General features: G+C 37.8%; 40 protein-coding genes, 1 tRNA gene and 2 CRISPR repeat arrays (2 of these 43 cut by a window edge). Of the genes, 7 read left to right on the top strand and 34 right to left on the bottom strand.

Annotated features, from left to right (window positions below):
- From CALPO_RS0110900 to CALPO_RS0110875, 6 genes are all read right to left on the bottom strand, one after another.
- Positions 1-8,320 carry the 5' portion of a GH36-type glycosyl hydrolase domain-containing protein gene (locus CALPO_RS0110900; RefSeq protein WP_026487352.1) on the bottom strand. Its footprint begins 362 nt before the window's first position, so the window shows 8,320 of its 8,682 coding nt (coding positions 1-8,320); the start codon lies at positions 8,318-8,320; the stop codon falls past the left edge of the window.
- A gap of 112 nt (positions 8,321-8,432) precedes the next feature.
- Positions 8,433-9,650 (bottom strand): 6-phosphofructokinase, encoded by a 1,218-nt coding sequence (locus CALPO_RS0110895; RefSeq protein ID WP_245589944.1) that lies wholly within the window; start codon positions 9,648-9,650, stop codon positions 8,433-8,435.
- Between the two features lie 22 nt (positions 9,651-9,672).
- Positions 9,673-11,082 carry a sensor histidine kinase gene (locus CALPO_RS0110890; protein WP_026487350.1) on the bottom strand — a complete coding sequence of 470 codons (1,410 nt, stop codon included), beginning with the start codon at positions 11,080-11,082 and terminating at the stop codon, positions 9,673-9,675.
- Entirely contained in the window at positions 11,069-11,764 is a 696-nt protein-coding gene (locus CALPO_RS0110885; RefSeq protein WP_026487349.1) for a response regulator transcription factor, read from the bottom strand. The genes CALPO_RS0110890 and CALPO_RS0110885 overlap by 14 nt, the downstream gene beginning before the upstream one ends.
- 54 nt (positions 11,765-11,818) lie before the next feature.
- The gene (locus CALPO_RS0110880; RefSeq protein ID WP_026487348.1) at positions 11,819-13,261 is read right to left on the bottom strand and encodes a sensor histidine kinase; all 1,443 of its coding nucleotides are present in this window, start codon (positions 13,259-13,261) and stop codon (positions 11,819-11,821) included.
- Positions 13,261-13,962 carry a response regulator transcription factor gene (locus tag CALPO_RS0110875; protein WP_026487347.1) on the bottom strand — a complete coding sequence of 234 codons (702 nt, stop codon included), beginning with the start codon at positions 13,960-13,962 and terminating at the stop codon, positions 13,261-13,263. The genes CALPO_RS0110880 and CALPO_RS0110875 overlap by 1 nt, the downstream gene beginning before the upstream one ends.
- A gap of 167 nt (positions 13,963-14,129) precedes the next feature.
- Here CALPO_RS0110875 and CALPO_RS0110870 point away from each other — a divergent pair, with 167 nt between their 5' ends.
- Positions 14,130-14,501, top strand: coding sequence for a DUF2680 domain-containing protein (locus CALPO_RS0110870; protein WP_026487346.1), 372 nt, complete (start codon positions 14,130-14,132; stop codon positions 14,499-14,501).
- A gap of 42 nt (positions 14,502-14,543) precedes the next feature.
- Here CALPO_RS0110870 and CALPO_RS0110865 read toward each other — a convergent pair whose 3' ends face one another.
- On the bottom strand, positions 14,544-15,914 hold the full coding sequence (locus CALPO_RS0110865; protein ID WP_156940182.1) for an MATE family efflux transporter: 1,371 nt from the start codon (positions 15,912-15,914) through the stop codon (positions 14,544-14,546).
- A 142-nt stretch (positions 15,915-16,056) separates the two neighbouring features.
- On the opposite strand from CALPO_RS0110865, the gene CALPO_RS0110860 reads away from it, so the two are divergent.
- From CALPO_RS0110860 to CALPO_RS14505, 5 genes are all read left to right on the top strand, one after another.
- A tRNA-Pro gene (locus CALPO_RS0110860) sits at positions 16,057-16,128 on the top strand.
- A 157-nt stretch (positions 16,129-16,285) separates the two neighbouring features.
- Positions 16,286-17,047 (top strand): sugar phosphate isomerase/epimerase family protein, encoded by a 762-nt coding sequence (locus CALPO_RS0110855; protein ID WP_026487344.1) that lies wholly within the window; start codon positions 16,286-16,288, stop codon positions 17,045-17,047.
- 79 nt (positions 17,048-17,126) lie between these two features.
- On the top strand, positions 17,127-18,035 hold the full coding sequence (locus tag CALPO_RS0110850) for a TTE1925 family mutarotase (protein WP_026487343.1): 909 nt from the start codon (positions 17,127-17,129) through the stop codon (positions 18,033-18,035).
- Positions 18,036-18,052: 17 nt separating this feature from the next.
- Positions 18,053-19,372, top strand: coding sequence for an alpha-glucosidase/alpha-galactosidase (gene melA / locus CALPO_RS0110845; RefSeq protein WP_026487342.1), 1,320 nt, complete (start codon positions 18,053-18,055; stop codon positions 19,370-19,372).
- A 78-nt stretch (positions 19,373-19,450) separates the two neighbouring features.
- Positions 19,451-20,805, top strand: a protein-coding gene (locus CALPO_RS14505; RefSeq protein ID WP_156940181.1) for an IS3 family transposase whose coding sequence is annotated in 2 segments (ribosomal slippage) — positions 19,451-19,916 and positions 19,916-20,805 — 1,356 coding nt in all. Because the reading frame shifts where the segments join, the coding sequence is not laid out codon by codon here.
- A gap of 32 nt (positions 20,806-20,837) precedes the next feature.
- Here CALPO_RS14505 and CALPO_RS13830 read toward each other — a convergent pair.
- From CALPO_RS13830 to CALPO_RS0110715, 24 genes are all read right to left on the bottom strand, one after another.
- Positions 20,838-22,199 carry an O-antigen ligase family protein gene (locus CALPO_RS13830; RefSeq protein WP_051585970.1) on the bottom strand — a complete coding sequence of 454 codons (1,362 nt, stop codon included), beginning with the start codon at positions 22,197-22,199 and terminating at the stop codon, positions 20,838-20,840.
- A 12-nt stretch (positions 22,200-22,211) separates the two neighbouring features.
- On the bottom strand, positions 22,212-22,721 hold the full coding sequence (locus tag CALPO_RS0110825) for a hypothetical protein (RefSeq protein ID WP_156940180.1): 510 nt from the start codon (positions 22,719-22,721) through the stop codon (positions 22,212-22,214).
- 1 nt (position 22,722) lies between these two features.
- Entirely contained in the window at positions 22,723-23,202 is a 480-nt protein-coding gene (locus CALPO_RS0110820) for a DUF4330 domain-containing protein (RefSeq protein ID WP_026487338.1), read from the bottom strand.
- A 400-nt stretch (positions 23,203-23,602) separates the two neighbouring features.
- A CRISPR array of direct repeats spans positions 23,603-27,491; the repeat unit is 30 nt; unit sequence ATTTCAATTCCACAATGGTCCGATTGAAAC.
- A gap of 155 nt (positions 27,492-27,646) precedes the next feature.
- Positions 27,647-28,633, bottom strand: coding sequence for a type I-B CRISPR-associated endonuclease Cas1b (cas1b, locus tag CALPO_RS0110815; RefSeq protein WP_026487337.1), 987 nt, complete (start codon positions 28,631-28,633; stop codon positions 27,647-27,649).
- A 9-nt stretch (positions 28,634-28,642) separates the two neighbouring features.
- Positions 28,643-29,152, bottom strand: a complete 510-nt coding sequence (cas4, locus tag CALPO_RS0110810; protein WP_026487336.1) for a CRISPR-associated protein Cas4 — start codon at positions 29,150-29,152, stop codon at positions 28,643-28,645.
- Positions 29,136-31,583 (bottom strand): CRISPR-associated helicase Cas3', encoded by a 2,448-nt coding sequence (cas3, locus tag CALPO_RS0110805; protein ID WP_026487335.1) that lies wholly within the window; start codon positions 31,581-31,583, stop codon positions 29,136-29,138. The genes cas4 and cas3 overlap by 17 nt, the downstream gene beginning before the upstream one ends.
- A 10-nt stretch (positions 31,584-31,593) precedes the next feature.
- A complete protein-coding gene (gene cas5 / locus CALPO_RS0110800) occupies positions 31,594-32,244 on the bottom strand; it encodes a CRISPR-associated protein Cas5 (RefSeq protein WP_026487334.1) in 651 nt (216 codons plus the stop codon).
- Between the two features lie 4 nt (positions 32,245-32,248).
- Positions 32,249-33,184, bottom strand: coding sequence for a type I-B CRISPR-associated protein Cas7/Cst2/DevR (gene cas7i / locus CALPO_RS0110795; RefSeq protein ID WP_218915184.1), 936 nt, complete (start codon positions 33,182-33,184; stop codon positions 32,249-32,251).
- Between the two features lie 14 nt (positions 33,185-33,198).
- Positions 33,199-34,764: a hypothetical protein gene (locus CALPO_RS0110790; RefSeq protein ID WP_026487332.1), complete on the bottom strand. Its 1,566-nt coding sequence runs from the start codon at positions 34,762-34,764 to the stop codon at positions 33,199-33,201.
- A 74-nt stretch (positions 34,765-34,838) separates the two neighbouring features.
- The gene (gene cas2, locus CALPO_RS0110785; RefSeq protein WP_026487331.1) at positions 34,839-35,102 is read right to left on the bottom strand and encodes a CRISPR-associated endonuclease Cas2; all 264 of its coding nucleotides are present in this window, start codon (positions 35,100-35,102) and stop codon (positions 34,839-34,841) included.
- Positions 35,080-35,874, bottom strand: a complete 795-nt coding sequence (gene cas6, locus CALPO_RS13825) for a CRISPR-associated endoribonuclease Cas6 (protein WP_051585969.1) — start codon at positions 35,872-35,874, stop codon at positions 35,080-35,082. The genes cas2 and cas6 (CALPO_RS13825) overlap by 23 nt, the downstream gene beginning before the upstream one ends.
- A 49-nt stretch (positions 35,875-35,923) precedes the next feature.
- Entirely contained in the window at positions 35,924-37,153 is a 1,230-nt protein-coding gene (csx2, locus tag CALPO_RS0110775) for a TIGR02221 family CRISPR-associated protein (RefSeq protein WP_026487330.1), read from the bottom strand.
- 166 nt (positions 37,154-37,319) lie between these two features.
- A CRISPR array of direct repeats spans positions 37,320-38,417; the repeat unit is 30 nt; unit sequence ATTTCAATTCCATACTGGTCCGATTAAAAC.
- 158 nt (positions 38,418-38,575) lie between these two features.
- On the bottom strand, positions 38,576-40,306 hold the full coding sequence (gene csx20 / locus CALPO_RS0110770) for a CRISPR-associated protein Csx20 (RefSeq protein ID WP_026487329.1): 1,731 nt from the start codon (positions 40,304-40,306) through the stop codon (positions 38,576-38,578).
- 14 nt (positions 40,307-40,320) lie between these two features.
- On the bottom strand, positions 40,321-41,019 hold the full coding sequence (gene cas6, locus CALPO_RS0110765) for a CRISPR-associated endoribonuclease Cas6 (RefSeq protein ID WP_169736193.1): 699 nt from the start codon (positions 41,017-41,019) through the stop codon (positions 40,321-40,323).
- Between the two features lie 4 nt (positions 41,020-41,023).
- A complete protein-coding gene (csm5, locus tag CALPO_RS0110760; RefSeq protein WP_026487327.1) occupies positions 41,024-42,160 on the bottom strand; it encodes a type III-A CRISPR-associated RAMP protein Csm5 in 1,137 nt (378 codons plus the stop codon).
- Positions 42,161-42,164: 4 nt separating this feature from the next.
- Positions 42,165-43,109 carry a type III-A CRISPR-associated RAMP protein Csm4 gene (gene csm4, locus CALPO_RS0110755; protein ID WP_026487326.1) on the bottom strand — a complete coding sequence of 315 codons (945 nt, stop codon included), beginning with the start codon at positions 43,107-43,109 and terminating at the stop codon, positions 42,165-42,167.
- 10 nt (positions 43,110-43,119) lie between these two features.
- Positions 43,120-43,923: a type III-A CRISPR-associated RAMP protein Csm3 gene (gene csm3, locus CALPO_RS0110750; protein WP_026487325.1), complete on the bottom strand. Its 804-nt coding sequence runs from the start codon at positions 43,921-43,923 to the stop codon at positions 43,120-43,122.
- Between the two features lie 24 nt (positions 43,924-43,947).
- Entirely contained in the window at positions 43,948-44,391 is a 444-nt protein-coding gene (gene csm2 / locus CALPO_RS0110745) for a type III-A CRISPR-associated protein Csm2 (protein WP_051585968.1), read from the bottom strand.
- An 18-nt stretch (positions 44,392-44,409) separates the two neighbouring features.
- On the bottom strand, positions 44,410-46,725 hold the full coding sequence (gene cas10, locus CALPO_RS0110740; RefSeq protein WP_026487323.1) for a type III-A CRISPR-associated protein Cas10/Csm1: 2,316 nt from the start codon (positions 46,723-46,725) through the stop codon (positions 44,410-44,412).
- 379 nt (positions 46,726-47,104) lie between these two features.
- On the bottom strand, positions 47,105-48,121 hold the full coding sequence (gene namA, locus CALPO_RS0110735; RefSeq protein WP_026487322.1) for an NADPH dehydrogenase NamA: 1,017 nt from the start codon (positions 48,119-48,121) through the stop codon (positions 47,105-47,107).
- A gap of 125 nt (positions 48,122-48,246) precedes the next feature.
- Positions 48,247-50,457 (bottom strand): alpha-galactosidase, encoded by a 2,211-nt coding sequence (locus CALPO_RS0110730; protein WP_456059078.1) that lies wholly within the window; start codon positions 50,455-50,457, stop codon positions 48,247-48,249.
- A gap of 230 nt (positions 50,458-50,687) precedes the next feature.
- Positions 50,688-51,515 carry a carbohydrate ABC transporter permease gene (locus CALPO_RS0110725; RefSeq protein ID WP_026487320.1) on the bottom strand — a complete coding sequence of 276 codons (828 nt, stop codon included), beginning with the start codon at positions 51,513-51,515 and terminating at the stop codon, positions 50,688-50,690.
- Between the two features lie 17 nt (positions 51,516-51,532).
- On the bottom strand, positions 51,533-52,438 hold the full coding sequence (locus tag CALPO_RS0110720) for a carbohydrate ABC transporter permease (RefSeq protein WP_026487319.1): 906 nt from the start codon (positions 52,436-52,438) through the stop codon (positions 51,533-51,535).
- A gap of 129 nt (positions 52,439-52,567) precedes the next feature.
- Positions 52,568-53,857, bottom strand: coding sequence for an ABC transporter substrate-binding protein (locus CALPO_RS0110715; protein WP_026487318.1), 1,290 nt, complete (start codon positions 53,855-53,857; stop codon positions 52,568-52,570).
- A 628-nt stretch (positions 53,858-54,485) separates the two neighbouring features.
- Between CALPO_RS0110715 and CALPO_RS0110705 the strand changes: the two genes are divergently transcribed.
- Positions 54,486-55,538 carry an IS30 family transposase gene (locus CALPO_RS0110705; RefSeq protein WP_026487317.1) on the top strand — a complete coding sequence of 351 codons (1,053 nt, stop codon included), beginning with the start codon at positions 54,486-54,488 and terminating at the stop codon, positions 55,536-55,538.
- A gap of 275 nt (positions 55,539-55,813) precedes the next feature.
- On the opposite strand, the gene CALPO_RS0110700 is transcribed toward CALPO_RS0110705, so the two are convergent.
- The 3 genes from CALPO_RS0110700 to CALPO_RS0110690 all read right to left on the bottom strand — a co-directional run.
- Positions 55,814-56,224 carry a hypothetical protein gene (locus CALPO_RS0110700; protein ID WP_026487316.1) on the bottom strand — a complete coding sequence of 137 codons (411 nt, stop codon included), beginning with the start codon at positions 56,222-56,224 and terminating at the stop codon, positions 55,814-55,816.
- A 229-nt stretch (positions 56,225-56,453) separates the two neighbouring features.
- Positions 56,454-56,999 carry a hypothetical protein gene (locus CALPO_RS13820; protein ID WP_051585966.1) on the bottom strand — a complete coding sequence of 182 codons (546 nt, stop codon included), beginning with the start codon at positions 56,997-56,999 and terminating at the stop codon, positions 56,454-56,456.
- Positions 57,000-57,110: 111 nt separating this feature from the next.
- Positions 57,111-57,671, bottom strand: partial view of a hypothetical protein gene (locus CALPO_RS0110690; RefSeq protein WP_026487315.1) — the 3' portion only. It continues 54 nt past the right edge of the window; the window shows 561 of its 615 coding nt (coding positions 55-615); the start codon falls outside the window, past its right edge — the gene reads right to left on this strand; it ends in the stop codon at positions 57,111-57,113.

Below are 57,671 nucleotides of genomic sequence, written 5' to 3'. Positions count from 1 at the left end.
GTTCTACTTTATACACCGAAACCTCTAATGCAGTTCTGCTATGATTTATAGGATTTATGAGGTTATAGTACTCCCAGGCTTTATCCCCCTCGCCCAAGAGAGCAAAAGCCATTACAACCCACACTGCCGCATGGGTATACTGACCTCCATTTTCCCTTACTCCGGGCACATATCCTTTGATATAACCTGGCTTTAAATCGCCTTCGTCAAAAGGAGGCATCAGCAACCTTATAATCCCGTTCTCTTTGTTTACCAGGTAATGCTCCACAGCACCCATGGCTTCTCTGGCCCTGTTCAGCTTAGCCGCACCCGAGATAACCGACCACGACTGGGAAATGGAGTCAATTTTGCACTCGGTGTTTTGAGCAGATCCTAGCGGAGTTCCGTCGTCAAAATACGCCCTTCTGTACCAGCTCCCATCCCATCCGCTTTCCTCAATAGCATTCACTATGTTCTGAGCGATAACTCGATAATTTTCTGCTCTTTCGCGATCATCTTGAACCTCACATAACGGTATAAACGCCATCAAAACAGCGTACAGGAACCAACCCAACCATACGCTTTCACCTTTGCCTTTATTACCTACTGTATTCATACCGTCATTCCAATCCCCTGAGCCTATAAGAGGTAGACCATGGGGGCCAAACCTCAATGCCCGTTCAATAGCTTTATTGCAGTGTTCATAAAGGGTGGACGTGGTAGTAGAAACCAAAGGTTTACTGTATCTATCGTTCTCTTCTTCCTTCAGCGGTTCCTCTATGAGGTAAGGAATCTGAACTTTTAATACATCCACGTCTCCTGTACTCTTTATATAATCTGCCGTGACATAAGCCAGCCATAACAGGTCATCAGAATGCCTGGTGCGTATACCTTTGCCTGAGCCGGGATGCCACCAGTGTTGTACATCCCCTTCTATAAATTGGTGTGCTGCACTGGTTAGTATCTGCCTGCGCGTTAGTCCAGGGTATATAAACACCACATTCATCGCATCTTGCAGCTGGTCTCTAAAGCCATAAGCACCCCCTGATTGATAAAAAGCTGATCTCGCCCATATCCTGCACCCAACGGTCTGATAGGGTAACCATCTGTTTATCATAAAATCCATAGACGTATCCGGCGTCTTAACCTGGATGGTATCTAAAAGATCATCCCAGAATTTTTTAACATTATCCAGCTCCTCTAAAGCATTATTTACATCTCTATACTTAGCACACAATTTTTTCACAGCGTCCAAGTCAGCGCATTGCCCTAACATAAACACCACTGTCTTTTCTTCGCCGGCATCCAACATCACTTTCACCTGCAAAGCTCCACAGGGATCAAGCCCTGCCCCTACTCTACCTGATAATTCTTTTCTTTTGAGGGCCTCAGGATATCTCAGGCTACCATCTAGACCTATAAATTCCCGCCGATCGCCGGTATACGACCTACCGCTTAACTCGGAGGAATCCAAAAACGCAATCCTTGCCGGAAAATCTTCGTTGTAGGTGTTTCTAATAAGCAAAATACCATCTTCATATTTTTCCGTGACTATAAATGGCGCTGTCGCCTGTTCGCTTACCCCCATCACCGGCCTCATGTAATACGTGAGGCTTAGGTGTCTAATATCTGCGGTGAGGTTTTTAAGTTTCAACAAACACACTTTTACCGGGTCATGCAATGGCACAAATTGAGTCAGCTCCTGCTGAATACCATAGCTTATGTGCTCAAAAACAGAGTAACCATTTCCGTGCCTTATAAGGTACGGCTCATCGTCTCTTATAGGTTGGGATGTCACGGTCCATACATCGCCACTATCCTCGTCCCTTAAATACAGCACTTCACCAGGAGGATCTACCACAGGATCATTGTACCACGGCGTCAGTTTATTCTCCCTGCTATTTTCAGCCCAGGTGTAACCTGAACCCGATTCTGATACCTGGAAGCCGAATTCCTCATTTGAAATCACATTTATCCACGGCAGTGGAGTGGTGTTTCCGTCTTTCAAATATATAACGTATTCTTTTCCATCAGGACTAAATCCACCTGTCCCATTAAAGTACACCAGCCCTTCAGCTGTTGTGGAATGCTGTTTATACTGCTTACCGCCCCTCCACTCCACTACATCTGGTAACACCCTCTGCTCTTCAACAGCTACTTGATCGTACACAGAACCGTCCTTACCTCTTAGCACCAGGCGGGCGACTTTGTAAAACAACTCCTTAACGTCATCGCTAACGTTATTGCCCTGAATCACGTGTATGCCCCCAGGTATCCCCACCAATTCTCTAGCGTGACTGGAAGCAATAGCTTCTTTTATCATATCGTTTAATGGCTGTAGATAACTGCTGTCGTCTTCATTTAATATGATCAGATCTACATTTAAACCTTTTACCCTCCAGTACTCATGAGCCCTAATCATCTGATAAACGATATCGATATCTTCCGGATCATCAATGCACACCAGCACCAAAGGCAGATCTCCCGAAATACCATAGCCCCACAATACCGATTGGCCTTTTAAGTTATTGCGTATCTCATTACTCCACTTTTGCCTTAACGGGCTTATAAACAATATGTGAGGTACTAATTGTTGGTATAGCTGTATTTCACTAGCTTTCATATTAAGGTACCTGGACTCAACGCGGCTCCTGGTCAATGCCAGCTCAAATGCCCGTTGAATACAACCGCTGTCGTGGTATTTTTCAGCTAACTGCAAAGCTTCGTTGCGGCTTTCCGCCATGCCCGTAGTGTAGGCAATGGTAACAGTCTGCCCAGGCATTATCTTTACCCTACGCCTTATACTCATAATAGGATCCAGAACAGAACCTACGGTATTGGTAAGAGGATGGTCCACGTCCATTGCCACCGGATCCTTGAGGGTACGGCCTCTTCCTATAAACTTGGACCGATCAGTCTCATACTGGACATCGCCTATTATCTCTCCTCCGTCTACCGTGACAGTATGAAATACCCATACAGGACTTTGATCGCTGCTTTTAGGTCGCCTGTGGGCCAATAAGCTTTCGTATTCGCCTATGTATTCGGTCTTAACAAAAAGATTGCCAAAAGCAGGGTGAGCTACGTCCGCCGCTTGGGGAGCGATTACCAGCTCTGCATAACTGGTTACTTCTATCGTCCTGGAATGCTTGCTGTGATTGGTTATACTAAGACGCCTTATCTCAGCTATATCACTAGGAGATACGATTACTTCCATATGGGTGTCTATGTTGCCATCTGTCCTGTAAAAATCGGCTTTATGTTGAGAAAACACCACTTTGTACTTATTCGGCATAACATTGTAAGGAGCATAAGTGGCAGACCAAACGTCGTTAGAATTTATATTCTGGATATAGAAAAACATTCCAAAATTCCCCAAAGGATCCTCTCTCCATCGGGTAACAGCCTGTCCTAGACCTTTGCTGTAACCTGTGCCTTTATCCGATATCATAATGGAATAACTGCCGTTGGACAAAAGGTGCACATCAGGAAGTGACCCCTCGTTAACCCGAGGCATTCTGATGACTTCCACTTCTTCATGTTCCACGACTTTTACCGACTCATAGCGATTTTTCTCTTCGTTCTTAAAAGTGATCCCCTCAGGCAATCTTTCCTGAAGCAGTATTTCTGCTGCACTTATCACAGGGTCACGATGAAATCGCTCTTGCATTATATTATCGTTAAAATAGTTATCCAGTGCCAAAAAACTCATCCCCTGATGATGTACCATGAAGCTTTTGACGATTTTGCTCTCTTCTCCCTGAACAAGCCTCTCAGAGGTATAATCCACAGCTTCATAAAACCCATAAGGGCCCTCCAAACCGTGTCTCTTCAGCATGCGGATATTTTGCATAACCCCTTCTGGATCCAAAGGCAGCGCTAGCATGGCAGCATAGGGAGCTACAACCACTTCATTAGCCAATCCCCTTTTCAATCCCAGCGACGGTACCCCAAAAGCTTTGTACTGGTAATTGAGGTTTATATCAAAGGAGTAAAATGCAGACTCAGACACACCCCACGGCACTCTTCGCTGGCGGCCGTACAATTTCTGCGCTCTTATGACGAAATAATAGGTTTCATCTAAAAGGGTATTTTCGTAACTGCGCATGGTGAGCATAGGCATCAGGTATTCAAACATAGTTCCTGTCCAAGATACCAAGCCCCTGTAGCCGTTCACTACTGTGAGAGCTCTCCCCAGGCGAAACCAATGCTTTTTGTCCACCTCGCCCCTGGCGATAGCTATATAACTGGTCTGCCTTGCCTCTGATGCCAAGAGGTCATAATAAGCCTTTGAAAGCTGGCCTTCTTCCACGTTATAACCTATGGAAAAAAGCTGTCTGACTGGCACGTAAAGCGGCTCAAACTTTGTGTCATCCACCAAGCGGCTCAGCCTATTTACCAGCTCCCTTATACTCCCCATAGCCTTATCCACTTGCTGTTTAGCTTTAACAATTTTGTCTTTTAATACGACAACCTGTGAAGCCACTTCCTCGTCAGTTAAACCCTTTTCATATTCCTCAATCCTAGCGATTGCTTTATCGTAAATTCTGCTTAGCCCTATCAATGACCTATCCTTTTGCGCATCAACAAGAATGGAAACTATAAAGTCGGCACCTTCCCATTGAAGTATTTGGTAATAATCGTCCAACCATGGCATCACATCCTTTTGTTCCCTCAAATAGTCTTCCAGCATCTCCCTGACCTTTCTGTACCATGGAGAATTCACGGCGATTGTTTCTTTATCTATATTGTATTTGAGTTCTTCTAAAGCTTTTTTAAACTCAAATACAGAAAAGTTAGAGTCTACCACATCTTCCAAAACCGACGTATCTAAACCGATAAAGGCATTGTCCATCTTTAATAGCTCCAGTGTATCCAGAAGACCTCTACCGTACCTTTCATCCAATACAGGTTCTCTCATGTATTGTAAAAGCCCTTGTTTCAACGTCATCATATACGCTACCAGATTACCGCTATCGACGGTAGAAACATATCGCGGCCTCAAAGGCTTTAAAGTCCTGGTATTGTACCAGTTAAACAAATGCCCTTTCCACTTTTCCATTCTCTCAACCGTCGAAATGGTATTGTTTAATCTGCGAATCATTTCTATGGTGCTTATATAACCAAAATCCCTGGCCGCAAGGGTGGAAACAAGTAAGAGCCCTATATTGGTGGGAGAAGTCCTATGGGCAACGCCATTAGGTGGATCCTCCTGGTAATTGTCAGGGGGCAAATAATTGTCATCAGGGCCCACAAAATCCTCAAAATACCTCCATGTTTTCCTAGCTATAAGTCTCAACTCTCTTTTATCCTGTTCGGACAATTGCTTCATCTTTCGCTCTTTAACCAGGCTTATACGATATGCTATATACGGTGATAAACTCCACAAAGCCAATAAAGGCAATGTAATCTGCCACGTAAAAGGACTATAGACTGCATCAACTATAACTACAAGCAGCGCCTCTAAAATCGACACCCACATCCTGCCAAAGGATTTTAAGACGCCGTTTTTTAATCGACGCTCTACATCTGCGGCAGTTACCCATTCTATGAGATTTTTGCGGGTAAAAAATACCCTTACCAACGTCCTCCCTATAGCATCAACCATTAAATACGCCTGATAGGGCATAAAAGCAAATAAAATCCCGAATCTATAAAAAGCGGCTTTAATCCCCGTAATCGCAGCTGAATGCCTCTTGCCTTTAGGCATGAGAAACTGTCCATATAAAACTATATCAAAAATTTCTAGCACCACTGGAAAACCTGCAGTAAGCAGGACAAAAGTAAACCATACATATTCGCTGCCAGGAAATACACCAAACGCCAAAACCGTTACTGCCATTAAAAAAGGCGACACAAGACTTCTCCTCAAGTTGTCAAAAATCTTCCACCTGGAAATCGTAGACAGGGGGTTAGATATCACCTGGCCTTTTCTGTTTTTAACTTTTGAAGCAAGCCATGGTATTAACTGCCAATCCCCTCTCACCCACCGGTGCATGCGCATAGCATAAGAATGATACGTAGCAGGATAGCCATCTATCAATTCTATATCCGTAACCAGGCCTGTCCTCACGTAACAGCCTTCTAAAAGGTCATGGCTTAATATTGAGTTGTCAGGTATAGCATCCCGCAAGACCTTTTGAAATACTTCTACGTCGTATATACCCTTGCCTGTGTATATGCCTTCTTTAAACAGATCCTGATACACATCCGATACAGCCGTTGTGTAAGGATCTATTCCCCATTGACCTGCGAATACCTTAGAGAAAAAAGTTCGGTTTGCACTGACTATGTCCACATTTACCCTGGGTTGCAAAAGCCCATATCCATCTACCACTATGCCTCTTTTTTCGTCCACTACAGCTTTATTTAGCGGGTGCATCATCGTGCCTATCAGCTCTCTAGCTGCATTTAAAGGCAATTCGGTGTCAGCATCTAATGTGATGACGTACTTTATCTTTGGCAATTTACCTGCATCACAGCTCAATATGCGATAACTGGTTTGTCTTGAGCCAAGCAACAGGTCGTTAAATTCCAGCAAAGCGCCTCTTTTGCGCTCCCAACCCATCCATTTCCCCTGTCCAGCGCTATATTGTCTTTCCCTGTGAAAATAGTAGAAGATGTCTTCACGACCTTTAGCGTAACGCTCGTTTAATTCTTTTACTCCAGCTAAAGCGCACTTTACAACAGCTTCGTCCTCAGGCATATCTTTCTCAGGCCCATCTTTAAAATCGCCCAGTAGCGCAAAGTATAGGTTTTTTTCTTTATTAGCCAGGTAGTATTTTTCCAAGTTAAATATTAAATCCTTAACTCGTCGCTCATCTGACAACAATGTAGGAATGACTATAAAAGTGGCCGCTTCTTCTGGTATACCTTCTTTTAATTCAAGCTTAGGAAGTATTCTAGGCCGAAAAATATGGGTTACCAGCCAATTTACCGTGCTCACTGATATCTCACTGGCAGGTACAGATATCGCTATTAATACCAGTGCGATTTTAACCACAGCTGACACATCAGCAGCAGTCGCCATATTTCTATAGGCGTAAGCCATAAGCGCTAAAATTACCATCAACGTAATAAACACAATAGACCCAAAGTAAAACAGCTCAGCGTGTTGCAGTATCCCCATAGCCCATTTACAGGGATTTTTTGCTCTAAATCCGCCTTTTTTCTCAAGAACATCCTTCCCCTTTCCGATCAGATAATAACCCACATGCCTCTCTCTTTCTTCTTTTCCTTGAGCTTCATGAGCGCATTCTACAGCTTTAAGGGCAACAAGGGTCTCAGAAACGCCAGCAATCGATGCGATTTTCTCCACAATGCGCCTGTAATAATCCCTTGAGGCAAAGTCCATCTTAGGATATACGCCGCTGGGGTCACGCCTTAATATCTGTTCTACAGTGCTTAAATCCTCAAATATATCCGTCCAATCCATGCTGGAAAGCAGTTTTAAACTGCTTATAGAATTACCAATAGAAACCTCCATAGATGCCTGATATTGATGTTCCATCTGTACTATTTTTTCTTCCGTTATCCCGTATTCTACTAAAAAATTTCTAAGATCGTTTATAACGTGAACCGTTTCGCGGCCACGTTTTCTCAACTTTTGAATAAGGTGCTCTACAAAGGAATAATTTAACTCAGTACTTTTGATATATTCTTTCGCAGCCTTAAATATATCCTCGCTGTCGAGGATCTGTTCAGCTTTACGCCACTGCCTGTTGGTCTCATCTATTCTCTCGCATAAAAACCTTATATTTTCAATCAATGCTACGCGCAGCATAAGGCTTAAAGCCCATATCTCACCGTTAGCAAGCAACGATTTAGACTGGTAAGCTGTGACAAATTCAGATATCACTTTTTCATCCACTTTGCCGTCTGTATGCGATACTATTTCTAGAGCTAAAGCGTATATTCTAGGATACCCCTTTAAATATCCTTCTTTTAATACAGGCAACGGATTATTGCCGTGTCTCAACGTATTTCTAACATCCTTAATCTGCTCTTCGATTATGTAAAAATTATCTAACAACCATTCTGACGCTGGGTTTACAGATTTTTGCTGCTTTACTTCCCCATTTAATTTTTTATACAATGATTTAATATACCTGTAATTGTCATTTACCCTACCTACGAGCCACCGAGGGTTTCTTTTTTTCCTAGAAATAATATGCCTTTTGGCCACTTCGCCGGCATGCTTCTGTAATTCTTCAGGTACCAAAAAAACATCCTGTACGCTGGCAAATCCCATATTGCGAAATCTTTTTCTATACGCAATCGCGTAAATAAACCGATAAAGCAGGGCCAATGTGACAACAGCTGTAGCTATTGTGTAAAGCACGCTCTTATCAACTCCTTGTCCTTTTTATGTTGATACGCAAAAAATATTATTCCCAAAACGCGCAGGTAATAAACAGACGCATAATAAAAGAGCCCTGTATTTGCACAGAGCTCTAAAACAATCGGACGTATTCTGGAAGGCCGCAATCCCTAGGAACCTCCTCCTCACCCAAAATCAACGGCCTCACATAATCTAAAAAGTTTTCATTTACAAAATTGCCATCTGAGTTTACCCACTCTAATGGTACCTTCTTCTCACAATTGCACACTTTATTGAGATCTACTACATCTGTAAAACACTTATATTCAGGTGCTTCAATTCTCTTTAAACTCACCATCTTTCCGCTTATATCGTCCAGTGCGTATTTAACTGCCATTCGCCCTACCATTACAGCTTCATCCAGATCGGTCTTTGAAACACAATGCATAGCGCATCGCTGTAAAAAACCCAACCTAGTCAATTTTACCCTGTCGTAGATATTCTCTTTTATCAGCTGTTCAATATAATCTCCCACACCACCTAATTGAACGTGGCCAAAAATATCTCTATTATATGAATTTCTCCTATTGAACACATATTCTCCCTTCTCATTTACAAGCCCTTCAGATACAACCACAAACAAATGGTTATCTGCCTTAAAAGCCTTATCCAAATCATTCAAAAACTTTTCTTCGTCAAAAACCACTTCAGGCAAGTACACGAGCATGTTCAATCCAGGCACTTTATCTTTCGCCAGAGCCGCAGCTCCTGCTATCCATCCTGTATTTCGCCCCATGACTTCCAGCACGTTTATTACCCCTGTCCCGTACACAGCAGAATCCAATGCCAACTCTATAGCTGCTGTTGCTACGTATTTAGCCGCGCTTCCATACCCCGGGCAATGGTCTGTATACATAAGGTCATTATCTATAGTTTTGGGTATACCTATAACCTTTAAATCATAGCCTACTTTTTTTGCATATCTCTCGATTTTATATGTGGAATCCATAGAATCATTTCCACCTATATAAAAGAAATACTTGATGCGGTTTTGGTCAAACAGCCTAAAAAGCCTTTCGTATTCTTCTACCGACTCATTGGGGTCTTTTAGTTTATACCTGCAGGATCCCAATGCCGCAGAGGGACTTAGTTTAACTCTCTCCAGATAATCCATAGAAATACCCGTCAAATCTTTAATTTTTCCTTCCAAAATCCCTTTTATCCCGTGAATTCCCCCAAAGACCATATCAAAACAACGGGTATTTAGAGCCTCTGTTATAACCCCATACAGACTTCCATTTATAACTGCTGTTGGACCTCCCGATTGAGCTACAAGACAATTACCACGCAACAAAATCCTCTCCTTTTTCAACTTATGCTATTTTTAATGTAAAAGTGAATTTCGTACCTTTTCCATATTGGCTTTCTACGTAAATATCCCCTCCATGGGACTCTATTATAGATTTAACAATAGACAGTCCCAGTCCTGTTCCCTCAATCTTACTCTCTCTGGACTTATCAGCTTTGTAGAATCTATCCCAAATAAACGGTATATCCTCCTCCTTTATTCCTATCCCATTATCCTCTATAGACACATACGCCGATAAATCCTTCTGGTAAGTCCTTATGGCAATATGGCCATTTTCCTTAGAAAATTTAATCGCATTGTCCAAAAGATTAATCAAAACCTGCTCAATCCTGTCGGGATCTGCTTCAACGTACATATAGTCTTTTGCAAAATCCACTTCTGCATCCAGTCCCTTTGCGTCCATTTTACCGCTAAATTTTATTAAAACCCTTCTTATCAATTCATTTATATCAAAATTCCTAAGGTTCAATTTAATACCAGCTTCCAATTCTGCCAGATTTAAGAGATCCGAAACCAGCCTGCTTAACCTTTCTGACTCGGACTTGACGATTTTTAAATACTTATCCCTATCGCCTTCAGGTATGGTGCCATCGATGATACCATTAAGATACCCTATTATAGAGGTCAAAGGCGATCTTAATTCATGGGAAACATTGGCTACAAATCCCCTCCTCATTTCTTCAAGGTGCTCCAATTCATTGGCCATAGTATTAAAACTCCTGGCCAGTTGCCCTATTTCATCATCGCTATTTACAGCAACCCTTATGTCAAAATTGCCCTTAGCTATGTTTCTAGCTGCTTTAGAAATTTCCACGAGGGGTTTTGACAGCCTTCCAGCCGATAAGTAACTCAGCAGCATAGCAACAGCCACGCCGGCCAAAGCCGATATGGCTATGATAATGTATATCCTGTTTAGAGCCCCTTGGATTTCAAATATAGGCGCGTGCATAAAAATAGCGCCGACTATGGTATTTCCAAAGTAAACCGGCGATCCCACTGTCAAGACAGGGGTTTTAAACATGCCGCCAAAACTGCCTTTGATAACCACAACCTTACCGTTTAAAACCTCATTGACTTCATTTAAAGGAATTTTTAGGCCTACTGCCTGCCTATCCTGGGATGTAGAAACCGTATAAACAACACCCCTCCTATCCAGCAACCATATCCTAGCGTTAAGGTATTCGTCCACAAACCTAAGATCATATGCCAAACTCCCCGGAATTATATTGCCAACCAATATGGCAGCAAAAGTATTGTTGAGCTTACGGCTTTCCTCTAACAGCATGTCCTTTTTTTCGCTATAGTAGAATCCCGTAAATAGTTGTATCAGCAGTCCTGTCACTATTAATATGGTTATAAATACCAAAAGCATGTTGACATACATCAGCCTCTTAAAAAGGCTATTTTGTTTCACCTGTTTTCACCTCAAATTTATAGCCGACACCCCAAACCGTCTTTAACGTCCAAAACTCATTAGCCGGAAGCTTTTCTCTCAACCTCTTTATATGCACGTCAACGGTTCGCGAATCACCAAAATAATCATAACCCCACACTTGCTCTAGCAGTTGTTCACGGGTAAAAACCTGATTAGGGTGAGACGCCAGAAAGTACAGAAGTTCAAATTCCTTAGGAGGCACTTCTACATCTCGCCCATCGATCTTCAACTTGTATTCGTTCATATTTATTACTATCCCAGGGTATACCACTTTTTTATTCTCTTCACCTGTCATAGGCGCATATCTTCTCAAAACCGCTTTTACCCTAGCTACAAGCTCTTTAGGATCAAAAGGCTTAACAATATAATCGTCCGCTCCCAGTTCCAAGCCCAAGACCTTATCCAGCGTCTCGCTTTTAGCCGTTAACATTATAATCGGGGTACTGCTGATTTTTCTGATATCTCTACACACCGTATAACCATCTACACCCGGCAGCATTAAATCCAATATAACCAGTGACGGCGCAACCTCATTGAATTTATCAATAGCTTCTTTGCCGTCATATACTTTTACAATATCAAACCCCTCTTTTGTAAGGTAAATTGATATAAGTTCACATATGTTTCTGTCGTCATCTACAATCATTATCTTTGTAGCCATACTACCCACCCTATACCTATTTAATTATATTTATAATTATATCATAAAATCCACCTATTTTGCTTTCTTTAAAGTAAATCCAAACACGCTACCGCGACCTACCTGACTTTTTACACTGACAGTTCCACCGTGTAACTGCACAATTTCTTTCGCTATAGCGAGACCTAATCCAGCTCCGTCTTTTCCTCTGGCCTTATCAGCTTTGTAAAACCTCTCCCAGATGCGTTCTAGATCTTCACTGGATATACCCATACCTGTATCCTCAACCCTAACTTCCACAAAACTTCTTCCCTCTTCAGCTGTCACCGTTACAGTGCCATTGGCTCCCGTGTACTTTATCCCATTGTCTATAAATATAATAAGGACCTGCTGAATCCTGTCTTCGTCAGCTAACACAGGAGAAATATCGTCAGGGCACCTGTTAATTAATCGAATTCCCTTGCCATCCGCCTGAGGTTTCATCTTTGCAATCACGTTGTCTACTACTTGTCTTAAAGCGATGGGTTGCATGTTGATCGATATTTTACCAGCCTGTAGTCTGCTCAGGTCCAACAGATCATTGATCAGCCTTTGCATGCGCAACGTCTCACCGTATATGATCTTATGGCACCTCTCCACGTCTTCTTTATCAGTCACCGTACCATCGATAAGCGGCTCCATAAATCCCCTGATAGCCGTGAGCGGGGTTCTTAACTCGTGGGAGACATTTGCTATAAAATCCCTGCGCATGTTCTCCAGCCTTTCTGACTCAGAAGCTAGGTAATTCAACGATCTACCCAGCTGACCTATTTCATCATCGCTCCTTATATTAACTTTAACTTTGTAATCGCCTTTCGCCATAGCCAGGGCAATCCTGGACATCTGCCTTAATGGCCTGGTGATCAATCTAGAAAGATACGCGCTTATCACAGACGCCATGGCAAGGGCCATCAGTGTCACGATAATCAGGAGCAAATACAACCTGCTTAGCACTTCAGCAATATCCTTTATGGGGGAATTCAGAAATACACCTCCTGCTACTTTATCGCCCAAAAATACAGGTACACCTGTTATTATCATTAATCCTTCCATACCTGCCATTTTAACTACCGCCACAACACCTTGACCGCTATTCACCCTGTCCACATACTGGGGAGGGACTTTCACGGTTTTTGCCAAGTCCATAGGTCTCTCCCGCATGCCTTTCATCATTTTGCTCATGACATCAAAAGAAGCTGCTACGATTTTTCCTCTTTTATCGACTACCAAGATAGCGCAATTTGTCGATCTATTAAAGGTTTTTAGTATGCTGTAATACATTCTCCCATCAATTTTGCCTAAAAAATAACTGGCAGTAATCTGACTTATTTCCGCCGCTCTAGTTTCCATCTCTTTAGATTTAGCGTTTACTATGTAGCTGCTCAGCGCATTGGAAAAAAGAAGGCCTACGATGAGCACGGTTATAAGGATAACCATAAGGTATGACGCAAATATTTTCCCTGACAGCGTATTAAACATCATGAATTCACCTCAAATTTATATCCAACCCCCCACACAGTCCTGATATCCCATGGGTGACTTTCTCTTTTACTTAGTTTGGCTCTTATTCTCTTTATGTGGGTATCTACAGTTCTTATATCACCATAATAGTCGTAACCCCATATTTCTTCCAGTAATTGCTCTCGAGTAAAAACCTTGTTGCAATTGCTGGCAAGATACCACAAAAGCTCTATTTCTTTAGGCGTCATCGGTACCTCTTTGCCATCCAATTTTACATAATAATTGTCGATGTCGATTTCAAGCCCTGGATAACTAATGGCTTTCTTAACATTAGTGTGTCTTTGACGGCACTCTACAGACCTTCTCATAACCGCTTTTATCCTCGCTACCACTTCTCTGGGGTTAAAAGGCTTCGTCACGTAATCATCAGCGCCTATTTCCAGCCCCAATATCTTATCCACGTCCTCTCCCTTTGCAGTCAACATTATAATGGGTACGTCGGACTCTTTTCTTAACTGCTTACAAACATCTATTCCATTTAGTACAGGCATCATTATATCCAGCACGATTAGATCGGGCTTTAACTCCCTGGCCTTTTTTAACGTCGTCTCGCCATCATCGGCAAAAGCCAGGTTAAATCCTTCTTTTTTCAAATAAATCTGCAATATCTCCTGGACATTTTTATCATCGTCTGCTATTAGAATAAGATTATTTGCCACCCAGTGACACCTCCGCTTTAATTATATTACGAAAACAACATGCGAAAAAGTATCAAAGCTAAAAATCTCGCTACAAATACATTTTTCACAAATTGTTCAAAATTACATCACTGTTAAGCCATAATTGAGTATTATAATATATTTACAGAGAAAAGGAGGTACAGTTGATGAAGAAAAAATTAATGATTGCAGGTCTAGTAGCAGTGTTGGTGCTAGCAATAGCAGTGCCATTGGCCATGGCTGCAAATCAACCATCTCCATCCACTATTCCTTACGGGCAAAGCCAATTTCAAGAAAAATGGCCTAAATTAACCGACTCGCAGAAAAAAGAAATCAGCGACATCCAACAGCAAATAAAAGGCCTACAACAAAAATTAATCGATAAATATCAGAGCTTTGGGCTCATCGACAAATCCCAGGCAAATATCATTAAAGACCATATAAACGACATGTACAACTACATGAGGAACGGTGGATGTGGCGGCTTTGGCATGGGCATGATGGGAGGCTATGGCTACAACTCAAATAATACCAATTAAAAATAGGTAGGCACTTGCCTACCTATTTTTGTTCTATAATCATTACACCTTTATATACTTCCACCTGCCGGCTTTGAATCTGAACCAATACATACACGAGCGGACAGCAAAATCAAAGCATATGCCTATCCATATACCGTAAACACCCATGTTCAACAATTTGCCTAAGATAAAGCCTATCAGCACTCTAAAAGCCCATAACCCTGCAAAAGCTGTAAGAACGATATAGAGAATGTCACCACCAGCCCTTAGAGAACCCGAAATTACATTCATGACAGCGAGCATAGGCTCTATTACCGCAAATATCCTGATAACCACAGACCCCATGTGTATAACCGTAGGATCCGTAGAGTAAAGCGCTGCTAGCTGTTTCGCAAATATAAACATGCACACTCCTATTACGGTTATCACTTTTACAGCTATACTGTTGGTCTGCCTGGCATAATTTTCCGCTGCCTCGTACTCTTTGGCACCAAGGCTCCTACCTACAAGGCTAGTAGCCGCCAGAGTAAAGCCAAATATGGGCATAAAAGCTATGGAATTAGCGTTCATGCCTATTTGATACACAGCCATGGCCACCGTACCCATGGTAGCCACCATAACCTGCATCACCAGAAAACCGCCCTGCATAACCAACTGCTCGAAAGACGCTGGCAATCCCACATGTATTATTCTCTTCATCATCTTGAAGTCAAGCCTAATTTTATCTTTTATGCTCAGATTGATAACGCGCTTGGCAAAATAGAGTATATAGAGCTGCAAAAAGCCGCCTATCACCCTGGCTATGGTGACAGCCATAGCCGTACCTTTTACTCCATATGGCGGTATCAGGTAATTGCCGTTCACTTTAACTCCGAATACCAGCAGTGCATTCAGTAAAAAGCTTATAACATTGACAACTGCTGTAATGTACATGGGGGTCTTGGTATCTCCTGCTCCCCTCAGAGCGCCACCTATGACGATATCTATTATCACGAAAGGCAAACCTATAAGAACAATTCTGTAGTAAAGCAATGCATTGTCAAAAACGTCCTTTGAAATATGGCCAAAAAAAAGGTGGATAAGCGGTATCGCAAAAATGTAACCTAACACAGTAAGCGCGATGAAAATAATAAGGCACATTATAAGGGACTGCATCACAGCTAACTTGGCATTTTCGTAGTCCTCCTCCCCAATAAGCCTGGCCACAATTACAGTGGAACCAGTGGAAAGACCTGCAAATACAGCCTGGAAGAAAAATATCATGCTATTTATGGCTCCTACAGCGGCAATGGCCGCATTGCCCAACCTACCTACAAACATGGTAGAAACAAGACCCACCATCATTATAAGGGACTGCTCTACAATAGAAGGCCAAGCCAGTTGCAGTATTTCACTTTTAGTCTTCTTATTGACATTACACGAAATCTCCATTAGCCTCATCCTATCAGATTGTTGATGGTTTTGCATAAATCTCACATATTTATATAATATAAATATTTTAAAGAAATGTCAAGGCACACAGAAAATCCACTATTGAATTACAAAGTTGTTTATGCTATAATAAACGAAGTAGCGGGGTGTAGCGCAGGGGGAGCGCACCTGGTTCGGGACCAGGGGGTCGGAGGTTCAAATCCTCTCACCCCGATTTTTTTTGCTGATTTTTTGCACAACCTAACAAAAAACAAATAAAAACAAAGCTTTTTTATTTGTTTTTTAGAGGATTTTGGGGCTTTGTATAGAATATATTTGTATAGAATATATATAATTTATCTTGTGAACATGTTAATTAAAGGGGGATATATATGAAATTTGGAATTTGCACTTCAAACTTTGATAAAGCTGATTTATTAAAAGACCTTGGCTATGATTATCTGGAATTCAGCCTCGCTGGCGTTATGTCAATGACCGATATTCAATTTAAAGATCTGCTAAATTCTTCCGAAAGAAGCCCATTGAAAGTAGAGGCCTTCAATAGCTTTGTAAGAACTTTGAAGGTCGTAGGGGATGGCGTGGATTGGGTTGCTCTTAAAGATTATGTAAAAGCTGCTATGGAGCGCGCAAATGCTCTTGGCGGTAAAATAGTGGTGTTCGGAAGCGCAGGAGCTAGAAACGTTCCTGAAGGCTATCCGAGAGAAAAAGCATGGAATCAGATAGCGGATTTTCTAAGGATGGCTGGCGATGAAGCAGCTAAGTACGGTATTTATATCGCCATAGAAAATCTCAATAAAAACGAATCAAATATTTTAAATACAGTTGAAGAAGGCCTTAACATGGTGAAATCAGTTGGCCATAGCAACGTAAAAGTATTAGCGGATTATTATCACATGGCAGTAGAAAATGAAGGCTTTGACGCAATTATAAAGGCAGATAGTAATCTCGTTCATACCCATATTGCCAGCGGTACTAACAGGACTTATCCCAGTGAAAAGGATAAAGACAGATACGATTTATTTTTTGACGCTTTAAAAGACATAAATTACAATGGGCGCGTGAGCATCGAGGCTAGATTGACTGACGAAAGCGATTATGCAAACGCTATAAAGGTTTTAAAGCGATACGTGTAAACAGGATTTTATATATAAAAAAGAGGATTTTCATCGCTTACGGCGAATAGATATTTAGATTTAGAAAGGAGTTGAAAATGTGAGCGTAAAAGTCGATAAAATTGAATTTGCTGGGTGGAAAAATTGTGTCCATGTGTCCAACGGAATCGTGGACATCGTGGCTACATTGGACATAGGCCCCAGGATCATAAGATATGGCTTTGCAGGCGATGCTAACGTGTTTTGCGTGAGAGAAGAAGACGCAGGAAAAGTTGGTGGGGATGAGTGGAGAAATTACGGTGGGCATAGATTATGGCACAGTCCTGAAGTCATGCCAAGAACGTACTCCCCTGACAATCAAGCCGTTGACTGCCAGCAAATTCAAAACGGTATTAAATTAGTGCAAAAACCTGAACCATGGGTCAACATGCAAAAAGAAATTGACGTGGTATTGAGCCCAGACAGCTCTAAAGTGAAGGTAATTCATAAAATCACCAATGTAGGCGCGTGGGCTGCTCGCTTAGCACCGTGGTCTATTTCTGTTATGTCCACTGGGGGAATTGAAATAATACCTCAGGTTAAAAAAGACACGGGATTTTTGCCCAACAGATCTGTAGTTTTATGGCCTTATTCTAAGATGAACGATCCAAGGGTATACTGGGGTGAAAAATATATTGCATTGAGACAAGACCCCCATATGAAACCGCCTTTTAAGTTGGGCACTCAAAATGAAAAAGGGTGGGCAGCTTACGTAAATAATGGCCAGATGTTTGTAAAGAGGTATAATCATATGCCCGAATCTGAATATCCGGATTTTGGCGCATCTTTTGAAACTTACACTACTGATTGGATGATAGAAATAGAAACCTTAGGGCCTTTGGTAGATCTAGAACCTGGAGCAACCGTAGAACATGTAGAAGAATGGGAGCTTTTCCATAACATACACACCCCTGGTTTTGACGAGGGCATTTTTGATGAACTAGCGTCATTGATCGAAAAAGGCATGTAGGCAGGAGGATTTTTAGAATGGCAAAAATAGCTATGATCGGAGCAGGAAGCATCGTATTCGCTAAAAACATAATGGTGGATATTCTTTCTTTTCCAGAGCTATCTGACAGCACTATAGCTTTAATGGATATTGACCCCAAGCGCCTCGACCTTATCAGAAAGCTAGCAGATAAATTGGTTAAACAAGAAAATTATAAAGCGACGATAATCTCGACCACTGATAGAAGAGAAGCTCTCAAAGACGCTGATTACGTTATAACGATGATACAGGTAGGTGGTCTCGAAGCTTATCAAATAGATATCGAAATACCGCTGAAATACGGTGTCAAACAAGCGGTTGGAGATACATTAGGACCTGGCGGTGTTTTCAGGTTCTTGAGAACAGCAGCCGTATTTAAGGATATAGCCAGGGACATGGAAGAGCTTTGCCCTGATGCCCTCTGGATAAATTACGTAAATCCCATGGCAATGAACTGCTGGTATATTAACAGGATTTCAAACATAAAAAATGTGGGGTTGTGCCACAGCGTCCAGGGCACATCAGAATGGCTTGCCAAGATAATAGGCGCTCCCTACAGTGAAGTGTCTTTTATTGCAGCGGGAATAAATCATATGGCCTGGTTTTTAGAATTTAAATGGAAAGGTAAAGATGCGTATCCGCTGATAAGAGAAAAGTACAATGACCCCAATGTTTACAAAATGGACGTAACCAAATTTGAGTTCCTCAAACACTTTGGCTACTACGTGACAGAATCAAGCCATCATATGTCAGAATACGTTCCTTATTTCAGAAAGTTTGATCACTGGATAGATAAAATCCATAAAGATGCCAACTGGAATGACGACGGAGTATACAATGGTATGTACCTCAAGTGCTGTCAGAACGCAGCAGCGAAATTTGACGAGGACATGGAAGAACTTATAAACGCCGAAAAAGTTGAAGTAAAGAGGACTCATGAGTACGGTGCGTACATAATTCATTCAATAGAAACAGGCGTTCCAAGGGTTATTTACGGCAATGTAGACAATAAAAGTCTTATAACTAATTTACCTCAAGGATGCTGTGTAGAAGTTCCATGCCTTGTAGACAAAAACGGTATACAGCCCACTGTAATAGGCGATTTGCCGCCACAGCTGGCTGCCTTAAATAGGACTAACATAAACGTTCAGGAGTTAGCTGTTATGGGAGCTCTCACTGGCAAAAAAGAATATATATACCAGGCTATTATGATGGATCCCCTGACATCTGCCGTGCTGGATATGGATCAGATTAGGTCCATGGTCTCTGAGATGTTCGCAGCAGAAGAAAAATGGCTTTTGCCGATAAAATTGAAATAAATAAAAAAGCGAGGCATTTATGAAGTGCACCCCAAATATTAGACAAAAATCAACTAATATTTGGAGGTGCATTTTATTATGGCAAAATACTCTTATGAAACGAAATTAAAAGCGGTAAAAGATGTTTTAGAAAATGGAATGTCTGCCAGGGCTGTTGCTAAAAATTTAGGAACTGGCTATGAACATGTAAGACGGTGGGTAAAACGTTATGAATTATACGGAACAAATGGATTATTAATGAAAAAGGGAACTTATACTGGCGATTTTAAACAACATGTTGTAGAATTTATACATAAAGAACATTTGTCGATTTCTGAAGCTGCTGCTATATTCGGTATACCTTCTGATGCTACCGTCGGCAAATGGGAACGTATATACTGTGAGGAAGGACCGGAAGCTCTCTATACAGAAAACCGAGGGAGGAAAAAAACAATGAATTTAGATAAACCAAAGAAGCCTAAACTTTCTAAACAAACAGAAGAAAATCTAATCGCTGAAATTCAGCGACTTCGTATGGAGAATGCGTACTTAAAAAAATTAATGGCCTTAGTTCAGGAAAGGAAGAAATCCGACAAAAAGACAAAGTAATAGCCATCAACGAGCTAAGGCATGAATATAAACTGATGGCTTTATTAGAGTTTGCAGGTATCCCAAGGAGTACTTTCTACTACTATTTGAAAAAATTAAATAAGCCAGATAAATATGTCGAAATCAAGGAATTAATACAAACTATCTATCATGAGAATAAAGGCAGATATGGGTACAGAAGAATTACATTGGAATTACGAAACCGTGGATACTGTATTAATCATAAAACAGTACTAAAACTCATGAATGAATGCGGAATTAAATGTCAAGTAAGAATCCGTAAATACCGTTCCTACAAAGGTGAAATTGGGAAAGTTGCTCCGAATTTACTACAGCGTGACTTTAAAGCAGAAAAGCCAAATCAGAAATGGGTTACCGATGTAACGGAGTTTTCGCTGTTTGGTGCTAAACTTTATCTTTCACCTATACTTGATTTATATAATGGAGAGATTATAAGCTATAATATTTCAGATAGACCAACATTTTACCAAACCATGGATATGTTGGATAAAGCCTTTGCTAAAATTCCTGATGGCACAAACCTTATTTTGCACTCAGACCAAGGTTGGCAGTATCAGATGAAACAATACCAGTACAGACTACGAAAGAAAGGCATAATTCAGAGTATGTCCAGGAAGGGCAATTGTCTTGATAATTCTGTTATGGAAAATTTCTTTGGTTTATTAAAATCAGAACTGTTATACTTACAGGAATTTGACTCTATTGACCATTTTAAGAAAGAATTAGAGGAATACATAGACTATTACAATAATAAGAGGATTAAGTGTAAACTAAAAGGACTGAGCCCGGTTCAATACCGGATTCAGTCCCAAGAAGTAGCTTAATTAAACTGTCTAACATTTGGGGTGCACTTCATTTACACCTCGCTTTTTTCTATAGGTGATTTCAACCTACTTGATACCACAATTATCCCTGTTAAAAACCAAAAATACGTAGACATCATGGGAACCTCAAACACATTTTCCACAAGGTTGTGGAATACCACTCCCATCAACCCCGCAAAAATGCCTTTGACTATATCTTTTATAAACCTATCTTCGCATCTCTTCATTGTTACAAAAAACTGCCTGATCACAGATAACAATAGGTATATAAAAAGTATTATGCCTATATAGCCTGTTTCCACTAAGATTTTTAAGAAATAATTGTCTGAATACAAAGAGTTAACATTAAACCTGGCAGCAGTAGCACCTCCAAATTGTCCCAATCCTATTCCTATTATAGGACTCTGACTTAAAAGATTCAAACCGATTTGCAGTCGCTTTAATCTCCCACCTTCCATGCTGCTCACTAAGTACGTTGGACTTACAAGATAGCTGATCCTATTGTAAACAGGCGGTATAAATAATGCTATAATACCTATTATTACAAGTAAGCCGATTATCCTTTTATCCTTTAAAAAAGCGTATATGAGCAGAGACACCACCAGAGCAAGCCATGCGCCTCTTGTAAATGTAAACAAGAGACACGCCAACATAGCCATACTCGTCGCAGAGTAAAAAACCTTCTTTAATAAATGTTTGCTATTAAATATATATGAAATATTTATAGGTATGGCCAAAACCATAAGGCTGCCCAGTATATTAGGGCTTGTAAGTATAGAAAATACCCTTGTCCTAACAGGCATTTCAGCCTTATCAATCCACTCAGGCGGTATCTTAACACCTATTATATACTGGTATATACCGTAAAGGGCCATGGCAGTTACTATCAGTATAAAAAATACCATTAATTTATTTATTGTATCCCTATCTTTTACCATATTTATAGCCACAAAAAACCAGAAAATATACTCTATATTAACCCTAAGGCCATCGATAGCTATTGCTATATCCGTAGAATTGACTATAACTAAAAAAATACTGTAAACCATGTACATAAATATAGGTGCGAAGAGCGGCGTCAAATTTAACTCCAGCTTTTTAGAATTATTTTGCCAAAAAGTTTTGTAAATCCATAGCAAAACTATTATTATGTAAAGGGCTTCGTCCCATATGTTTGAAAATAAAGAACTGCTGATTACTGATCTAAACAGCCAATCAATTACCGAATAGCTTATTACAGCAAAGAGAGAATACTCGGGCCTTGCAAAAATTATAAATACAATAGTTATGGCCAATAGCAAAAGAGCCACGCTTTTAAATGGCACAAATACAGCCGCTATTCCTAACAGCAATGCCAATATAGCTATTGGACTTTTTACACTTGTGTCTACCATCATATCACCGCTTTAAATTGAAAATAAATTGTCTATTGCCTTTAATAAAATACTACTGCTTTTTAGTTCTTTAAAAGTGGTATTTACTTTATACATCATTGCTCCTATTAACAACAATATTATTCTTAAAACAAATCCTCTCAGAGATACGCCCTTCCCACTGGCTATTGCCGCAACAAAATTGCCTATGATAAACCAAAAAATGAAAATACCCATTAACTTCACTGGATATCTTCTTATATACTGACATAAATTATCTATACTGCTTAAAAACACACTTTTTTGGGTTATTCTTTTACTCACACTAGCAAATTTTGACAATACCCTGCCAATGCTATCGCATACTCTGACATATATTTTATAAACGAAAGACCCCTTTTTATAATCTCTTTGTGTTTTGCCGCTTATGTAGGAAACTGCTATACTGTTTTCTGACACTATACTAGCTATTCTAAAAACGCGTCTTAATAGTTTAAATGTAATACTTTCTATATAAACCTTTCTAATATTCATTGCATTCACCTTACTTAACATCCACTTTTATTATCTCACCCTGCACCACCGTAAAATGGGTTTTTACAGTAATTTGATTACCAACCCTTATATCCTGCTGCCCCATTCTAACAGTAGGGCTGGATGTATCGAGATGAGCCTTTATAAGCACTATCGCATCTTTTCTGTAGGGATTCGTAGTAAGCACCATTTTTCCCTCTGAGTTTGTGTTGACAGAAAGAGCAGGTGACACTTTTACATCAACTATTTCATCGGTAGTATAATAATTTCCGGATATCAATTTGTCACCAGGCTTTAAAGAAGCAGCGGTATCCGGCAACAGATTAGGTACTCTAACCGTTATATAGACCTCCTTTAATTGAGCCACATTTTTACCTGATTGAGTTTTATAAACAAGTCCACCTATAATTAATATTATTAGTAAAGCTACAATAAGGTCGATTAAATTAATAATACCAAAGATTTTTCCTTTGTCGTCTATTAGTTTCATTTTTTACCTCCGTCCTTTAAAATTAATCACTAAATATTATAACAATAACGCATTTCTTTTGCAACGTGTACGCCACGTAGCAGCAAATCCAAACACAGGGTAAAATTTCCTCTGATCAAAAATCTTACTATACATCTTCAAGGCAAGTCTCCAATAACCTGTGGGACCCCTTTTCCCCACAAAACCGTGGTAAAAACGGTTTCACAATTTCAAGGCTGTTTAAACAAGGCTTATACAGCCTAATCAAACGTCCTTCGTTCACAGTTTTTCAGTGTGGTTTCTTTATGCGAACAGATTAACTGTCAAGCGTTCCAGTGCGCTCATTACCCACCACCAATCCTTGTCAAATGGTCCGATTGAAACTTTTTAAACCTTTATGAATCCCTCTACCTTTTATACTATTTCAATTCCACAATGGTCCGATTGAAACATTTGTAAACTTATGGTAATTTGGCTGTTATAGTTTCTTTCAATTCCACAATGGTCCGATTGAAACATAGATGAAGTCCTTCTGTATCCTGCACCTTGCATATTTCAATTCCACAATGGTCCGATTGAAACACTCAAATCGATAGGTGAAGCATCTTTAGGGAAAAACATTTCAATTCCACAATGGTCCGATTGAAACGGTATTTTTGGCAAAGAGGGTCATTGTCTTGTCATAATATTTCAATTCCACAATGGTCCGATTGAAACTTTCTTTTAACCAATTATAAACTTTATTTTCTGCTCTATTTCAATTCCACAATGGTCCGATTGAAACTTGCTCCCTGCTCTCGCATGATTTTTATTAACGTACTGTAGATTTCAATTCCACAATGGTCCGATTGAAACATGAATGGAATTACTTTATAGAGTATTAGATTATGTATTTCAATTCCACAATGGTCCGATTGAAACCCATCCTTTGAAGCAGTTCTGATATAACCTTTTTTCATATTTCAATTCCACAATGGTCCGATTGAAACTCCATGGATACTGGAGAGAGCAAGGAAGAAGGTAGTATTTCAATTCCACAATGGTCCGATTGAAACCTGTCAACAAGATTTTTTATCTCATCTTAAATATTCATTTCAATTCCACAATGGTCCGATTGAAACTAAAAGATGTATTACCATATGTAAGTTTTATCACTACATTTCAATTCCACAATGGTCCGATTGAAACAAGTGTACTTGCTACTGTTGTTGTGGCTGTTTTCACTATTTCAATTCCACAATGGTCCGATTGAAACCCACATTCTCCAGCAAAAGAAGGGCCTCTGACAACAGCATTTCAATTCCACAATGGTCCGATTGAAACTTTACAATGTATTCCATCTGTAAGCGTCGATCACTCATTTCAATTCCACAATGGTCCGATTGAAACCTATTCAATCTCTCTTGTATTTCCTTAATTTGTTTTTTATTTCAATTCCACAATGGTCCGATTGAAACGCATTTTGTATGTCGAAAGAGAAAAAGTAGCCGATCATTTCAATTCCACAATGGTCCGATTGAAACCAGTCTAAAGGATATTTATTAAATAATTCTAATATATTTCAATTCCACAATGGTCCGATTGAAACGGGTCATCGCTCAAATGCACATTCCACGTGTAACGTATTTCAATTCCACAATGGTCCGATTGAAACCCCGCTTTATCATTATCAAAAAATAAATTTATTGTAATTTCAATTCCACAATGGTCCGATTGAAACGATATTAGATTGAGATTGCATGTTTTACCTACAGCTCATTTCAATTCCACAATGGTCCGATTGAAACAAAAATTCTTTAGCTTTTTATTTTTGCCTTCTTAAATTATTTCAATTCCACAATGGTCCGATTGAAACGAATCCTGGTACTCTAGTAAGTTTTGTGGATAATTTATTTCAATTCCACAATGGTCCGATTGAAACGCCACAGCAAGCACCTGCTTTTTCGATTGCGTTGCATTTCAATTCCACAATGGTCCGATTGAAACTATTTAGAAGACGGGAATTTATATATTAATTTTCATAAATTTCAATTCCACAATGGTCCGATTGAAACATATGAAGAAGAATTAAATAAGGAAATACAACAACTATTTCAATTCCACAATGGTCCGATTGAAACACGATTACGATGTAACGGATATAAGTTTCTACGCAACATTTCAATTCCACAATGGTCCGATTGAAACGAAATATTGATATACTAATAAAAATGGAGGGATATATTTCAATTCCACAATGGTCCGATTGAAACATGCTGGAAATACGCAGTCGCCGTTGTATCAGCTTTATTTCAATTCCACAATGGTCCGATTGAAACAGATAATGTTGTTGAAATAGATGGTGATTATTATTGATTTCAATTCCACAATGGTCCGATTGAAACTTGCTTGTATTATCGTATGGATGAAAGTCTTGTTTCATTTCAATTCCACAATGGTCCGATTGAAACAGTAGTATCTAAATATCCAACTCTATTAGCTATAACAATTTCAATTCCACAATGGTCCGATTGAAACTAGTCGCATCATCCCTAATATCAAATTCCACATCTACTATTTCAATTCCACAATGGTCCGATTGAAACTAGTATATTAGGTACTTATATATCCCAACTTAATCCATTTCAATTCCACAATGGTCCGATTGAAACCAGCTGTATATGAATTAACAATATACAAAAACCTGTATTTCAATTCCACAATGGTCCGATTGAAACGCATGAGAAAAACAGATGGCACAATATAGTTGACCAATTTCAATTCCACAATGGTCCGATTGAAACTCCATGGATACTGGAGAGAGCAAGGAAGAAGGTAGTATTTCAATTCCACAATGGTCCGATTGAAACCTGTCAACAAGATTTTTTATCTCATCTTAAATATTCATTTCAATTCCACAATGGTCCGATTGAAACCCGTTTCAACACACAGGAACGTTTCTGTTCCTATGTTATTTCAATTCCACAATGGTCCGATTGAAACATATGTTGAATGATGATGTTGACATAGAAGAAATTGATTTCAATTCCACAATGGTCCGATTGAAACTGATGCATTAAAAATATTTATTAAACATTTATTAAAATTTCAATTCCACAATGGTCCGATTGAAACTTGGGTTAGATAGGTATCTTGTAATAATTTACAAGGATTTCAATTCCACAATGGTCCGATTGAAACTCGGTATCGTTCTTCCGTTTTCGTAGTCTATCAGATTTCAATTCCACAATGGTCCGATTGAAACGAAGATGAGATATGAAAAGATGTGGTACGACTTAAAATTTCAATTCCACAATGGTCCGATTGAAACTACTTTTATCACACCATATCCCTGTTTCTTATACTCCATTTCAATTCCACAATGGTCCGATTGAAACTAAAAGATGTATTACCATATGTAAGTTTTATCACTACATTTCAATTCCACAATGGTCCGATTGAAACAAGTGTACTTGCTACTGTTGTTGTGGCTGTTTTCACTATTTCAATTCCACAATGGTCCGATTGAAACTACAAAGTCCCAATTGGAAGGCAAACAGATTACTCATTTCAATTCCACAATGGTCCGATTGAAACTTAGATCAAACGAGGAAATTAAAGAACAGGATTTCCAATTTCAATTCCACAATGGTCCGATTGAAACTTGATATATCAAACAAGCATATGTATTTAGTTGCTCAATTTCAATTCCACAATGGTCCGATTGAAACAAACGACAATAACGCAACAAACCGTGTAAAAATTTTATTTCAATTCCACAATGGTCCGATTGAAACCAAATCGCATTGACAATTGTTGCAGCTACTTTTTCTATTTCAATTCCACAATGGTCCGATTGAAACTTGGAGCAAAGAGATCAGACAAGCATTGATATTTTGTAATTTCAATTCCACAATGGTCCGATTGAAACGTGTCTACCTGAAATGTAAAAAATGTAAGCAAATCGTATTTCAATTCCACAATGGTCCGATTGAAACAATATCATTAATATTAATAAATTGGAGGTTTGTCTAATTTCAATTCCACAATGGTCCGATTGAAACAGAATGGTTCTACAATTTTATCTTTAAGACTTTCTACATTTCAATTCCACAATGGTCCGATTGAAACTTTTATTATACCTTCTAGGTGGGTACGCATAATTTCATATTTCAATTCCACAATGGTCCGATTGAAACGAAAGCATAAAAGAAAAAATTGTAGAACCGTTTTTATTTCAATTCCACAATGGTCCGATTGAAACATACAGGCAACTTTGGAGGCGGAACTGGTGGAAATATATTTCAATTCCACAATGGTCCGATTGAAACCCCAGCAAAAAATGTTTATATATGAGGGTTTTTGATACCCTCATATGGTATAAAATTATCGTCAACCTCAGGTGATGTAAAAAAGCTTGGACGTTGACATCTTTAACGACCATTACTTTTCAGTTTATCATAAATAAGATATTTGTGTCAATATTTTACCACCAAATTTTTAGCCCTTCATATTTCTTTACGTCTGTAATATGCTTTATCAATTTATAACATTCCAGCCTTATCAATCTTCTATAGCTAACGTTTCTATCTAAGTCTTTATGGTGGATTATAGTATTTAATTTTTCATCATATTCTTTTAAAAAAACGGCTCTACCTTTATCGCTTAAATAGCACATATTCAGATCTTTATCAAAGTGTTCCTCTCTTATCATGCCTTCATTTATTAACTTAAATATAACCCTATCCACTATTATCGGCTTAAAAACTTCACTTATATCTAAACTCAAAGAAAATCTCCTCTCGCCTGGTTCGTGGAGATAACTTACAGTTGGATTTAACTGCGTATTGTAAATTTCACTTAAAACCGTTGTATACATAAGGGAATTGCCGAAAGATATCAATGCATTCATAGCGTTATCAGGTGGTTGTTTAACCCTTTTATCAAATTCAAATCTACCAGTAGTGATTAAATTAAATGTTTCATAGTATATATCCCTTATCCTGCCTTCAGTTCCCATTAATTCGCTTATGCTATTTGCCTTAGATATATTTTCTCTTTCTACCTCTATTCTCTCTATATAATCCTCTAGATCTATTTTGCGATTATAATATTTAAGATTTTTAAGTATATTGTAGCTGGCTGCATCTATAAATTCTCTGGCTATTTGAAGCCGTGTGAAATTATTGAGATATTTCTCTACCTGTTTAACCACTAAAAAGCCCGAAAGCAAATACTCTCTCGGATAAAAGCTGCCGGTATAAAAGCCATAATAATTGAAAAGATGAACTGTCACGTTATTCTGTGCCAGAAAGTTTACAGCCCTGTTATTAAAATCCACCTCGCCGAAAATATAAATGGACTCCACATCGTTTATAGGTATGGCTTTTTTGCCTTCGCTTCCCTCAAAGTATATAGTATTATCTTTTCGTGATATACGACCGTTACTCATTATATAATAATTCCTTTTCATATGCACACCTCAACTCAGGCAAAGTTCATAATAACTACACTTTTTGCAGGCAGACTTGTTCAAAGGAGGATCTGGCTTATTGGCTTGCCTTATCTTTTTTATTTCCGCAAGAGCCTCCTCTAATACCTTCCTATCTTCATCGGTCAAATATAATTCCTCTTTCATCTTATACAGAGGAAAGTGAACCACGGCCCGCACATTTTCTATACCCTTTTTCTCAAGGTAATAGATATAAAATAGTATCTGATACCTATCGCCTTTATCCAATCTCTTTCCTTTTTTGACTTCATGAATTTCTGCACTTTTACCTACAAAATCTAGCTTTATAGTATCATCTATCAAAACCTCTTTGTGCTCTCTTTCGAAGCTTTCATCGTGAATTTCTCTGCCGATTTCCACATCCACAGAATTCTGCTCCATATCCAGTCCATGGGTATAAAACCACAACTGCCTTTTGCAGTAAAAATAATAGTTTACCTCTACACCGGTAATTTTTACCTCACTAGAGAAAAGCCCCATAATCAGGCATCACTTCCTTTAGCTTGGACTCATCAAACCCTATTTCAAATGAATATGGCAATTTGCATACCAGGTACTTGTGGTATTTATCCTCTAAATTTTTGAACAAATTCTCTTTCGCTGACACGTACCACCAGTACGGTACTTTAACAATGTTTTCATAATCTCTGCAATTTTCCACGTTATCTCCTACTACATCTAATGGATATGCATCGATCATTATATAATCATCGCTTCGAAGCTTAAATACATTTCCTTCCTCTCCTGCCCCTTCCCGGGTAATCTCTTTATAACTATAACCGAACAAAGTGCCAGCGTAAAAGAATGCCAGAAAATCTGTATAATCCAGCCTAAAATCTCTATAAGCTATATCACATATGGCCTTAATATCTCCATAAGTATACGGTTTATCTGTAAAACCAGCGTACGTCCTCTCTAATACCGCCTTCACATCTTCATCTTTTTTTGAATTTACATAAGGTCTCATCGTATCAGTATTGTATAGATGTAAAACACACTCCAAATTATCTTTTAAGTAATGCTTTGCACCCCTGTTCAACCTGCCACCCCTCTGGCCTATAGCATCAGCAGGTGCCAGTTCGGTGAACATAACGTCGCAAGATATATCAAGGCTTATTTCGATAGCCTGGGTGCTTACAAGGATATACGGCCTCTTATCCCTGTCCCGCAATAAGGATTTATCTTTTTTTGATCTATCATGGCCGGTAAATCGCGAATGGTATAATACTAAATTGTCAGATGGCTCTATTACCCCCTTTAACCTTTTATATACCTCCTGAGCCTTTCTCACCGTATTTAAGATTATGTACTGCCTTATACCTTTATGGTAATTGCTCCTGATCTCTTCTATCACATCGTCATTTACGGCAAAGTCATTTTCTATTTTATTTACTATACAGTCGCCGTGTTTTTTCACAATAAAAGGCTGATATTTGAGCCCCTCCTCATCTATTACGGTCTCATAGCTTTTTCCTTCTAACGCAGCACTCTCTTCCAAATTTTTTTTGAGAAACTCAGGAAAGGTACCGCTCATAAGTAGATGGGGTATCTTCATCTCCCGTAACAGCGAAAACAAACTGACAAGATGCCTCAATGTATCCTTCTCATAATAATGAACTTCATCAAATACTATACACGCCGTTTGTATATTACCCAGAGTAAAATCAGCCTGACTGAAACCATGTATAAAGGAAAAAACTAAATGATCAATAGTGGTAACCATGATAGGCTTTAAAAAAACTTTTGACATAAAATTCTGTTCTTCAGCCAGCTCTATAAGCTTTAGATCGTCTTCATCAATTATTCCTTTTAATTGTTCCTGGTAATACAAAAGGCTCTTACCATGATATACCCCTACGTTTTCCTCGCCGTAAATCATCTTTAACCTATCCGCCATGGCGTTGCTGGTTATCTGGGTAGGCATGGCAAAAATAAGCCTATTGATAAACCGATGTTTTCTCATGTTTTCAGCCCAATATAATGCCCCTTCAGTCTTTCCCCTTCCACATGGCGCCAGCAGCATCACATAAGGACCAACATCACCCAACCGTTTCTGAAAATCCCTTGGATCTCGTCCACCAGTTATAGCGTTTTTATCGATTTCCGGATATGGAATGACATACTTACCGGCAGCATCATAGCTTAATATGGGACCAGTTATATCCCAATCAAGATTATGTTCCTCAACATACTCTGAGAAATAGGCGCTGGAGTAATCATCGCATAGCTGCAAGAGCGAATACATGTAGCTATATACGGCTTTTAATCTTACTTTATCCTTAGCTTTCATATTCCTGCAAAAATCAACCCACTGGTTCTTTATGTGCCGAAATTCATCTATAAAATCTTTTGGAATAGGTTCATTCTTTACATGAACCGGTTTTATGGTTATTCCTTTAAATCCACTCAATCTAATAATTTCAGGAATATCATCTAAAAACCTGTTTATTTCGTCATAAAGGAGATGGGGTACATTAGAGACATTTTCGTAAATTCCCTGGTAAAGCTGGGTATGATGAGATAAAATCTGGCACAATGCCATAAACTCTTCGTCTGGAAAAGGACAATACTTGTCGTCAAGAGGCCTAAGTATATCCATTCCAGCTTCCTGTAACATCATAACTATATACACGGATATAAGGGGATGGGGATAATCTTTTGACGATTTCCCCATCCTTATATTCTCCTGAAACTCTTTTATCAATTTACCCGTATCGTGAAACAACACTATTTCAAAGGTATTCTGGACAAATCTATTATAGTCCACATCCCACTTTCGGCAAAATTCCCGTACTGTCATTTCGTTGGAATCAAAATATCTCTTTAATATCACCAGTCCATCTACTGTGTGGCCTTTTAGCGTCTGGAAAAACACCTTATCATTATATTCATGCCTTTTGGCTATATCCATACCCTTCACCTCAAAACAGCTGAACAAAATCATTTTTAAAGTAATAACCCTCTATAACTTTATTTAGCTTATACGGTAATTCATAAGGCACAGATATTGTAGGCGTGTAAATCAACGTATCTTTATCCCGAAATTTATAGAGCAACTTTACCAGTTCACAGCCATCACAAAGGCCCTCTATAATGGAATTTACAGTGTCAGATTGGCCTTTGACTACATCGGTTTTTTCTAGATCTTCAATCACGACCATATCGTCCGATTGGCCTATATAAAGCGGCCTTGCAGGGTTTATAAGTGCTTCATATATTTCATCTATTAAAGCGTCCTCTGCTTTTATGTATATTTTGTATTCAGGCATGACCATGAAATCTCTCCAGAACGGCGAAGTCCAGAAAGCTTTTATGTTATCTTTGGGGTTATTAACCGTTTTCAACATAAGCGCTTTTTCCTTTACAGGCCTTTCTATATAAACAGGTGCGACGCCTATCTCCATAATATCTTGCAAAGTAAAATCATCCCTTCTCAAACCCATCGCATTGGATATCATGCCCCTTATAGTAGTAAACGGCGGTACAGGAAACGTGCTCAAAGAGCTATTGGAGGTAGGCTTTCTGAACGCCGCAAAATAAGGAGCTGACATTTTAAACATCAGGCCATTCATGCTATCACCTTATCTTTTCTTTTAATGCATTTATTGCCTCACCTGGTAATTTCAACTCAATACCCAGCTCACTTAATACCTCTTTTACCTCATCTAAATTATTCACAATACCCGATATGGCTCCAGCGACTATATAAGATCCATCCTCTTTTAACTGAATCAATATCTCTTTTAGCCTATCTGTATTTAAATTTTGCCCTTCATCTATCTCGATCGCCTTCTGAAGTCTGTGATTATAGTTGGGCTGAAGGGAACATACTATGAAGTCCGGAGTGAAATCCGTCAATAGTCGAGCTTGTTTAGAATAGTCACTCATATTTTTCACCGCATCCAATACATGTATAATTCGCTTTAACCTTTCATCAGCGGGTACCAAGTCTTTTAACTCTATTGTCCTGCGGCCATTATCCTCATTTATTACCTCTTCTCTCCCTATCTTATAAACATCTATGGATATACCACTCCTATATATGTTTAGTCCCATCTCCACATTGACTATATCTCCTTTGAGATCGCCGCTATCTGTAGAAGATCTCTTCTTCCTTGTCAGAAAGTCAATAGTGCTGTTCTCATCAAAAGGAAGCAACCCCATAGCAGGAGCCACTTTCACCGGCGATACCCTGATCTTTGCGCCGCCCTTTTTAGACTCTTTTTTCTCAATGGTACTCATGTATCCAAAAAGGTCACACAGTTCGCATGAACTCACATCGCCGCAGCTTTCTCCTTTATCATTGGGTATACACGAACTGTTGAAATCCGTAAGGCGCCTTATAGCTTCCTTCATGTAAAACCTCATGGCCTGCCCGCTGACATAAGGGTACTCCTCGCCCTTCCACCTGTACTTCTTCACATCAATGAGATTGCTTTCTCCTTCTCCTGAGTTAAGATTTGTAAGCGATGTCTTACTTAACCATGTCATTTCAATGCATTTCATATCCATATTTAAATCCTCCCCTATTTATTTGCTTTCGCAAAATATTGATTCTGTCCAGTATAAGCGTAACTGAATACGGCCAGGGTATTCTTAAAATCGTTAAATTCCTGAACCGACCAATCCCTGCTCACCAGCAGTTCCGCAATCTTCGCCAGAGAAGCAGCACTCAAATATTCTCTGTCCTCAAGGAATGTATACCTCCTGCCCACTTCTCTTAAGAGATCCAAAAGATCTGTAAGGTTTCGAACCTTATCCAACTTAAACAGCAGATTTGAATGGTCCTCAGCAACTCTTGCTATTATCCTTGCCACCTGCTGTACCACCTTCAAATCATCTTCGCTTAACCTCATCTTCTCCCACCTCCAGATATATACAAAGTCTTTCAAATTGTCATATGCATCCCTGTAAAAGCGCACCATGTACTTGCCTCTAGGCGCCAATGCCTTTGCAAAGGCATCATAATCATTGCCGAGAAAAGCCTCCGAACATCTCTCTTTTAAGTCTTCAGCCATATCGTATTTTGGTGCCTGGCTTCCAGATTCTACAATAGATAAATTGTTTATAAAAGAAGTGTAAATCTTTATGTCCTTTTCAACGCACTCCGCGATGACATCTATAACCTCCTGGTCGATGCCAATTTCCCTGGGCTTTATATCCCTCATATTTCCTGACGGTATCTGCAGCATAAGCCAGTTTCTAAAGTATTCCACGCGAGTCTTAAACCTGGTTATCCTCTCTGTCTTAAACTCCTGTGATAAAGCCTTTTCAAGAAAAGCCAGCATCAAACTGCTACCGCCTTGCGTATAACCTTCTTTTTCCTCCTCGCCGGTCTTAATTATTACCCTAACACTAGATACAAACCTATCAGGGTCAAGGCTATATCTATATTTTTCTTTAAAATCAAACATGTTATCAAGCCTTGATAATTCAGGTATAAATAAAAACGACCGGTCGCCTTTATAGAGGAAAATATGTGCAGGATCACACCATTCCAGAACGCCTATCAAGTAGCATGTAGGACATACATTGTCATAATATTCCGGCCTTGTCTTAGGAGCTTTTTCCGCTTCAATGTTGCTGCGTACCCCTGACATAGATTTGTTACGGGTAATAAAAGGATATACAGCCTGTTTCAATTTATCCCATCGCTTCTCGTAAAAATATTCCTGTCCGCACAAAATACACACATCTTTTTTGAGCTTTTTACCCGATAGAGCACCATATTGAACCAACACAGCTTTTAATAGCTCTTGGATACCTTCTGTTGTATACGCTTTCTCCTTTAAAACATTTCTGCCATTAACTTTGCTACCATACTGAATACATACATAATCCTTTCTCGTCCAATTAATGCTGCCATCATCATTTTGCTTTCTGACGAAAATGTACGTATCGCTATCAGCAACAATCTTTCGTCCCAGAATTCTTATAAAATCTTCATCATTTTTTATATTCACTTCCACCCTATCAGGAAACACGCTACATTCAAAAATCCTGGGATCCTCTATCTCTTTAAGCATTCGGCACAGATTGGTAAGACCGTTGTTAAGCCAAACATCGTCTCTGTTATTAATAGTAATTAACACGCCCATCACCTCCTGTTGACTTTGATTTTTCGCTATATTTTAATAATAACATACAGGATGGCCATATTATGTCACTATAGAAAATTTGACGTAGAATTTTTTTCTTTGCCTATAATTTTTTTGTCAGCCCATTTTTGATCCCTGAATTTAAATATTATCACCGAGTCAGTTTCGGAATCTATTATCTTCTTTATAGAATTCTCTAATTTCAGAAGCTGTGCTTCTGTCAACTCTCCCTCAAAAACTGAGTTTTGAATCCAGTTTAGATACTGTCTGAAAAGTTTTAACATCTTTGCAACCCTTTTTTCCTCTACGTCATACACCGCTATCACATACATTATCCAATCCCACTCTATTTTTTCTGTCTATTTCAATCATGCCGAAACCAGCGCTATTTTTATCTCCCAGGCCACATTCATAAGCCACTTTTATGATCTCAGGATCAGCCTTTATAGTAAAAGGTGCAGAATAGCCCTTTACCGCCACGTTTTTAAACCATATCAGCTTTCCTCTTATGTTGCTCAAATACTCTTCGTCAAAATGTATGTCTATGTTCATATCTTCAGGGAGCCGATCGTACAACAGATAATATTTTCTTATAAGGTTGTTCTTTAAATTGTCAATAAATTTGCTGTCCCTTATATCTACATTTCTCTCCTTTTTCACATTGCCTATAACTTCCATTGTTGAAGTCGTTATTGGAGAAAGGCAGTAAAATCTCTCCTCTCTTGAAAATCTCACATTTCTCAGTAGGTCCACATGATCAACAATAAAAAAGCCACTGCCAATTTTAATTCTCTCTGCCTTAAGAAGGGTATCAGACAAATAATATAAAAAATCAAGCCTAGGAGATCCTATGTATAGCAAAGCATCATCCATGATTTTAATTTTCGATTCCTCTACGATGTATTTCTTTACTTTGAGCTGAGAAAAAGTAAACAACTTAAAGTGCCTGGAGCCCAATCTATAGCCTTCATCATGCAATTTATCTGTAAACTCCTTATTTGACTTTGACAATAAATTGTATATCATTGATGTTATATAATAGTTATAATTAATATCAATAATCTCCACTTCTTTTTCCGGTCTAAAACATATCTTTACGCGCATAAAAATACCTCCGCTTCATACTTGTTGCCATAAGGTAAAAAATTAAACTTTAACTAAGACTGTTGCTTATTTCGTGATAAATGTCCAGCGCTTCATTAAACAAACTTTCAAAATACGAACGCTGCTCTAAATATTCCTGAATACCCTGCGGATCAGAGCCATGTACCGCTGCATTTCTCGTATATTCTAAAAGATTAAAAACCTCTCCCATCCTCTCTCTTTTTATGAATTTTCTATCTCTAATACCTTTTATTTCTTCTTTTATCCTTCTTCTGCTCTCTTCTCTTTTCTCGTAATTTTGCTTATCTGGGATCTGATATGCCCTTCCCGCCAGTATGATTATGGCCTCATAAAGCAACACCAGTGCTTTTAAATACTGCTTTTTGTCAAAGAAAAATTTCGCCCTCTCTACCATTCTTTCATCTAAATACTTTAACTCATATAATCTGCTCAGTTGATTTTTAATGCATAGTGCGGTTTCTGTTTTGTAGTTATCGCTTCCCACTATTTTCTCCAATTCTTTTACTATTTCTCTTAACTCATTTCTTGGATTTCTATTTAGTTCCAGTTTGAAATATGTATTTTCCCTGTTTGAAATTCCAAGATCTTTTAATATTTCAGGAAAGTACCCGGAGTTTTTATACAGATCAAAAGAAGTAGATAATGAGAACAGTTCATTTATGAAGTCAATTTTTAAAACGGGTTTAACAGCATCTTTTGCCATATCCAAAGCTCCATAGTATACTTCAATATTTTTAATATCTCGAAGGTATTTTAAATACATCAATGAAAAAGATAAAACAGTAGACATATGTCTGAAAGCGTGAGTCATGTCAAAAAAGATTTTATATTCATCTCCAGCAGTTATAATATTTAACAACACGTTGATATAGGCCTTATAATCTAAAGGATCAACCGCGACGAGATTTACATTTATAAAATTGCTTATATTGCATTCCCACTGCTTCAATGTTTTATCAGTTATCCCATTTTCTTCTTCATCTAAGACTTTATAATACATCTCTTCTAATCTTTCATGTTGAACGCTATTTACTGCTTCAATAATTTCAGACCAGGTTGAAGTATTAGTACCAAATATAATCCACTTATCAATATCATAACCTCTACCTACTAAGTATCTATACAATGCTGAACCAAAAAAAGCCGTTTCATCGCTTATATATTCACCATTATCAAAACTATACCTCGTTTTTATATATCCTTTACCTCCATCTGGTTTTCTCCCACGCCCAATTAAAGAGATTAATATATTTTTCATATATTATCCTCCATTAACTGATATATCCTAAATTTATATTCTACATTGAACATAAAATTCCTTCAATTCCAGATCGGTTAAACTGAAATAATTATTATGCGTGTAAAAATGGGGTTTGTTGTCGACTGGAAATGATCGGCATGGTTATACTGCTCATTGTAACCTGCTTTCAATTCCGCAATGGTCCGATTGAAACCTTCACCGTCAACAACGTGGGATTGGGTGAAAGCTTATTTCAATTCCATATTGGTCCGATTAAAACTTGGTTAAAAAGCTTCTTTTAGCAGGGGAAATCGCATTTCAATTCCATACTGGTCCGATTAAAACTGCATTCCAGAGGTTGAATGAGTTGTATGCTACTTCATTTCAATTCCATACTGGTCCGATTAAAACAGAGGTGGCCGGGGTGGGCGAAGCATACGTCTTCCCATTTCAATTCCATACTGGTCCGATTAAAACTATTTTTGGTAAAGAGGGTCATGCTTTGCTTCTCATATTTCAATTCCATACTGGTCCGATTAAAACAGCAGGATATGATGATATAATAAACATCATAATTAAATTTCAATTCCATACTGGTCCGATTAAAACTATATGCTGGCCGTGAGGGATGCTTGCGGCTGGCAAGATTTCAATTCCATACTGGTCCGATTAAAACCAGGCACGTATGTAGTATATATCACAACTGCTTATCATGCAGATTTCAATTCCATACTGGTCCGATTAAAACTGGCCCTTCGGGCCTATTTTTTGTGCACAAAAAAAGAATTTCAATTCCATACTGGTCCGATTAAAACTGAGTGTAATTCTTTTTGAAGATGTTAAGGGCTATTCTATTTCAATTCCATACTGGTCCGATTAAAACATGGCAGGCTCCAAACGGCGACTGGTACTGGGTGCATTTCAATTCCATACTGGTCCGATTAAAACTTCCCTTGCCCTCGCTTTTCTATCATCGGCAAGTCATTTCAATTCCATACTGGTCCGATTAAAACAAAGAGGATTTTATTGTATGAATTTTCTGACTATTACAATTTCAATTCCATACTGGTCCGATTAAAACTGCCATTGATTGTCATTTTGTATCAGCCCCCAAGCGCATTTCAATTCCATACTGGTCCGATTAAAACTTTTTAATAGTAGAACTTTAATAAAATACTTGTAAACATTTCAATTCCATACTGGTCCGATTAAAACTAACCTCCAGCCCTTTCTAACTTGAATCCGCTTGTTAATTTCAATTCCATACTGGTCCGATTAAAACCCAGTAAAAAATACGCATGAAATGAGGGTTTTTGATACCCTCCTATGGTATAAATTTTTCGTCAACCTCAGATAATGTAAAAACGCTCGAGAGTTGACAAACTAAACATCCATTAAATTATATTTAACCATATTTACGTAGTTTTGTAAATACCTTAATCAAATTAACTGACCATGTCGTCTATATTCTCTGAACATAACATGTCTAAACTCCCTAGTAGCAATAATGCTATCTCCTGATATTTCTTCTTTAACCTTTCTCTGGGTAGTAGCATAAACAGGTTTTATCCCCCTGGCCATACAATAATCTACGACCATAAACGTAGCCCCGTAATCGCCTTGAACCAGAACATAATCTCCATCACATGCATTTTTATCAATCCACTTAAATAGGCCTTCCAAATGATCATACAGTAAATGAACATCAGGCGGTATATTAGACCATCTCTCTAAAAGATTTGGTTCTAGCATCACAAACTCATCAATCCCTAATTGTGTCCTTGCTTCTTTCTCCTGTTCTGGAGTAATGGAATGTGAAATTATAAGAAGCATACGCCTAGGCTTAACACAAACGGATTCACTATTATCATGTTGAATAGAACGAGCCTTGTCTATAAAATCTCTTAGCTGTTTTTCAAAAATACTCGGACTCCCTGGATTATTTCTCCACCCTGCATGATTAATATCATTTCTGACAGAAGCAATTGAATAAAGCAATTTTAACAAAGCATGGTTCTTGGAATTCTGGATTATAGAATCTATAATATGTCTATCCTTTTCATACTCTTGCTTTAACTTTTTTCCGTGAAGCACCGCACTACATGCGCTTATAATATCTCTATGAGATTGTTCATTTTGGTTTAACTCGTTTTTATTGCAAAGATAACTTACAATTCCTTCTTCTAATAAGGTTAAACCTTGTTGATACATTCTATTATCTAAACACCATTCGCAAATATTTAGTAAATTAGCATAATTATTTTCTCCAAATTTGCCAAATTTACTATTTAACATGTTTAGTACAGGAGACAAAGGTTTAAGATATGTATAAACGGCACTTTCAAGCACGGTATCTATAGTTTTCTTTAACTCTAAAGCTGTTTTATCCAATTCTTTCCCTCTACACGTAAATACAACATCACTAAACTTCTTCATATTTTCAGCCAGTATTTTTAATTGACTTACATTTCTAAACATTACTTTTTTATCTTTAACATCCATAGCAGAAATTTCGCTATTTATTCCTTTTACACCAGCTTGAGTTAAATTATGTATAATCGATACATCACCTGTATTCAAATATCTGTCTACTCCTAAAGTCCAATCAAAAACATCTATAAAAGGGGTCAAATCGAAAATCGGTGCGTTCCTTTTTTCTATAGGCATCATTTCAACATCTCTGGTTGAACCCAATGTTTCAAATGCTCCATAATAAACGGCTTTAATCTGAGCTTTCTTAACAACTCGTCCATAATTTAAAACTATAAAAGCTAGCATAGGAAGAAACCTAAACGAATGAGTTATATCAAATATTATTTCATCTCCTTCGTCTATTTCTCCCATTATTATATCAAATAACGCCCATAGTTCTTTTTCATTGTTACCTTCAGGAATTACTAAATTATTAACTGTTCCTGGTATAAAATCAAGATTACATAACGCTTCGTAAAGCCCAGGGAGGGTTTTGTCATACGCATTTTGTACCCAGTTTTGTTCAACGGCCTTTTTCGTTGTAAATACAATCACTTTGGAAGGCACAACACCTTTAATATGAAGTACTTTCAACAGAGCTAGTTGGACATAACTGTCGTTTTCTGCTCTAGCATCTCCCAGATAGTAATTACATGGGATATATCTGTTAGTTCCTAAAAAAGAAAAAAACTTTATCATAATAAAAAACCTCCTCAACTACTATTTCCGTTATTATTTTTCAACTTTGTGTCAGTTGATTTTTTCCAAAAATACAAATCACTTGATATCATTCCGAAACCCAGTTCATTAAAATTACCAAGCCCTGTATTATATGAAAGTTTAATAAGATCTTTAGAACCAATTATTTCAAAACAACCTTTATAAACTGGAAATCCATTTATTTCTTCTTTAAGAGGTTTGTTTTTAAAATAAAAAACAAATCGGTCATCCTGGGGATAAACACCAAATAAATTTTTATACTTGAAAATTAAAATCTCCCTTAAAACTTCGCTGAAATATATAGGATTCTCTTCATACAGTAATGGATTACCATTTTTAAAAACTATAATTGGAGACAAAGTATAAGCTTTATTTTCTAGCTTTATTTTTAAAAAACGTACCTTCTTTATCTCCAATGAACCATATTTGAACTGTATAGGTTTTTTCATGGTATTCATTGCTACATTTAATAGTTTTTCAGTAGGTACCGTAGAAAAATCAAATGCAGCTTTTTCTATCGCCCAAAAACCATCATCAGAGTTTTTCTTTTTTTGGGGTATTATGTCCGAAAAAACAAACAATCTATTTCCTATAATCTCATAATAATAGTCGGATAAAATTTGCTTATATCCTCTATCGAAAAAGAAATTATCATTTAAATGAAATTCCAATCTTAACTTGACAACGCTCATCTTATCATCCTTCAAATGTCAGTTTAATCCACCCTGGCACGCAATCAGGTTTCCCATTTTTGAAAATTATTCTCCTCGTCTTAGGAAACAGTGGAGTATACACTTTAGTCCGTGGCATAACCAATTTCAATTTTTCAATGTCTTTTATACTCTTATTAAGATAATTACCGACAGTCTTGCCTAAATATCCCGTAGCAAAACCCATTTGAATCATAATCTCATTTTCTCTTAATTCATCATTTCGTATCTTAATGTTTTTATAAAAATCTACAATTTCAGTTAAACCATATTTCGTAAAGAAAACAATCTCCTCTTCTATATATCTATTTATATCCTCCCTTATCAGCTTTTTAAACATCTTAAGTATCTGGTAATTTACAATGTTACCTTCTATTACCATAAAACTATCACATATTTTTTTATCCAGATTAAAACTGCCATATGTCTTGGTCCCCCTTTTAAAAGCCTCTATATAAACCGATAGTGCCTCTTCGCTTTTATCGTAGTTTTTATTTAGGCTAAACCATTTAACTCTATCATTACATATATTCATTATTTTAACTTCATATATATTAAGACTATCATTAGACAAAATATCACTGTCAGAAATCTTTAGATATCTGAACGGTGAATTATGTGGTTTTCCAAACACCTTTTCTTCTGCTTTATCATCTAATTTTTTGGGGTCTAATTTATATTTAGGATTATTTTTCTTTCTAATAGTATAATCTATTTGATTTTTATAATATGTACCTGCATCTTCCCAAATACTTCTTGTAATTGAAGATCTTATCGCCCCTTTTATTGAAGATCCAGGAATATAAGGCCTCCCGGCACTTTTAATTACTGGTATAATTTCTCCTTTTACATCTGTAATCCCGTTAGCTTCTAAAACTACAGAAATATATTTATCCAAATTTTCAAGCCCAATCTTTTCTTTTATTTCACTCCATCTAAAATCCTGTCGATTGAAGCTATTTATGAGATAATCAGCTCTTTTTTCGTTTTTACTAACATCCTTTACAAGCTTGTAAATATCTATATACTCAACCCTGCCGTTCCTAAAAAAGTACTCGAAATCTTTAATCCTTGTGCCGTTTCCTATATTTAACGGCGATATCACTTCCAATTCGTACCTCACTCCATCAACCCCTCTGACCAGAAAGTAAAATAGGCTTCCAATATGGAATACCATATCTTAAAACTTTATGCGTATTAAAATTATCTGGTGTTACATCAGCAATTTTACCATTATATTTTTTCTTAAATACACTGCCTTCCAAAAACATCCTTACCTTTTTCTTCTTCAGGTTTGAACTAAAAGGAGAGTATACATAACCTCCTCTTTCAGTAAGCTCATAGCTTATTAAACCGTCTTTTAAATCATCATCTTCGGACGGAAGAAACAAAGACAGAAGGAGATATTGATCAGACTCCAAATCAAAATTATCTTTTTCTTCGCAGAAATCTACACAAAATAAACCGAATCCATATGTTCTTTCGCCCCCTAATCCTTCGTCCCCCAGCAATCTGATTGCTGCCTGTATTTCTTTTTCTATACCTGTGTCATAAACGTCTAGATAAAACCATAATCCTACATTTTCACCAAACGTACAACTACTTAAATAATAAATCTCGCTACTGTGCTCAATTCTATCCAATGTCACCCTGGGCCTTTCATCAATGCTGAAAATCCTATCATAGTTCTTGGTTATCATTATAGGTCCTTTTATGTAAACCTCACTTTTGGCTTGTTTATAGCTATAATCTAACGGCACGTACCTAATTTTTTTAGCTTTCTTAAAATCTCCTACTACAGCAGATAAATCCAAATTAATCGGTTTAGGAATTAAATACTCTTCATCTATATATAAAAAAGCGGATGATAACTTAAAGGGCAGATCTTCACATAAAACTCTCTCTACGATTTCATCTGTCCTTTTCTTGCCATATAAGAGCGAATAACAGTTCAAGATACCGCTAAAGAGTGTATCTGAATGAACTATGTATTCAGTCACATTATCCATCTTCTCCTTGTACCCAAAGTGGACAGGTCCTTTAAATTTCAATTTTACTCTGTATGACTTCATTTTTTCATCCTCACTTTAACTTATTTAATGCCTCTCTTATGCAATCACAATTTTGAGTTACTATCTCTTCGTCTTTTGTACCTTCATAAAACTCCTTGCTTCTAAAAACAATTTTTAAATTTTCAAAAGCAATTCTTCCATATCCTCTACTTCCCTGCCCACCCAGGTAGTCATCTTCTAACAACTCCATGGCTTCAAGCAATTTTTTTAAATACTTTGTTCCTTCGTCATTTAACACATTTAAAATAAACTGTCCTTCAAATCGCGCTCCGGCCGGAACCCTTTCTGTTTGCCTAGGATTTGCATTGGATGTTATTCTATCTAGATTGTTCTCAAACTTTACCTCCGTCCAATCTAAATCAAGATTCTCTTTCATCTCTTTAGTAATACTTTCCTCAATCAAATAAGCATCCCTTACAATCAATCTTGTAGGGGTTATTACACTATCAATCTTTTTTGGACCGCCATTGACAAAATTATGATTTCCGTGATTCCTTCCAAAAATATTACAAACAGGACAATCCACTTTATCGCACATGTGAATTCTTATACTTTCTTCTTTGTTGTCTTTTTTCTCAACCGTAAAAACTAAATTATCTGGGTTTATAAGGCCTTCAGCATACTCCATCAACGCCCTCATTTTACCTTTTAAACTGCTGCCCGGGATATAAGGCCTTCCCTGAGCATCCTTTATAACCGAATTATCCACACCACCGATTTCAAGGCTGCTCTCAGAAGAACCTATATGTAATCCTGTCTTAGCCACTATATCAGCAGTTATTATATATTTACCCTGAAACTTTAACTCTTCCATTATTAATACACCTCCACCAAAAAATTACTCATCGCCACCAAATGCTCTGTGATAAGCAATAACAGCTTGGAAAAAGTCAATAAATCTCTTTAAATTGTCATCGTTTTTTTCTGCTATTCTAATAGCTTTTGTAAAAATATCTTTAAATTCTTTAAGTTGTTTATTAAACCTACCTGCCATATATGCGAGCATAGCCTCTAAAATTTTTAGTCTATAAATTCCATCTTCATTGTATTTAATTCTCCTTGCCTCACTATAAACCTTTCTTATTTGCGATACGCTCACATCTTTCAAAGCAAGCAATCTGCCGGTTTCTTGAGCACAGAACAAAAAAACATCACCTTTAGGATCTCTTTCTACATCAATGGCATCATTAATTTTTTCCATTATTTTGTTTTTAATTTCATTTATCTTTTCATCTAATTCTTTATTTTTTTTATCTTTTACACTTACACCATCATTTGGCATTTCTACCCCTCCCGTCATTTATTCATTTCTTGTCTCCATTTCTGCCCAACGGCACGCAAGATAAGTATGTTTATAAAGTAAATTTCCTTTTTCCAGTAATGCATCCTTAATGTTATTTATAATATCTTTTGTGTTTTTATACCTTTCATCTAATCGAGCAATGTGATAAATCAACCACCATGATTTAAACATCTCTCCATATTTTTCAGCTGTTCTTTCTTGTTCCTCAGCTTTATAAATAATATTTAACATCATTCGTGATACACCTTTTTCAAGAGCGTTAACAAACATAGATTTCACTCTGTTTAGTTTTTCGAATTCTTCCCATCCCACGTTGTAGCCTGCAAAAGATAGGCAATCCTTTTGTTTACCATTTCTTATATACATTTTCGCATTTTCCAAATGTTCCCCACAAATTAATGCTACTTTGTAAAGTGGAAATTTCCGATCTGGTGAAATATCTATAGACATTGAAATAGTTATTGCACTATTATGCCCTGTAAACTCTGTGAACTTCTCTCTTATAGTATATGCTAAATAAGGTAGCCTGTCCCAAGGACCAATAAAGAAAAAGTCATCACCACCAGCATAAATGGCTGAGCAACATTCAAATTCATCCTTAAGCAAACTCTCTAAATAAGAACCGAAAAATAATGAAAGCTCTGATGATAATGTTGATACTCTAGCTATAGACTTGTTTTCTCCAAGCCCTTCATAGAATATCCTTCCAAGGTTGTCAACATCACCTCTTATAATCCCCCATGTTTTATATCCTTTAGACCTATCAGATACCTCGTCAAAATTTATTATTTTCCCACCTTCTTCTTTCATTTCTGAAGGTATCCTTATATACCCGCAGCAATTTCTAAATTTAAATACACCTTTCTTATAAGCATAGCAAAATCCATCTCTGGGTTCTCTCGAGATTTCAATTCTAAATCCTAATGCTTTAAACACATCATCATAGGTTCTTATACTGGATTCCAAAGGTTTAATTATTTGCTCTACTATATAATTACCTTTAATCAAAGACTCACCAAGCTTTTCGAAACTAAAGCAAAAATCACATCTATCACTAATTAAAGGTCTACCACAATGTGGGCATATATCTCCATTATCTTCATAAGGTTCAAAAAACTTAAAATTATTATTGAATATCAAACTGAAATACTTCCTCTCTTTTTTTTCATTTATTTTAATACCAACTTCATCTAGCTTATCTGAAAAATTTTTAATTAAGTCTTCTATGCTTACAGGAACAGCATCGATTAAAATAGAGAGCCTTAGACCATGGGCATTAAAAAGTATCTGATCCAAAACCTCTTGATAATAATCTATTTTGTCTATAAATTTTGCAGGCATCAATAAATAAAAATGCCCTCCGCCAGAATAAATCATATTGCAAATTGGCATCTTTTCATTGATCAAAATATACTTAGCTACTAAATCCATTAAATATGATATATAAAAAGATTTACCCCTTAAGGATTTCGTTGCACCATCCATTTCTGTATCGTATACAAAATCCTGAATTCCCGAAATATCCCCTTTTACAAGACAAAATAGATCCCCTTCTCCATCTTCAAAAATGGATTGTGTAATTATCTTACTATGTATTCTCTCATATACTCTTTCACTACTTCCCTCTAACTCTCTAAAAAGACAAAATGCAATTGCTGCAGTAGTCTTTAAATGAGCCCAAAGAGAAATATCAGGCCTTGAATAATAATAGGCTGAAGGTACATTAAACGTATACTCTTCTAAAACATGATAAAACTTTAATAATTCTATCGGATCCGAAAAATTCTTAATCTTGACAAAATCCTCTATGAATCTATCCCATAATTGTTTATAACTATATGAAACATTTATGTCTATTTCAGGAGTAGGCATAACAAATTCAGACAAAGGTACTAATTTTTTATAATATGCACCCTCTGCCCCTAAACCATCTAATTTTATATCGGAAAAAATCGAAATAAGCTGTTTTGCATCTTCTTCATCATCTAACCTCTTATTATCCCTTTCAACTGCCGAGAGTTTATCTGCAATAGCAATAATATAATCCATTTTTGATATCGGTCTATGATGATTCCTAACAGCTGAAGTTACTTCATTTATTTTTACATACGTCTCGCAAAAATATGCTCCCCACTCTTGATGCCTTGGACTATAAGCCCCTTCTTCTCTATAAATTTCTCTATATACTTTCTTTACTTTTTCATTAACTTTATTATCTCCTGTTCTCTGCCAGTATTTTCCTATATCATGAAGAATAGAAGCCAAGAACAAGTTTCTCTCTTCTTCAGTAAAATTTTTGTGAATTAATCCCAACCTATTACCTCCTTTATACAAAGGCATACAAAATATCTACATATATACCATATATGTAATAATATTCTACATAAAATATTAAATTCCTGCAAAAGTATACAAAATCGAACTACCAAATTATTGTTAACACTATCTAGGTGAGTCTTTCCTGTAAGTAAATTACTCAGCGTAAACAGTTCGATACCTAGCTCTTTAAGGAAGTAAGAAGCCAAGTTATCAGATCATTTAGAAACTTTCAACGCAGCAAGCTTTAAATCCTAAAAGGCACCTTGAAATACTTTTTAGAGAAATAAAAAGCTCCCCATTTTAATGGGGAAAAATAATCACTACATTCGAAACCGACCATCTATTGCTAGTTTTTTAACCATTTTAAACAAGACTATTTGGCCCTTTCATACTGTACAGGCCATGCAACATCGGTGTGCAGGCGACCTGCCGACTGCAATACCCAGTAGGGATTTCTCAGCAGCTCTCTCCCAAGTGCCACCATATCCGCCCTTTTATTGGAAACTATCTCCTCTGCCATTTCAGGTGTGGTTATAAGCCCTACTGCTACAGTCTTTATTTTGCATCTGGATTTTATCTCTTGAGCGTATTTAATCTGATAGCCGGGGTAAACATCGATATGAGCGCTTAACAGCCCTCCGCTGCTCACATCAATTGCATCTACTCTATCTTTAATGTGGTTTACAATGTCTACCATCATATCTATGTTTATGCCACCTGGTATATAATCATCAGCCGAGACTCGTACAAACAAAGGCTTGTTATCAGGCCAATATTTTCTAACTTCATCTATTATTTCATTTAAAAATCTCACGCGGTTTTCAAGGCTACCGCCGTACTGGTCCGTCCGCTTGTTAGAAAGAGGTGATAAAAATTCGTGAATCAGGTATCCGTGAGCCGCGTGGATTTCCACGATATCATAGCCTGCCTCATCAGCCCTTCTAGCAGCCATGCCAAAAGACGTGACAATGCAGCGAATGTCGTCAACGGATAGCTCTCTCGGCATCTTATAATTTTCACCGGCCTTTATGGGGCTTGGTGCCACCACATCTTCAGTAATTACCTCGCACTTGCGACCTGCATGGGCCAGCTGTATACCCATTGCAGCTCCGTAGCTTTTACATAGGGATACTATTTTCTTTAACCCATCTATATGTGCATCGTCCCATATACCCAAATCACGATCAGTAATCCTGCCTCTGCTCTCTACCGCCGTGGCCTCTTGCATTATAAGACCTACACCGCCTACGGCCCTTGTGGCGTAATGAACCAGATGCCAATCATTAGGCATACCGTCGGCGGACGCAGAATACATGCACATGGGTGACATCATTACCCTGTTTTTCATAAGTACGTCCTTTATTTTGATAGGTGTATACAATAGGCTCATCATATCATCTCCTATAAGCTTCTTTCTGAGCATACTCTAAGTATTATTCTATAACATATTATCTCAAAAATAAAGGGCTCCATCATCTTCAAAGACAAGGACATATGAGCGCGAAAAAGCGGTTATTATTTAATAACCGCTTTAAAATGCCACATCAAGCTCTTAAAGTCCCCATTTAAATGAGGAAGTCTTAGCCCTGCGTACATAAGCTCATCCCCACCGTAAACTCGTCCCGAGCCCTGCAATTCATAATTGAAATCCGGGTTTAATCCCTTCAAATAAATCCTGCCAAGGGGCTCATTGACACCTGCCAGTACCCTGAAGTAGTACAGTATAAACTCCCTTTTATCTTCAGTTATAATCAACCACGCGGCTTCATTGCCCTCAAAGGGGCTTATCAGTCGATAAAAATCGCCAAACTGGACAATCCTCCTGATCTCTTTATATCTTCTAACCTGCTCCTTAACTACTTCTTTTTCTTCGTCGCTTAACTTGGTCAAGTCCAGCTCGTATCCCAAATTAGCAGACATAGCCACATCCCCACGGATCTGTATAGATGTCAACCTTCCTACCTGATGATTGGGAACCGCAGAAACGTGGGCACCCATGGATATAAGGGGATAAACTATGCTGGTCCCGTATTGAATCTTAAGCCTCTCTACGGCATCTGTATTGTCGCTGGTCCAGGTCTGAGGCATGTAGTAGAGCATACCAGGGTCAAAGCGACCACCGCCACCTGCACAGCTTTCAAACAGTATATCGGGAAATGCTGAGGTTATCTCCTCCAGAATTCTATATAGACCCAATATATACCTGTGAGCTGTTTCTCTTTGCCTCCCAGGAGGCAGCAACGCCGATCCTATCTCCGTCATGTTCCTGTTCATATCCCACTTAACATAGCTTATGTTGGCACTTCTTAAAACATCAGACACGGCTTTTATAACATAGTCGCACACGTCATCCCTGGATAGGTCTAAAACCAGCTGGTTTCTGGCCTGGCTCCTCGTCCTATCGGGGACATGGATGCACCAATCGGGATGGCGCCTGTAAAGCTCGCTGTCAGGAGAGATCATTTCAGGCTCAAACCACAGCCCAAATTTCATTCCCTTTTCATTAGCGTATTTTGCGATGCCCTCCAGACCATTGGGAAGCTTATCTCTGTTGACAAACCAATCGCCTAAGGAACTATCGTCAGAGTTTCTTTTTCCAAACCAACCGTCATCCAGTACAAACAGTTCAATGCCTAGCTCGCTGGCTGTTTTGGCAATCTCCTTGAGCTTTTCTTCATTAAAGTTAAAATAAGTCGCTTCCCAGTTGTTGATAAGTATCGGCCTTTCTCTATCCCTGTATTTTCCTCTTGCCAATCTGGTCCTGTATAATTTGTGATACGTCTGGGACATCTTATTGAGGCCGCTGTCAGAGTAAACCATTACAACCTCAGGGGTCTGAAATCTTTCGCCGGGCTTTAAAAGCCAGGTAAAATCAAAAGGATTTATGCCCATGGAAACCCTCGCGACACTATAGGGGTCCACTTCTACCTGCGCCAAGAAGCTGCCGCTGTATACCAGGCTAAAGCCGTATACGTCGCCGCTAAATTCATCGGCGTTTTTTCTCATAAGCGCTATAAAAGGGTTTTGCTGATGGCTGCTGGCTCCCCTTGTGCTGTCTATAGACTGGATCCCTTTTGCCAGAGGCCTTCTTATCACATGCCTCTCCCTTGCCCATGCACCTGATAACTGGAGCATATCAAAGTCATCGTCTTTGAAGTCTACGCTCATGCTGAGGGCTCGCAGCAGCTTTAAATCCTGAGTCCCCACGTTTTCAAATCGGGCTGACCTTGTGATAACGTCAAAATCCTCAAAAACGGTATACAAAAGAACTACTTTCAAGCCCGCTACCCTATCGTATAGTGAAATCTCCAGCGTTTCTGCCTCATCGTCATTTTCCACGTATGTAGCAGGCAATCCCTCTAATTTAGGCTTACCCCTGTAAATCCTGTGGGATTGATACCTTAAATCGGTTATCGTCGAGCCGTTTTCCAGCTGAACCTGATAAGCGGGGCTCCTATAGTCCGAATTACCGTAAGCGGGATATTCTTGCCGCAGCGTATCCAGGGAAAAATCCTTATCGCCTTCTATGGGATTGGGCGAAAAAGGCCTGTCCACCACCTTTAATTGGTCTTCCAGATTCACACTTCTAACCTTTTTCCCAAAATACACATGGCAAAGGTAATCGTACTTGTTTACCCAAATTATGTAGCTTGTGTCCTTAGCGTTAAGGTAAAACGCCCTATTTTCACTGTCATAATATATACCCATTTTTCGGGCAGAGCCCATTCCCTCCTTTGATAATTATCTCTTACCTACAACGGTATATCCATTGAAATTATATCTTAATACGCTGCGTTTGGGAAGCTTTAATATTTCATTGACATGTCAAGTTTATTCATTTTATTGCACTCTCTACCATGCCTTGAATAAAATATTTTTGCAAGAACAAGTATAAAAATACAACAGGCAAAACCGCTGTAATCGAAGCAGCTGCTACCGTAAAATAATTTTGTCTGTTAACTCTTTAAACCTGTAGTAGAAATACCTGATATAAACTGTTTCTGAAATATTACAAATATCAATAACATTGGCCATATCGCTATCATAGAGCCTGCCATTAATTGAGGAAAATTAGTAGAATATTGACCCTGAAGCGAAGCCAGACCGGCTGATAACGGCATTTTATCAACAGACATATTTACTACCAAAGGCCACATTAAATCTCTCCAAGCAAACAATGCTGTAAATATTCCAACCGCTATCAATCCAGATTTTGTTAGCGGCAGCATAACACTCCAAAATATTTGCCATCTGTTACATCCATCTAATATTGCTGCTTCTTCCAGTTCATTAGGCAATCCCATAAAAAACTGTCGTAAAAGAAACGTTCCAAAAGCACTTACTATACCAGGTATCACCAACGCTGTAACAGTATTTAATAATCCTAATTTTGAAACTAAAAGATATTGAGGAACTATAAATATCTGTGATGGTACCATCATCTGGATAAGTACTATCATAAAAAGATAATCTCTTCCTGGGAACTTAATTCTTGCAAAAGCATAAGCTGCCATAGCACTAAAAAAAACCGAACCAACTATCCTAAACATTATCATTAATGCTGTATTTAAATAAAACTTTCCAAATGGCAATAATTTGACAACTTCTGAATAGTTATTCCATTTGAATTGATGTGGTATTATAGTTGGTGGTACAGTTGTAGATTCTGCAAGAGTTTTAAACGAAGTTAAAAACATCCATAAAAATGGGATTATCATTAATATCGCTCCGATTATTAACACAAAATGAATAATTATATTACTAGTTTTTAATTTTTTATTCATGATCTATACCTCCTACATTATTGATAATATACCCATTTTTTCTGTAATTTAAGTTGTATTAAAGTAATAATCATAATAATTATAAATAAAAACACTACTATAGTTGAACCGTAACTTTTATCATACATAATAAATGAATATTTATAAAATAAATACACTAAAGATTGAGTAGTGCTCAGAGCCACACTTGTCCTATCAATCATCATAAATATATAGTCAAATACCTGCAACGCACCTATTACTGAAGTAACTACTACAAAAAACAGAGTTGGTGATACCAAAGGTAACGTTATAGAAAAAAATTTTCTAAAAGGATCTGCTCCATCAATTTCAGCCGCCTCATAATAAGTTATTGGTATTTCTTGTAAACCAGCAAGCAAGATTACCATATTATATCCAAGACTACTCCATATTCCAACAATAATTATTGAAATTAAAGCAATTCTTGGGTCGGTAAGCCAATTAATTTTGTGTATGCTCATTAAAGAAAGAAAATAATTAAACAATCCAAAATCTGAATTGTACAACCATCTCCAAACCATAGCGATAGCGGCAGGAGCAGAAATAACTGGTAAAAAATAGATAGTACGATAAATCGTTTTTCCTTTTATATTTGAGTTTAACAAAACCGCAACAATTAATGAAAGGAATACACCTGCTGGAACAGAAATTATTGCATATTCAAGAGTATTCAAAGTAGCCCGCATAACTTCATGATCCAAAAATAAGCGCTTGTAATTTTCTAAACCTACAAATTGATTATGTCCAAAATCACCTGACTTAGTTAAACTCAAATATATTGTTTGAAGTATCGGCCAAACATTTAGAATTATCAAGCCTATTATTGTAGGTGCTATCATTAAATAAGCCCAAAGGTAATCTTCCCATTTTCTCCTTCCTCTTTTAAGCTTAAATTCGTTCATTTTCCATCCTTCTCCTTCTATTGTTTCTTCCATCATTGTATATTTCATGTAGATTTATTAGTTTATGTTAAGAACCAAGTCCAAACTGCTTAAGCATTAACACAGCAGAACTTGGTTCTTTAATTTATATCATTTTTCAGTAGCTAAAAGGGCATTAACTTGTTGTGCAAGCTGATTGCATCCCTCATCTACCGAAAGTTGTTTCATCCAAACTTTCTTTAATATATCATTTTCAATTTGTTGCCACTTTGAAGCAGTCTTCGAGTGTGGCATTAGAACACCGTAACTTAACATCTCCGGATAAACTTTCACATTAAAGTTTTTAAAATGATCTATCCAGCCTTGCTGAGTCCCTTCATATGCAGGTATTGCTGAGCCGTATTTAGCTTGAATCATATTTGCTTCTTGTGTACCTAAAAATTCGAGAAATTTCCAACTCTGCTCTGGGTATTTTGTTTTAGCGGAAATAACGTTTCCCAAACCATTATATATAGTTGCCCTTTGTTTTCCTTTTGGTATAACTGCAACATCACAATTCTTTTTTACATAGCTATTTGCGTCAAATTCACTTACCATCCAAGAACCGAATAATCCCATAGCAGCTTTTCCTGCTTCAAAATACTGCGCAAAACTTGTCTGTGCAAACTGATCTTGAGTTGGTGAAACATGATACTTGGTACTTAAATCCACATCCCATTGTATTGCCTCTTTAGTAGCCGGGAGACTCCACCCTGATGTTTTTCCATCAGGAGATATTACATATCCACCATTTTGATATATAAAATTGTAATATCCTTGCTGAGCATCTTCTGGAGCTACAAAACCATAAACACCCTTGTTTGGATTAGTTAATTTCCGAGCAACTTCTAAGAGTTTATTCCAATCCCAACTATCATCTGGATAAGGTATCTTGGCAGCATCAAACATAGTTTTGTTATACCATAAAGCAATTGTATCATAATCCTTTGGTATCGCATAATTCTTTCCATCAAACGTATATAAATCTACTAATCCTTTAGGAAATTTGTTCATATCTAAAAGTTTACTTGACTTTATTCTACTTGTTATATCCATTAACATACCATTTGAAGCATACTTCACAAAATTATTTGAATGCATCCAAAAAACATCCGGTAGAGATCCTCCTGTAGCAGCTGCATCCATTTTAGTCCAATATTGATCCCAAGGTGTAACTTCAACCTTAACGGTAATATTAGGATATTTCTTATGAAATACGTCTGCTATGGCCTTCATTCCAGGTTCTTGATTCTTATCCCAAATTGCATATGTAATAGTTACAGTGCCAGATGAAGAAGTCGAACTGCTGTTAACACTTCTACCACCACATCCTGGTAGAACAATAGTAATTACAGCCAAGCTAATTACTAATGCAATTACTTTTTTTAAATTTCCCCCCATTTTTCATACCCCTCTCAACTTTTATTTAATTAATTTCTCAACGTCTATTACCCGTAATAACCTGTTTTAAGGTCTTGAGATAGTGCTATCACCTGCAATTATAGTATTATTAATATCACCAATTTCAGGCGGCTTAGGATAGTAAATTTCTGTATCTGTTACAAGAACACCTCCCCTTGCTGCTTAAATATAATCCTTATTTTAACATTCTCAAGTAAATACTTTAATACATTAACTAATCACTCCCTATTAAACGTCATTTCTAACAAATATCACACCATATCTTATTAAATTTATTTTATCTTTTTTAAACTCTTTAATAAACTTTCTGATTACTATAATATCTCTTTGTAAAAACATTTTCAAAGTCCAAATTCAGCCAAATTAGCCGAATATTCTCCGTTTTTTTTTTTTTCAGAATATTGCTCACGTTTTCTCACTTTCTCTCTGTTTTTCCCCTATATGCGTTTAAAATGTCTTTATTAGATCATGTCAATATTTTTTGAAAATGTCACTTAATAGGTTAATTGTAAAATTAAATGCGACACCAAAAAATAGTTGAACCATAGCATGAAACCCGATATGATGTTGGTTGGTAAAAAACTAACACATACGGAGGGTTTCAGCTATGGTTCTTACTCAAGAGTATACCACATTACCTCGTACTTTTAAACACCTTACACCTTATGAAAGAGGTAAAATTTGCGCTCTTTTAAAAGAAGGGTTCTCACCATCTCAAATCGCTAAAAAACTTGGCCGCCATCGCAGCACCATTTACCGCGAAATAAAACGTGGCACCACAACTCAACGCCGCACAGATCTAACTACATATGAAGCATACTTCCCTGAAACCGGCCAGGCGGTATATGAGAAGAACCGCTCTTTCTGTGGCCGAAAAAGTAAGATCCTCCAAGTTGAATCCTTCCTCCAATATGCTGAGCAAAAGATACTTCAAGACAAATGGTCCCCTGATGCTGTTGTAGGAGCTGCTCGCCGAGAAAAACTCTTTGACCCTTCGTCCATGGTTTGCACCAAAACCCTATACAACTATATCGACCGCTGCTTGCTTAAAGTCCGCAATATAGACCTTTTCATAAAAACCAGACGTAAACCGAAGAAGAATTCTTTGAGAAAACACAAGCGCCTTTTCGGCAAGAGTATTAGCGAGCGGCCTGATAGCATTGAAAAGCGCGAGGAGTTCGGCCATTGGGAAATCGACACTGTTCTGGGAAGACGCTCTAATGATCATGTTCTGCTGACCCTAACAGAAAGGAAAACTCGTTATCATCTGCTCCTCCCATTGGCAAGCAAAACTGCTGAGGCAGTGGATGAAGCGTTAAAGCGGCTAAAAAGCCAGTATGGTCTTATGTTTTCTCGGGTGTTTAAGAGCATCACTGCGGATAACGGTAGTGAGTTTGCCAATTTAAACGTCCATGGGATTGATATTTACTATGCTCACCCCTATTCCGCCTGGGAACGAGCCACTAATGAGCGGCACAATGGTCTAGTCAGGCGGTTGATTCCTAAGGGAACAGCTATCAGTGAATTGTCGCTTTCACAAATTGAGCGGGCGCAGAATTGGTGTAATACCTTGCCCAGAAAAATCCTTGGTTACCGCCAGCCAGCAGAGCTCTTTTTCAGGGAAATAGAACGGCTAACTTCTGAGTTTCAAAATTCATGATTTCGAAATCCAACATCATTCGGGTTTCCAAAAAATGTGTCGCATTTAATATTGCAATTTAAGAATGTCACTTAATAAAACAAAAACTTAGGGGACTTTGCCCCTATGCCCATTGTTGTCAAGGCTTTTCACGGCATAAGTGGTTTCCTTCCTGCAATAGAGGTCTGACAACGTGGGAATGGGGATCATGCACTGAACTTAAATGTCAAGCCACTTTCTTGTATTTACCGAGAAATATCTCACAGAGCATCTCAAGTATGTCTCGGTCGTTGTCTTCAAACGTAACTCGTAATAGACTTCCGTTTCTTTGGAGCACTATCCGCAACCTTCTTAGGCTTAATAAATAATTCCGTTTCATAGACCACCCCCTTGTATTTCACCCGTACTCCTGATATACTACTTATGAATACGTTTATAGTTGCTTTGGGTGGAATGGAAGGTTGGTTCTCTTTTGGCTCAATTTTGAACTGTTTACCGTAGAATGAGAATACGCCGCTTCTATCCACCTTTCTTTTTTGCTTGATACAGAATATACAGTCGAGATCTAACTCGTCAGGAAGTGGGCGAAAAGCAGATCCAGCTCCTTTAGGTTCCACAGAGAACAACTTATTGAATTCAGGAATGTAATTTTTTAAAAACTCACTAGCTTCGTCTATGGTAGATATTGATGCAATCTTAAATTCCACTGGCAGGCGTGATTGAAGAGTACCCCAAGGCCTTTCCACACGGCCTTTAGCTTGATTTTAGTCGTATAAAGACCGAGAATTTCACCGGTAGCATCGTCTATAGCACCGTGGAGGGCATGGTTTTGCCTGCTCCTCTACAGCAGGAGCGGCTTCCTTTTACTTAAATTTAATAACCAGCCTGATCATACTTATGATGGAAAATACCAATTCAACTTATTTGCACGATGTGTCACTCTTGACTTAGCAATTTATCAAGCAATTTTATGCTTTTATTCCAGATCATTTCCAATTCTTTGATGTCCGGTTCAGCCTTGTCCCAATTTGTACCATAATTTTGATAAAATGTATATAACAATTCTAGTTGTAACCATCTTCCTTCAAAAACCGCGGAAAGAATTCCGGCTAAACGGTTTACCATATATTTGTTTAAGGTTTTCATATCGTCTTGCGTCAATTTTCCATCAGCATGCATTTCTTCAACCGGTCCATTTCTAAAAGCATAATGTGTCAATGCTTTTGCAATTCCATCAATATTTTCATATCTTAAAAGTCTGGCTTTAGATTCTTCATTTAATTTGTTAAAAAGCTCACTATTTTGTGAAGCCAAATCATCGATTATTTTTTTCCTCAAGCGTGATATTATATTTTTTACGTTTAAATCGGGGACTTTACCTTTTGTGACTCCATAAAGTTCTGCAATATTTCTATCTGTTAAGCCTTGTTTATAATATAAATCTTTAAGCGTTTCTTCTATAATGTTTTTCCATTGATCCATATCGTGTTCCTCCTTTTCTGTTTAATCACCAGTATCACGCACTATACAAACCTTATAACGGTAGAAATATACTGTTTGGAACTAACATTTATTTAGAGTACGGACAGCTGTCTATTTTGTTCTTGAATCGTATTCAACTGCGACATAGTTGTTTAGTATTTGTGCTGAACTAATCACGGAAAGCTCTACAATTTGCCGATACGAATTAATGCTCATGCCCTCCAAAAACTCATAAGAAAAACAGACTTCTGGCAATAATTTTTTCATAGCATGATGCCACATAAAATATTTTTCTTTAATTTGACTGTATGACTCTATATGCACCTTATACAAAATAGAATACCCTTTACCCCGCCATCCATATGGTAAAGAATCCATCATTTCGTTTGTAAACGCTGAAAGCCATATGGCGGCACTATCTTTTATGTTATCTTGTGCTTCTGCCAAAATCTCTAAAGTATGCAATGTGCCTTTGTTTAAGCATGGTCCGAAATACAAAAACTCTATCGGTCTGGTTGTAACGTATTCAATCCGTTTCTTGTAATTGTTTATGTGAATCCAATCATAACCATGAATATAAATATTGGCATCCTTAAAATTTACGTAAATTTTTTCTATTTTTAAAGGTATTAGCAGTTTAGGCTCATAAATAGATGCACATTCTTTCCAATA

The sequence above is a fragment of the Caldanaerobius polysaccharolyticus DSM 13641 genome, from assembly GCF_000427425.1.
GTDB classification, from domain to species: Bacteria; Bacillota; Thermoanaerobacteria; order Thermoanaerobacterales; family Caldanaerobiaceae; genus Caldanaerobius; species Caldanaerobius polysaccharolyticus.
The sequence above is the reverse complement of the archived record's forward strand: the minus strand, read 5'-3'. Positions and strand labels throughout refer to the sequence as shown.

Excerpts from the sequence above, each read along its gene's own strand:
- csx20 (WP_026487329.1), bottom strand. The coding sequence starts at position 40,306 with ATGATAAAGTTTTTTTCTTTTTTAGGAACTAACAGATATATCCCATGT.
- cas3 (WP_026487335.1), bottom strand. The coding sequence starts at position 31,583 with ATGGATATAGCCAAAAGGCATGAATATAATGATAAGGTGTTTTTCCAG.
- melA (WP_026487342.1), top strand. The coding sequence starts at position 18,053 with ATGGCAAAAATAGCTATGATCGGAGCAGGAAGCATCGTATTCGCTAAA.
- CALPO_RS0110855 (WP_026487344.1), top strand. The coding sequence starts at position 16,286 with ATGAAATTTGGAATTTGCACTTCAAACTTTGATAAAGCTGATTTATTA.
- CALPO_RS0110715 (WP_026487318.1), bottom strand. The coding sequence starts at position 53,857 with ATGGGGGGAAATTTAAAAAAAGTAATTGCATTAGTAATTAGCTTGGCT.
- csm4 (WP_026487326.1), bottom strand. The coding sequence starts at position 43,109 with ATGAAGTCATACAGAGTAAAATTGAAATTTAAAGGACCTGTCCACTTT.
- cas1b (WP_026487337.1), bottom strand. The coding sequence starts at position 28,633 with ATGAAAAGGAATTATTATATAATGAGTAACGGTCGTATATCACGAAAA.
- CALPO_RS0110880 (WP_026487348.1), bottom strand. The coding sequence starts at position 13,261 with ATGTTTAATACGCTGTCAGGGAAAATATTTGCGTCATACCTTATGGTT.
- csx2 (WP_026487330.1), bottom strand. The coding sequence starts at position 37,153 with ATGAAAAATATATTAATCTCTTTAATTGGGCGTGGGAGAAAACCAGAT.
- csm3 (WP_026487325.1), bottom strand. The coding sequence starts at position 43,923 with ATGGAAGAGTTAAAGTTTCAGGGTAAATATATAATAACTGCTGATATA.
- CALPO_RS0110720 (WP_026487319.1), bottom strand. The coding sequence starts at position 52,438 with ATGAACGAATTTAAGCTTAAAAGAGGAAGGAGAAAATGGGAAGATTAC.
- cas6 (WP_169736193.1), bottom strand. The coding sequence starts at position 41,019 with ATGAGCGTTGTCAAGTTAAGATTGGAATTTCATTTAAATGATAATTTC.
- cas4 (WP_026487336.1), bottom strand. The coding sequence starts at position 29,152 with ATGGGGCTTTTCTCTAGTGAGGTAAAAATTACCGGTGTAGAGGTAAAC.
- CALPO_RS0110725 (WP_026487320.1), bottom strand. The coding sequence starts at position 51,515 with ATGAATAAAAAATTAAAAACTAGTAATATAATTATTCATTTTGTGTTA.
- CALPO_RS0110730 (WP_456059078.1), bottom strand. The coding sequence starts at position 50,457 with ATGGGCTCTGCCCGAAAAATGGGTATATATTATGACAGTGAAAATAGG.
- cas5 (WP_026487334.1), bottom strand. The coding sequence starts at position 32,244 with ATGAATGGCCTGATGTTTAAAATGTCAGCTCCTTATTTTGCGGCGTTC.
- cas6 (WP_051585969.1), bottom strand. The coding sequence starts at position 35,874 with ATGCGCGTAAAGATATGTTTTAGACCGGAAAAAGAAGTGGAGATTATT.
- CALPO_RS0110820 (WP_026487338.1), bottom strand. The coding sequence starts at position 23,202 with ATGAAACTAATAGACGACAAAGGAAAAATCTTTGGTATTATTAATTTA.
- CALPO_RS13820 (WP_051585966.1), bottom strand. The coding sequence starts at position 56,999 with ATGGATCAATGGAAAAACATTATAGAAGAAACGCTTAAAGATTTATAT.
- cas2 (WP_026487331.1), bottom strand. The coding sequence starts at position 35,102 with ATGTATGTGATAGCGGTGTATGACGTAGAGGAAAAAAGGGTTGCAAAG.
- namA (WP_026487322.1), bottom strand. The coding sequence starts at position 48,121 with ATGAGCCTATTGTATACACCTATCAAAATAAAGGACGTACTTATGAAA.
- CALPO_RS0110870 (WP_026487346.1), top strand. The coding sequence starts at position 14,130 with ATGAAGAAAAAATTAATGATTGCAGGTCTAGTAGCAGTGTTGGTGCTA.
- CALPO_RS0110705 (WP_026487317.1), top strand. The coding sequence starts at position 54,486 with ATGGTTCTTACTCAAGAGTATACCACATTACCTCGTACTTTTAAACAC.
- cas7i (WP_218915184.1), bottom strand. The coding sequence starts at position 33,184 with ATGGATATGAAATGCATTGAAATGACATGGTTAAGTAAGACATCGCTT.
- CALPO_RS13830 (WP_051585970.1), bottom strand. The coding sequence starts at position 22,199 with ATGGTAGACACAAGTGTAAAAAGTCCAATAGCTATATTGGCATTGCTG.
- CALPO_RS0110885 (WP_026487349.1), bottom strand. The coding sequence starts at position 11,764 with ATGGCTACAAAGATAATGATTGTAGATGACGACAGAAACATATGTGAA.
- CALPO_RS0110865 (WP_156940182.1), bottom strand. The coding sequence starts at position 15,914 with ATGGAGATTTCGTGTAATGTCAATAAGAAGACTAAAAGTGAAATACTG.
- csm2 (WP_051585968.1), bottom strand. The coding sequence starts at position 44,391 with ATGCCAAATGATGGTGTAAGTGTAAAAGATAAAAAAAATAAAGAATTA.